The 57,671-nt window shown below is 61.6% G+C and carries 49 protein-coding genes (1 of these 49 running past the window's edge); 24 read left to right on the top strand and 25 right to left on the bottom strand.

Annotated elements, in window-relative coordinates:
- The 4 genes in view from QEG70_RS10890 to QEG70_RS10905 are tightly spaced (at most 42 nt apart) and all read right to left on the bottom strand, a layout consistent with a single transcriptional unit that may run on beyond the window.
- Window positions 1–540 carry the 5' portion of a glycosyltransferase family 2 protein gene (locus QEG70_RS10890; protein ID WP_308720678.1) on the bottom strand. 426 nt of this gene lie to the left of the window's left edge, so the window shows 540 of its 966 coding nt (coding positions 1–540); it begins with the start codon at window positions 538–540; its stop codon lies beyond the left edge, outside the window.
- Window positions 537–1,790 (bottom strand): glycosyltransferase, encoded by a 1,254-nt coding sequence (locus QEG70_RS10895; protein WP_308720679.1) that lies wholly within the window; start codon window positions 1,788–1,790, stop codon window positions 537–539. The genes QEG70_RS10890 and QEG70_RS10895 overlap by 4 nt, the downstream gene beginning before the upstream one ends.
- On the bottom strand, window positions 1,739–2,881 hold the full coding sequence (locus QEG70_RS10900; RefSeq protein WP_308720680.1) for a glycosyltransferase: 1,143 nt from the start codon (window positions 2,879–2,881) through the stop codon (window positions 1,739–1,741). The genes QEG70_RS10895 and QEG70_RS10900 overlap by 52 nt, the downstream gene beginning before the upstream one ends.
- Before the next feature lie 42 nt (window positions 2,882–2,923).
- Window positions 2,924–4,033 (bottom strand): GumK N-terminal domain-containing glycosyltransferase, encoded by a 1,110-nt coding sequence (locus QEG70_RS10905; RefSeq protein WP_308720681.1) that lies wholly within the window; start codon window positions 4,031–4,033, stop codon window positions 2,924–2,926.
- 319 nt (window positions 4,034–4,352) lie between these two features.
- On the opposite strand from QEG70_RS10905, the gene QEG70_RS10910 reads away from it, so the two are divergent.
- The 5 genes from QEG70_RS10910 to rfbD are packed head-to-tail and all read left to right on the top strand — an operon-like array spanning window position 4,353 to window position 9,426.
- A complete protein-coding gene (locus QEG70_RS10910; protein ID WP_308720682.1) occupies window positions 4,353–5,528 on the top strand; it encodes an acyltransferase family protein in 1,176 nt (391 codons plus the stop codon).
- Complete coding sequence (locus QEG70_RS10915) at window positions 5,512–6,870, top strand: polysaccharide polymerase (RefSeq protein WP_308720683.1); 1,359 nt, start codon at window positions 5,512–5,514, stop codon at window positions 6,868–6,870. Before QEG70_RS10910 ends, QEG70_RS10915 begins: the two co-directional genes overlap by 17 nt.
- A complete protein-coding gene (locus QEG70_RS10920; protein WP_374762591.1) occupies window positions 6,867–7,889 on the top strand; it encodes a glycoside hydrolase family 5 protein in 1,023 nt (340 codons plus the stop codon). Before QEG70_RS10915 ends, QEG70_RS10920 begins: the two co-directional genes overlap by 4 nt.
- Window positions 7,890–7,933: 44 nt before the next feature.
- Window positions 7,934–8,491, top strand: a complete 558-nt coding sequence (rfbC, locus tag QEG70_RS10925) for a dTDP-4-dehydrorhamnose 3,5-epimerase (RefSeq protein WP_308720685.1) — start codon at window positions 7,934–7,936, stop codon at window positions 8,489–8,491.
- 47 nt (window positions 8,492–8,538) lie between these two features.
- Window positions 8,539–9,426, top strand: a complete 888-nt coding sequence (gene rfbD / locus QEG70_RS10930; RefSeq protein WP_308720854.1) for a dTDP-4-dehydrorhamnose reductase — start codon at window positions 8,539–8,541, stop codon at window positions 9,424–9,426.
- A 184-nt stretch (window positions 9,427–9,610) separates the two neighbouring features.
- Here rfbD and QEG70_RS10935 read toward each other — a convergent pair whose 3' ends face one another.
- A complete protein-coding gene (locus QEG70_RS10935; RefSeq protein ID WP_308720686.1) occupies window positions 9,611–10,522 on the bottom strand; it encodes a hypothetical protein in 912 nt (303 codons plus the stop codon).
- Between the two features lie 331 nt (window positions 10,523–10,853).
- On the opposite strand from QEG70_RS10935, the gene QEG70_RS10940 reads away from it, so the two are divergent.
- The gene (locus tag QEG70_RS10940; RefSeq protein WP_308720687.1) at window positions 10,854–12,011 is read left to right on the top strand and encodes a DegT/DnrJ/EryC1/StrS family aminotransferase; all 1,158 of its coding nucleotides are present in this window, start codon (window positions 10,854–10,856) and stop codon (window positions 12,009–12,011) included.
- A 44-nt stretch (window positions 12,012–12,055) separates the two neighbouring features.
- Window positions 12,056–13,438 carry an FAD/NAD(P)-binding protein gene (locus QEG70_RS10945; RefSeq protein ID WP_308720688.1) on the top strand — a complete coding sequence of 461 codons (1,383 nt, stop codon included), beginning with the start codon at window positions 12,056–12,058 and terminating at the stop codon, window positions 13,436–13,438.
- A gap of 69 nt (window positions 13,439–13,507) precedes the next feature.
- Here the strand turns inward: QEG70_RS10945 and QEG70_RS10950 are convergent, their stop codons facing one another.
- From QEG70_RS10950 to QEG70_RS10975, 6 genes are all read right to left on the bottom strand, one after another.
- Window positions 13,508–14,875, bottom strand: coding sequence for a sugar porter family MFS transporter (locus QEG70_RS10950; RefSeq protein WP_308720689.1), 1,368 nt, complete (start codon window positions 14,873–14,875; stop codon window positions 13,508–13,510).
- Between the two features lie 57 nt (window positions 14,876–14,932).
- Window positions 14,933–16,069 (bottom strand): L-dopachrome tautomerase-related protein, encoded by a 1,137-nt coding sequence (locus tag QEG70_RS10955; protein WP_308720690.1) that lies wholly within the window; start codon window positions 16,067–16,069, stop codon window positions 14,933–14,935.
- Window positions 16,070–16,166: 97 nt separating this feature from the next.
- Window positions 16,167–17,636, bottom strand: a complete 1,470-nt coding sequence (gene xylB / locus QEG70_RS10960) for a xylulokinase (protein ID WP_308720691.1) — start codon at window positions 17,634–17,636, stop codon at window positions 16,167–16,169.
- 271 nt (window positions 17,637–17,907) lie between these two features.
- Entirely contained in the window at window positions 17,908–19,050 is a 1,143-nt protein-coding gene (locus tag QEG70_RS10965) for an acetoin dehydrogenase dihydrolipoyllysine-residue acetyltransferase subunit (protein ID WP_308720692.1), read from the bottom strand.
- A 1-nt stretch (window position 19,051) separates the two neighbouring features.
- Window positions 19,052–20,080 (bottom strand): alpha-ketoacid dehydrogenase subunit beta, encoded by a 1,029-nt coding sequence (locus tag QEG70_RS10970; RefSeq protein WP_308720693.1) that lies wholly within the window; start codon window positions 20,078–20,080, stop codon window positions 19,052–19,054.
- A gap of 30 nt (window positions 20,081–20,110) precedes the next feature.
- Window positions 20,111–21,076 (bottom strand): thiamine pyrophosphate-dependent dehydrogenase E1 component subunit alpha, encoded by a 966-nt coding sequence (locus tag QEG70_RS10975; protein WP_308720694.1) that lies wholly within the window; start codon window positions 21,074–21,076, stop codon window positions 20,111–20,113.
- Between the two features lie 214 nt (window positions 21,077–21,290).
- Here QEG70_RS10975 and QEG70_RS10980 point away from each other — a divergent pair, with 214 nt between their 5' ends.
- Entirely contained in the window at window positions 21,291–22,250 is a 960-nt protein-coding gene (locus QEG70_RS10980; RefSeq protein WP_308720695.1) for a helix-turn-helix domain-containing protein, read from the top strand.
- Window positions 22,251–22,258: 8 nt separating this feature from the next.
- Here QEG70_RS10980 and QEG70_RS10985 read toward each other — a convergent pair whose 3' ends face one another.
- From QEG70_RS10985 to exbB, 6 genes are all read right to left on the bottom strand, one after another.
- Complete coding sequence (locus tag QEG70_RS10985) at window positions 22,259–22,906, bottom strand: hypothetical protein (RefSeq protein WP_308720696.1); 648 nt, start codon at window positions 22,904–22,906, stop codon at window positions 22,259–22,261.
- Between the two features lie 71 nt (window positions 22,907–22,977).
- The gene (msrQ, locus tag QEG70_RS10990) at window positions 22,978–23,610 is read right to left on the bottom strand and encodes a protein-methionine-sulfoxide reductase heme-binding subunit MsrQ (RefSeq protein WP_308720697.1); all 633 of its coding nucleotides are present in this window, start codon (window positions 23,608–23,610) and stop codon (window positions 22,978–22,980) included.
- A gap of 1 nt (window position 23,611) precedes the next feature.
- Window positions 23,612–24,556 carry a protein-methionine-sulfoxide reductase catalytic subunit MsrP gene (gene msrP, locus QEG70_RS10995; protein ID WP_308720698.1) on the bottom strand — a complete coding sequence of 315 codons (945 nt, stop codon included), beginning with the start codon at window positions 24,554–24,556 and terminating at the stop codon, window positions 23,612–23,614.
- Between the two features lie 452 nt (window positions 24,557–25,008).
- Complete coding sequence (locus QEG70_RS11000; RefSeq protein ID WP_308720699.1) at window positions 25,009–25,857, bottom strand: energy transducer TonB family protein; 849 nt, start codon at window positions 25,855–25,857, stop codon at window positions 25,009–25,011.
- Window positions 25,857–26,291 (bottom strand): TonB system transport protein ExbD, encoded by a 435-nt coding sequence (gene exbD / locus QEG70_RS11005; protein ID WP_308720855.1) that lies wholly within the window; start codon window positions 26,289–26,291, stop codon window positions 25,857–25,859. The genes QEG70_RS11000 and exbD overlap by 1 nt, the downstream gene beginning before the upstream one ends.
- 17 nt (window positions 26,292–26,308) lie before the next feature.
- Complete coding sequence (gene exbB / locus QEG70_RS11010; RefSeq protein WP_308720700.1) at window positions 26,309–27,049, bottom strand: tonB-system energizer ExbB; 741 nt, start codon at window positions 27,047–27,049, stop codon at window positions 26,309–26,311.
- Window positions 27,050–27,523: 474 nt separating this feature from the next.
- Here exbB and QEG70_RS11015 point away from each other — a divergent pair, with 474 nt between their 5' ends.
- Genes QEG70_RS11015 through QEG70_RS11030 form a run of 4 tightly spaced genes read left to right on the top strand, consistent with a single transcriptional unit; the run spans window position 27,524 to window position 31,860 of the window.
- On the top strand, window positions 27,524–29,827 hold the full coding sequence (locus QEG70_RS11015; protein ID WP_308720701.1) for a TonB-dependent receptor: 2,304 nt from the start codon (window positions 27,524–27,526) through the stop codon (window positions 29,825–29,827).
- Between the two features lie 60 nt (window positions 29,828–29,887).
- Entirely contained in the window at window positions 29,888–30,574 is a 687-nt protein-coding gene (locus tag QEG70_RS11020) for a tetratricopeptide repeat protein (RefSeq protein WP_308720702.1), read from the top strand.
- A 55-nt stretch (window positions 30,575–30,629) separates the two neighbouring features.
- Complete coding sequence (locus tag QEG70_RS11025; RefSeq protein ID WP_308720703.1) at window positions 30,630–31,145, top strand: hypothetical protein; 516 nt, start codon at window positions 30,630–30,632, stop codon at window positions 31,143–31,145.
- A gap of 31 nt (window positions 31,146–31,176) precedes the next feature.
- On the top strand, window positions 31,177–31,860 hold the full coding sequence (locus tag QEG70_RS11030; RefSeq protein ID WP_308720856.1) for a Fe2+-dependent dioxygenase: 684 nt from the start codon (window positions 31,177–31,179) through the stop codon (window positions 31,858–31,860).
- A gap of 50 nt (window positions 31,861–31,910) precedes the next feature.
- On the opposite strand, the gene QEG70_RS11035 is transcribed toward QEG70_RS11030, so the two are convergent.
- Window positions 31,911–32,378 (bottom strand): hypothetical protein, encoded by a 468-nt coding sequence (locus tag QEG70_RS11035; RefSeq protein ID WP_308720704.1) that lies wholly within the window; start codon window positions 32,376–32,378, stop codon window positions 31,911–31,913.
- Between the two features lie 230 nt (window positions 32,379–32,608).
- Here QEG70_RS11035 and QEG70_RS11040 point away from each other — a divergent pair, with 230 nt between their 5' ends.
- Window positions 32,609–34,267, top strand: coding sequence for a SulP family inorganic anion transporter (locus tag QEG70_RS11040; protein ID WP_308720705.1), 1,659 nt, complete (start codon window positions 32,609–32,611; stop codon window positions 34,265–34,267).
- 49 nt (window positions 34,268–34,316) lie between these two features.
- Here the strand turns inward: QEG70_RS11040 and QEG70_RS11045 are convergent, their stop codons facing one another.
- Window positions 34,317–35,003 carry a GntR family transcriptional regulator gene (locus tag QEG70_RS11045; protein WP_308720706.1) on the bottom strand — a complete coding sequence of 229 codons (687 nt, stop codon included), beginning with the start codon at window positions 35,001–35,003 and terminating at the stop codon, window positions 34,317–34,319.
- Window positions 35,004–35,161: 158 nt separating this feature from the next.
- On the opposite strand from QEG70_RS11045, the gene QEG70_RS11050 reads away from it, so the two are divergent.
- The 3 genes from QEG70_RS11050 (at window position 35,162) to QEG70_RS11060 (ending at window position 40,136) form a co-directional block, all read left to right on the top strand.
- A complete protein-coding gene (locus tag QEG70_RS11050; protein WP_308720707.1) occupies window positions 35,162–35,935 on the top strand; it encodes an aspartate/glutamate racemase family protein in 774 nt (257 codons plus the stop codon).
- A gap of 144 nt (window positions 35,936–36,079) precedes the next feature.
- Window positions 36,080–38,563 carry a TonB-dependent receptor gene (locus QEG70_RS11055; protein ID WP_308720708.1) on the top strand — a complete coding sequence of 828 codons (2,484 nt, stop codon included), beginning with the start codon at window positions 36,080–36,082 and terminating at the stop codon, window positions 38,561–38,563.
- 88 nt (window positions 38,564–38,651) lie between these two features.
- On the top strand, window positions 38,652–40,136 hold the full coding sequence (locus QEG70_RS11060; protein WP_308720709.1) for an NCS1 family nucleobase:cation symporter-1: 1,485 nt from the start codon (window positions 38,652–38,654) through the stop codon (window positions 40,134–40,136).
- 168 nt (window positions 40,137–40,304) lie between these two features.
- Here the strand turns inward: QEG70_RS11060 and QEG70_RS11065 are convergent, their stop codons facing one another.
- From QEG70_RS11065 to QEG70_RS11090, 6 genes are all read right to left on the bottom strand, one after another.
- Window positions 40,305–41,558, bottom strand: coding sequence for a M20 family metallo-hydrolase (locus tag QEG70_RS11065; RefSeq protein WP_308720857.1), 1,254 nt, complete (start codon window positions 41,556–41,558; stop codon window positions 40,305–40,307).
- A 109-nt stretch (window positions 41,559–41,667) separates the two neighbouring features.
- Complete coding sequence (locus QEG70_RS11070) at window positions 41,668–42,534, bottom strand: LysR substrate-binding domain-containing protein (RefSeq protein WP_308720710.1); 867 nt, start codon at window positions 42,532–42,534, stop codon at window positions 41,668–41,670.
- Window positions 42,531–43,103, bottom strand: coding sequence for a hypothetical protein (locus QEG70_RS11075; protein ID WP_308720711.1), 573 nt, complete (start codon window positions 43,101–43,103; stop codon window positions 42,531–42,533). Before QEG70_RS11075 ends, QEG70_RS11070 begins: the two co-directional genes overlap by 4 nt.
- 226 nt (window positions 43,104–43,329) lie before the next feature.
- Window positions 43,330–44,706, bottom strand: coding sequence for a 2-oxoadipate dioxygenase/decarboxylase HglS (gene hglS, locus QEG70_RS11080; protein WP_308720712.1), 1,377 nt, complete (start codon window positions 44,704–44,706; stop codon window positions 43,330–43,332).
- A 78-nt stretch (window positions 44,707–44,784) separates the two neighbouring features.
- On the bottom strand, window positions 44,785–46,296 hold the full coding sequence (amaB, locus tag QEG70_RS11085; RefSeq protein WP_308720713.1) for an L-piperidine-6-carboxylate dehydrogenase: 1,512 nt from the start codon (window positions 46,294–46,296) through the stop codon (window positions 44,785–44,787).
- A gap of 42 nt (window positions 46,297–46,338) precedes the next feature.
- A complete protein-coding gene (locus QEG70_RS11090; protein WP_308720714.1) occupies window positions 46,339–47,628 on the bottom strand; it encodes an NAD(P)/FAD-dependent oxidoreductase in 1,290 nt (429 codons plus the stop codon).
- Window positions 47,629–47,992: 364 nt separating this feature from the next.
- Between QEG70_RS11090 and QEG70_RS11095 the strand changes: the two genes are divergently transcribed.
- From QEG70_RS11095 to QEG70_RS11130, 8 genes are all read left to right on the top strand, one after another.
- Window positions 47,993–49,021 (top strand): TonB-dependent receptor domain-containing protein, encoded by a 1,029-nt coding sequence (locus QEG70_RS11095; protein WP_308720715.1) that lies wholly within the window; start codon window positions 47,993–47,995, stop codon window positions 49,019–49,021.
- Between the two features lie 242 nt (window positions 49,022–49,263).
- The gene (gene putA, locus QEG70_RS11100; RefSeq protein WP_308720716.1) at window positions 49,264–52,887 is read left to right on the top strand and encodes a bifunctional proline dehydrogenase/L-glutamate gamma-semialdehyde dehydrogenase PutA; all 3,624 of its coding nucleotides are present in this window, start codon (window positions 49,264–49,266) and stop codon (window positions 52,885–52,887) included.
- Between the two features lie 249 nt (window positions 52,888–53,136).
- Window positions 53,137–53,832, top strand: a complete 696-nt coding sequence (locus tag QEG70_RS11105; RefSeq protein ID WP_308720717.1) for a GntR family transcriptional regulator — start codon at window positions 53,137–53,139, stop codon at window positions 53,830–53,832.
- 117 nt (window positions 53,833–53,949) lie between these two features.
- Entirely contained in the window at window positions 53,950–54,072 is a 123-nt protein-coding gene (locus QEG70_RS11110) for a hypothetical protein (RefSeq protein WP_308720718.1), read from the top strand.
- 514 nt (window positions 54,073–54,586) lie between these two features.
- Entirely contained in the window at window positions 54,587–55,126 is a 540-nt protein-coding gene (locus QEG70_RS11115; RefSeq protein WP_308720719.1) for a TetR/AcrR family transcriptional regulator, read from the top strand.
- An 83-nt stretch (window positions 55,127–55,209) separates the two neighbouring features.
- A complete protein-coding gene (locus tag QEG70_RS11120; RefSeq protein WP_308720720.1) occupies window positions 55,210–55,380 on the top strand; it encodes a hypothetical protein in 171 nt (56 codons plus the stop codon).
- A gap of 17 nt (window positions 55,381–55,397) precedes the next feature.
- The gene (locus QEG70_RS11125) at window positions 55,398–56,246 is read left to right on the top strand and encodes an alpha/beta fold hydrolase (RefSeq protein ID WP_308720721.1); all 849 of its coding nucleotides are present in this window, start codon (window positions 55,398–55,400) and stop codon (window positions 56,244–56,246) included.
- Window positions 56,247–56,348: 102 nt separating this feature from the next.
- A complete protein-coding gene (locus tag QEG70_RS11130) occupies window positions 56,349–57,623 on the top strand; it encodes an MFS transporter (protein ID WP_308720722.1) in 1,275 nt (424 codons plus the stop codon).
- Window positions 57,624–57,671: the final 48 nt, after the last annotated feature.

Raw genomic sequence — 57,671 nt, forward strand, 5'->3', positions numbered from 1 at the left:
ATGGGCAGCAAGGAACGCACGCCGGAACATCGGCTTGAGCAGGCCCCAGTCAAAACCGGTGCCGCCTGCACGGTTATGATACACGTAATCACGCAGGCTTATGGTCTGGAGCGGCACCTGCCCTGCCCCCATCGCGCGGCCTGTCACCTGGCCCGCCATGGCATCATAATAGCCCAGATCATCGGCCACGGCATCGCAGTCATCCTGCGCTGCGCGCGCCATGAGCACTTCCAGCCGGTTGGGCGCAAAGGCGTCATCGCCATCCAGAAAGGCGACCCAGTCCCCCCTTGCCACCGCCAGGCCGGTATTGCGCGCAACCGATGGACCGCCATTGGCAGGGGTGGAGACGACCCGAATGATGTCATGCGCGCGCGCCACCCGGCGCAGCAGGTCGGCCGTGCTGTCGGTGGAGCAGTCATCCACCACCACGATTTCAAGCGGCTTGCGCGTCTGCTCAAGCGCCGAATTGACGGCCCGCATGATGAAATCCTGCGCGTTATACGCCGTGATGACCAGGGTGACGGACATGGGAGCGGTCATGATGTGCGTCCTGTCATGCTATCGTAAATCTTCTCGAGCATGCCTGCCCAGTAGGACAGGTCATGGTGCTTCGCCACGAAAACGGGGCCTGCCTCCGACATGCGCGTGGCCAGCGCGTCATCACGCAGCAGCCGGATCAGGTAGGCGCTCAGTGCCGCCACGTCGCCCTCGGCAAAGGCGAAGCCGGTCCTGCCATGCTCGATGCCCTCGGTGGCGCCACCACGCGCGGATGTGACCACCGGCACGCCACAGGCCTGGGCCTCGAGCAGGACAAGGCCCATGCCCTCGGCATCGCCATTGGCCGCCGTGACGCTGGGCAGGCAGAACACCCGCGCCTGCGCCAGAAGCGGCTGCATCTGTGCAGCGGAATAACGGCCATTGAACGTAATGCCCCCGATATCGGCGGCAAGGCCCGCCAGCATGTCGCGCTCCGGCCCGTCGCCTGCAATGAGCAGACGGGCATCGGGCACCTGCGCGCGCACGCTGCGAAAGGCCTCGATCAGGTAGCGGCAGCCTTTTTTCTCGACCAGCCGGCCCGCGAACAGGATGACCGGCGCGCGCTCGGCCATGGGCGGCCCGCCGGGGTGAAAGCGGGTCAGGTCGATGCCGATGGGGCAGACATGAATGCGCTGTTCAGGCAGGCCCGCGCGGATCGCTGCCTCGCGGATGCTATGCGACACCGCAACGTAATTGACCTGCGCAATGCCAGCCAGGTGTCTGAGCCTGCGCGGGTAGGCCCGCCAGCGCTGGCCACCGCCCCCGCGCGCGAACCACTCCATGCGGGTGGTAATGTCCGATCCATGCAGGGTAACCAGCAACGGCACGCCCAGCGCATGCGCAAGGGGCCATGCCTCCACGCCGTCAAAGCCGAAATGGGCATGCACCAGCCGGGGCGCGAAGCCACGGGCAAGGTTCAGCATGCCCGGCACAGGGCGCTCGAGCATGCGGGCGGCCATGCCGGTCAGGCGCTGCACGAATGTGGGCGGCCCGTCATGCAGCGCGCGCACGTCCATGCCATCAAGCGGCAACTGGCCTATCGTGCGCTCGCCCAGCAGCACGGGCCGCCAGCGCCGCAGGCCACGCGCCTGGTCGCGCACGAATGTCTCGGACAGGGGCAGGATCTGGGTGCGGTAGATGGCAACCGTAGGCGCGGTTGCATCCGCCATGACCGACCCCGCACCTGTTCCGGCCATGCCGTTCATGCCGCCACGGCCTCGCCGGGGGCAGGACAGGCCTGGCCGCGATGACACGCGCGGTCCGTGCGGGAAGATTCATGGCCAAAACGGCGCACCAGCGGGGCAAGCAGCACGCCAAGCACCGCATCCTTCTGCATGGCGCGTGGGCCGAAGGTCCAGAATGAACGCTCGCTATAGCCCCCCGCGCGCACCAGCCGCACGAAGGCGGCAATACGGCGCGGCAGGCTGGCGGAACACACCTCGGCGCGCGCGGCGTAAAGTGGCTCAAGCGCCCCCCACGCCCTGGCCGCGGTGCGGGCGCGCATGCGCAGGGTTTCAGGCCATGCGGGGGTCAGGGCCAGATCGGCAAACAGGTTGCTGTCCTGCACCGTCATACGGGCAAGGTAGCGGTAGGTATCGGCCCGGTCTTCCAGACGGTAGCGCCAGCGGTCAAGAAAAGTGGGCTGCGTGCGCTTGCCCGAGCCGACCGTATTGCCGCCGTGCAGGCGGTATTCGGTCAGTTCTTCATCAATATAGGCAATCGAGCCCACGCCTGAGGCTACAAGGAAGTAGAACAGGTCATGCCCCATTTCCTTGCCGGGATTGTAATGGTCGCGCATGCGCGGCCACAGCGCGCCCGCGGGCTTGAGCACGGCGCGGAAGGTCTGCATGTACCCGTAGGAGAAGCTCCACGGCTGCAGGGTCAGTGGCCGGGCCACGGGCGGCATGGGCGGTGTGGCATAGAAGGTGGAGATGGACTTGCGGTTTTCATCAACGAGGCGCGCGTTGTGATAGACCATCATCACATCGGGGTCTTTGAGAAAGACATCGCGAACGCGGGCGAGATTGTCGGGCTTCCAGTAATCATCCTGATCGCAGAACGAGATCAGGTCGCCCGTGCTCAGGGTAACCGCATGCATGAAGTTGCCCTTGTAGCCCAGCCGCGTGGCATTGCGGTGCACCTGCACGGAAAAAGGCGCATTGCGGGCAAAATCGGCAACGATGTCGAGCGTTGCATCGGTTGAGCCATCATCGGTCACGATCAGTTCGGCAGGCAGGCAGGTCTGCGCTGCCAGGCTGTCGAGCTGTTCGCGAATATGGGCTGCGCCATTATAGGTCGCCATGACAACGGAAATACGGGGACCGGGGTCACCTGCCTCACTCATGTTCTCGCTCTTTCCTGTGCTTGTGCAGGGATCAGCCTGCGCTCAGACATGTGTGTCGGGATATGCTTGGGGGGTCAGGATGCGCTGCACGATCTCGGGCCAGCCATGGGCCTCGAGTTCGATCACATCCGATGAATGCAGGGCATCATTGATGGCCTGGCCGATCGAATGCGCATCGCCCGGTCGGTAGCCATACCGGCCGGGCGTGTCATTGAGCGCAAAATCGGGGCAGACGGCAGGAATGCCAAACAGCGCGAACTGCCGCAGCTTGAGCGATGTATCGAGCAGGTAGCGCGGCGTATTGGCATCACGGTAAGGCGCCACGCCAAAAGCTGCGTGCTGGAGATAGGACAGCGTGCGCTCGAAGGCCATCTCGGGGTGGATGATGATGTTGGGTGCATCCAGCCCTTCGGTTGCGCGCCCCGCGCCGATGATATGAAAATCGATATCGGGCCGCAGCCGGGCCGCGATCTGGAAGAATGTTTTATCAAACAGCATCGAGCCGATTGAAACACAACTGATGCGGCCGGGCGTGTAGGGATCGGGATAGGTTCTGTCGGCAATGCTGCGATCAATGCCATGCGGCGCAAACACCGCCGAACGCGCATGGGGCAGGCGCTCAAGCAGGTAGCGCGACGGCATGCGCACGGTGTCGATCATATCGAAATTACGCACGAAATCATTCTTGATGGTATCCGCACAGCCCACGACCTCGAGGTCATCGGACATCAGGTAGATAATGCGCGCGGTGGGATTAAGTTTCCTGACATCGCGGATAAATATTGGCGCCATGCCCGATTCAATAAAAACCGTATCGGCGCGGCGTATCCACCGGCGCGCAATGGCGGGCAACATCTGCCGGTAAAGCCAGAACAGACCGCGCTCAAGGGGGGCAAGCGCCTTTTTGCGCATGTTGAAGGGGTGCCATTTCATGCGCCACAGATAGCATTCCACGCCATCGACCGTTTCCACCCTGTTGGCGCGGGCAGCGAGGTTGGCGCGTGTATCGCCGCGCCGCAGCGACAGGTCGCTCAACCCGATGGACAGGAAGGCCGTTGGCCCGCGACGCGCCATTTCCGCTGCGATGAAATGAATACTTGCCTTGCGCAGACTACGAAAATCATGAACGGAAATGAACAGCGACCGTGTCATGGAAGGGTGTACTCCTGCCTTGCAACCATTCTTCATGCTCCTGCACGCGCAACGACAGGCAGGCCCGCCAGTTCATTGTGGTGGCGTGAACATATGCGAGAGCACCAGCGGCCCTTTTCACGCAGGCGCCAAATCCACCCGCACATTGCGGCAGGATCATGACATGATCGTGCTCTGAAAAAGGCGTTCAGACAAAGAATTGTGTAGGGATATTTCTTGTGTTTTCTACATTTATATTCTGATACGCTGTGCCCGCCATAGCAGAATCACTGTATTGCCTTGATCACACCATGCCGCGCATGCACCGGGGGAACCGACAATGTCGTCTGTGACAGAAACTTCAGGAACGGAACGACATTACCTGCACCAGTTGACCTCCCTGCGCGGCGTCGCCTGCCTTGTGGTGCTGTTTGGCCATGCCATACAGGTCTTCCGTTACCACAACCCGCAGCGCACGCCGGTGCAGGGTGGCGTGCATGACCTCATTACCTACGCCTTCAATGCGGAGGCGGCGGTGGTGCTGTTTTTCGTGCTCAGCGGGTGCGTGCTCTCGCTGTCGCTGCGCAAATACGCGCATATGACGCCGCGCATCGTGGGCAGCTTCTACATCAAGCGCATTTTCCGCATCTATCCGCTGCTGTGGTTTTCCATCGGGCTTGCCGTGCTGAGCATGGTGGTGGCGCGCGGGCTGGTGTCTGATGGCGTGTTCGTGGGCTGGCTTTCACGCAACCTGCACACGCCGGTGTCGATGCGCAACACCATCGCCTCGCTTGCAGGCGTGTTCACCCGCTATAACGGCCCGATGTGGTCGCTGCGGGTCGAGCTCATGTACTCGGTCGTGTTTCCGCTCCTGTTCGTGCTGATGCGTGGGCGCACGGCGCGGGTGGTGACGCTGCTGGCGCTGGCCGCCATCGCAGCACTGCCGGTGCCGCATGAGGTGGGCACGGTGTTTGCCCTGTCGTTTGGCCTTGGCGCGCTGATCCCGCTGCTGCCGGGCACGCTGGGCAGGCACCACGGATGGTATGCGCTGGCGGCCCTCGTGGTGCTGCTATACGACCGCTATGCGCTGGCGGGCCTGCACCTGCCCGAGCGCATTGCCGACATGATCGAGACCCTGGCCGCCTTTGTCGTGATCCGCGACCTGTATGCATCGGGGCGGCAGTACCGCATCCTGCTCAGCAAACCGGTCATCGTAGTGGGGGAACTGTCCTATGGCATCTATCTCATGCACCTGCCCATCATGCTGATCGTGTTCACGATCGTGGGCGACCGCATGGGCACCGCCACGCTGCTGGCCCATCCGTCGCTGACCCAGTTTACGCTGGGTGTCGTGACCGCCGTGCTGACCACGGCGCTGGCCGGGCTGACCTACCGCGTGCTTGAACTGCCGCTGCACAATATCGGGCGCAGGCTGGGCCGCGCCATGCTTGATGTCGCACCCGCCCGCCCCCTCCCCTCCACGCAGGATGCGGATACCCATGCCTCAAGGATCTGATACCTTTTCTTTCCTGCCTGCCAGCGCGCCTGCCTTCCCGGTAGCGCCCCGCGTCGGTGCGCACGCGCCCGCCCTGTCGCGGGCCGATGGCATATCATGGCTGGTGGTGGCGGGGGCGGTGTTCAACCTGGCGCTGTGCTTCATCAACACCCGGCATGTCATCACCGTGCATAATTCGGAAATCGTGCTGTGCGAGCTGTTCATCATTTTTCTCGCCTTCCTTGAAGTGCGCAACACCATCTCGCCCGCCGTCGTGCGCATAACCGGGGTGATGGTATGTTTCGAGGTTGGCGCGAAGCTCATCAATCCTGGCCTGGACATGAAGATCCTGCATGACCTGGCCATTGCCTATGTCTTCTACCAGCTTGGCACGCGCTCCACCCTACGTTCGGGCGAGCGGACGATCTGGGTAATGATGGCGATCATCCTGGTCATCGGTTTTTTCGAGCTGATGTTCACCAACCTGTTCGGCATGGTGTTCGATGTCTGGACCTATTACGTGAACAAGGGCGTCATCGCCAGCACCACGGTCAATTACAGCAACACCAACCTCTTCATCAGCGGCAATCGCGGGGCTGCGGCCTCGCGCACGTTCTTCCAGTCCATATTCGGCTCGCATCGCGTGTCCTCCATCTTCCTCGAGCCGGATTCACTGGGCAATTTCTCGGCCATCGGGTTTGCGTGGTGCCTGAGCACCCATCTCGGCTCGCGGCTGCGCCATGCGTGCCTGTTCTTCCTCTCCGCCCTGTGCTTCGTGCTGGCGGATTCCCGCTTTGCCTCGGGCTGCACGGTGGCGATGGTGCTGTTGCGGCTCACACCCCTTTACCGCTCGCGCTTCGTGGTGTTCGCCATGCCTGTGGCGGTGATGCTCGGCCTGATGATTCAGGGCGCCAACCACGAGATGCCGGGCATCCTGCCCTCCATCATCGGCGACAACTTCTCGGGCCGCCTGCTGTTTTCGGGTCGACTGCTTGATTACTGGAACCTGCCGCAATGGTTCGCGCTGGCCCCCTCGCAGGTCTATACGGCGGATACGGGCTATGCCTACATCATCAACAACCTTGGCCTGCCGCTGACCCTGTTCCTGCTGGCGCTGTTCACCATGCACCCTGCCCGCACCGAGGCGGCCGTGTCGATGAAGGCGATGATTTCGCTCTATTTCTCGACCTCGCTGTGCATCGGGGCCTCGGTTTTCACCATCAAGACGGCAGCGCTGCTGTGGTTCCTGTACGGCACGACCAACAGCGTAGCCCCCATGGCCGATACGGTGCGCCAGGTGCCCGAGCGCCTGAAAACCTTTCGCTTCAACCGATTCTCCCCTTCAGCGGAGCATGTGACATGACAGCTTTCCCCTCTTTTTTCCGCAGGCAGGCATGGGTCATGGGCTGCGTCGCGGGGGTCGGGCTTGCAATGGCCTCCCCTGCAACGGCCCAGACCTATCGGGGCGTGAACCTTGCGGGGGCGGCCTATTCCTCCAACAAGCTGCCGGGGCGCTACGGGTATGACTATCTCTACCCCAAACCGGCCGAGGTCGATTACTTCACGCAGGCAGGCATGAACACGTTCCGCCTGTCCGTGCTGTGGGAGCGGCTGCAACCTGCGCTGAGCGGCCCGCTTGATGAAAAGGAACTCCAGCGCGTCAGCCAGTTCATTGCCTATGCGCAGGCTCACAATGCCTCAACCGTGCTCGACATCCACAATTACGGGCGCTACCGGGGGCAGGAAGTAGGCTCACCCGAGGTGCCGGACGCTGCCTTCGCCGATCTGTGGGCGCGGCTGGCACAGGCTTTTGGCAACAACACGCATGTGCTGTTTGGCCTGATGAACGAGCCGCAGCAGCGTGATGCCAATGCCTGGAAAGACGCCGTGCAGGCCGCGATTGACGCCATACGCAAGGCAGGCGGCCACAACCTGATTCTGGTGCCTGGCATTGGCTGGGATGGCGCGCACAGCTTTGCCAAGCTCAACGGCCCGGCCCTGAGCCAGCTTCATGACCCCGATAACAAGCTGCTTTATGAAGTGCATGAGTATTTCGATACCGATGCATCCGGCACGAAGCCGGACTGCATCACCGCTGACAAGGCGGTTGAGCGCCTGCGCGGATTTACCGACTGGCTGCACGCCAACCATGCCCGCGGCTTTCTGGGTGAGTTCGGGGTCAGCCGCCAGCCCGAATGCGTGAAGCTGCTCGATCCTGTCCTGTCGCACCTGCGCGACAACGCCGATATATGGGCCGGATGGACCTACTGGGCGGCTGGTCCGCTGTGGGGCAACTATATGTTTACCCTTGAGCCCGACCATGGTGCCGACCGCCCGCAGATGACAGCCATCAGGCCCTTTCTTGCGGGCGGCACGCACTGACCATTTATTGCAACGGCCATAACCGGAATTTCAGGAGCCTTTTCATGGATATAAAGACCTTCAACATCGCGGGCCTGATGCTGATCACCCCGCCACGCTTTGGCGATGAGCGCGGTTATTTTTCCGAAACCTTCAATGCCGCCCGCATGAAGGAAATCGGCATTACCGATGCATTCGTGCAGGATAATCACAGCCTGTCGCGCCAGCGCGGGGTGGTGCGCGGGCTGCACTGCCAGTTGCCGCCGCATGCACAGGGCAAGCTGGTGCGCTGCACGCGTGGCAGCATCTGGGATGTAGGCGTAGACATCCGCACCGGTTCGCCCACCTTTGGCCAGTGGGTGGGGGTGACCCTGTCGGAGGAAAATGGTTCACAGTTCTGGATTCCGCCCGGCTTCCTGCACGGCTTCTGCACGCTGAGCGAAAATGCCGAAGTGCAGTACAAATGCACCGACCTGTGGAACCGCGAATGCGAACGCTCCGTGCGGTGGGATGACCCGCTGCTCAACATCGAATGGCCGGTGGCTCCCGGCGCCGCCATCCTGTCTGCCAAGGATGCAGCGGCAGAATCGTTTTCCAACGTCGATGACTGGTTTCAGGCCTGAACGCCCCTCGCCTGCCCTTTTCCTCCCGTAAGAAGTACATGCTCACGATGCTCAAATCGATCCTGGTCACCGGTGGTAGCGGCCAGCTTGCCAGCGCCCTTGCCGCTCAAGGCAATGTAAAACGGGCGGGCCGCCCCGGTTTTGATTTTGAACGGCCTGACACGATTGATGCCGCCTTCCGCGCGGCTGCCCCCTCCATTGTTGTCAACGCCGCCGCCTGGACCGCCGTTGACGCCGCCGAAACCCACGAGGCTGAAGCCGAACGCGCCAACAATACCGGCCCCGCCCATCTGGCCGCCCTGTGCCATGAACGGGGCATTCCCTTCATCCACATCTCGACCGACTACGTTTTCAGCGGCGACAAGGGCAGCCCCTATGTCGAGACCGACCCGGTTGATCCGCGCTCGGTCTATGGCCGCACCAAGGCGGAAGGCGAGCAGGCCGTGCTCGCGGCCCATCCCGGCAGCATCATCCTGCGCACGGCGTGGGTCTATTCACCCTATAACCGCAATTTCGTGCGCACCATGGTCAATGCTGCCGCCCAGCGCCCGGTTCTGCGCGTGGTGAGCGACCAGATCGGCAACCCCACCAGCGCCGACCAGTTGGCCGATGTCATTTTCAGGATCATCGCCCGCATTGAGGAAAACGGCTGGAAAGACGAATACGCCGGTATTTTCCATGCCGTGGGCGAAGGCTCAACAAGCTGGTACGAACTGGCCCGCGCCGCCATTACGGCCGCCGCCCGCCATGGCAACCCCCTGCCCGAGATCGAGCCGATCACGACGGCAGACTGGCCCACACCAGCCCGCAGGCCGCCCGATGCAAGACTGGACTGCACGCGCATCAGGCAGGTCTTTGGCTGCGCCCCCGGCCCGTGGGCCCCAGAGGTGGACCGGGTTGTAGGCGAGATCATGAAGCAGGAACAACAGGGATAAGTGTTTTGGATGCCGCCTTTTTTTCAAAAAGGCGGCGTTCTTCGAAGCTTTCTGAAAAAAGCTTCGCCAAAAACTTCCTTATGATTGCCGGATACTTACTGAACTCACTTTTTAAACAGTATTTTGGAAAACGTCGCCTTTAAAAAAGGCGAAACCCGGAAACTTCTTGTATTTTCAGTAAATACTACAGGCCACCACGGGCTATATGCAACCTCTGGACCGCGCGCGTGAAGGCTGCGCGGTAAAGTTGCCTGCGTGAAACCACACCGGGAAAGCGCCTGAGTTCGCGCCGCAAATGGCTACCGGGCATGAAATAATGCCGCACGAAATGCGTCTGCCGCAGCAGGCTGGCGACATAGCGCTTCTGGTCCAGAACCGGGTGCAAGAACGTATGCCCGCCTGCAGGCAGAACCAGATCGGCCTCGAGAATGGGCGGGAACCACGTATAGCGCGAGACATCGCCATACCGGCCAAGCGGCACGAAATTAAATCCGGCCTTTTCTATTTCCGATGCCACGAAGGCCTCGCCAAGCGGCCAGAATTTGATCCCTGCCCCCGGCGCCGACATGGCGCGCCGCCGGGCTGCCAGATGCACGAGTGCGCGGCTGGAAAAAAAGGAAATGCAGTTAAGCGAAGCGCGCAACTGCCCATCGGGATAGATGCCGGTATGAAACGCCGTCCAGTACCATGACAGGTCAGCCGTAATGGGGTGGGCCACGAAATCGGCCCCATCGGCAATCATGTCAGCGAGCAGGCGGTTACCGTTGCCGCCAATGCAGGCGTCATATTCAACAAACAGGTAATACGCATAATCGGGAATGCAGGCCTGGACCTGATAATGAGTGTAGTCGGCATTCCACCATAGCAGGCTGCCTTTTTCAAAACGGTTGGCAAACCCTGCTTCCACCATATCGGCATTGCAGGTGCGCAATACGTTGGGGTGGGGAATATTGCCTGCAAAGCCGTTTGTCTCATCAATGGAAATGAAGATGTCCGTATCGGGAAATGTGGCCTGCAGGCGCTGCAACTGGCGCTGCACGAAACTGTCCCACGCATAGGTTTTCAGTACAATAGCACATGTTCGTGCAGCATCCATGTCGGTCACGTTCCCTGATTCATTGGCATTATGACCTAAATTGACCGAAAGATATTTTGGTTTTCCCGTTTTTTGTGAATATATCCTATAGGCAAAAAAAACTGGTCATTTTTTTTCGGTGCATGAATTTTTATTTTCTTTTTCACTTATCGTATACTTCAGCGGCACATACGATCACTTAAACGTGTGGTAAACGATATGCCTCTGTGCGCGTTAAAAACGTACATGTTATGTGATTTTACAGGCGCTCTGAGGGCATATGGCATCCGGGCGCTGCAATCAGGTCAATACTTGCACTACTCCCCGAATTCAGTGAATCGGAATGTAAAAAATGACAGAAATGTCGCTCCCGGAAATATCGTTCATCCGTTCCAACATTCCGAAGATCAGCCAGTTATCCGAGAGCGTCATCGCCCTGGAAAACTCGGGCATCTATACCAATTATGGCCCGATCAACCAGAAGTTCGAAAAACGCCTCGTCGAGCAGATGTTCGGTGGCGTGGGCCAGTGCGTGACGGTATGCAACGCCACCATCGGCCTCATGATGGCGCTCAAATACGCAACACGCCACACCAACCCTGAGCGGCAGCGCTATATCATCATGCCATCCTTCACATTTGCCGCGGCAGCGCATGCCGTGCTGTGGGCAGGCTTCGTGCCGCTTTTGTGTGATATCGACCCTGATGACTGGATGGCATCGCATGATGCGGAACAGGCGCTGCTGCAACAGTACAAAAACCAGATTGCTGCAATATTTCCCTACGCCACCTTCGGCAATGCAGCTGACATGACATACTATACGGAACTCGAAAGGCGCACCGGCATTCCCGTCGTGATCGATGCCGCAGCCTCACTTGGCGCGCGCGACGGGCAGGGCCGTGGCTTTGGCCAGGGTTCGCCGCATGCCATTATCTGTTCGTTACACGCAACAAAAACAATGGGGATTGGCGAAGGCGGTTTCATCTACGCCAACAACCCCGAGATGATCGATGCCCTGCGGGCCATGGGCAATTTCGGTTTTGGCCAGGTCCGCCATGCCACCATGCCGGGCCTCAATTCCAAACTGCCTGAAATCGGTGCGCTGCTGGCCCTGTCGGGGCTGGAGCAGCTTGATGCCGTGGTCGAGAAAAAATGCAGCATAGAACGACTGTATTACGACCTGCTGCCCGAATTCACGTTCCAGCGCCAGCGCGGCACGCGCACGGCCTATCAGTTCCTGCCGGTGCGCCTGCCCGCGCATTATGCGCCTCACCGCCGCGCGATACTGGAGCGCATGAAGCAAAAGCGCATTGGCACCTCCACCTATTTTTCGCCCCATCTGCATGAACAGAGCTATTTCGCCGCCAATAGCGTGGCGGGTGACCTGAGTGCGACTGAAGCCCTGGCCTCATCCATCGTGTCGCTGCCGCTATGGCACGAAATGACCCCTGAAATGGTGCATTACGTGTGCCGCGAATTCAGGGCCGCCTGCCATGCCCAGATAGCCTGAGCCCCCGTCGTTCCCTCCAACCACGGAAAACGGACCCATGCCTCATGTCCACCCACGCGACAACGCCCATCCTCATTGCTGGCGGCGGCCCCGCGGGCATCGCCATCCTGCTCGCGGCCTCACGCATCGGCCAGTTGCCCCACCTCCTTGATGCAGGCGTGACCCTGGTTGAACAGGGCAGCACGATCGGCTCCGGCATGCTCGGGCGCTACGTCATCAATTCCGACAGTGCTGCCGAAACCTTTGTCGATGCGATTACAGCCAACCCCGTGCCGGAACTTGCCCGCCTGACCCATCACCCGCTGGTGGAAATGATCCGCAGCCAGGGCAGGCAGCCCCTGCCGTTGCGCATCGTGGCGGATTTTCTTGATGTGGTGGGCCATGTGCTGACCGAGCTCATCGCAGCCCATCCCGCCTCCCGCCTGCTCACCGGCTGGCGGCTTGAAACCCTGACCCGGCAGGAAGATGGCGGCTGGCTGGCCGATCTTGCCACAACCCGCGGGGCACACAGCCAGCAGATTGTTGCAGGCAAGGTGGTGCTCGCCCTTGGGGCCTGCCAGCCCCAGGCGCGCCTGTATACCGAGAACGTGGCCGGCCGCCCCCTGCTGCCACGTTACAAAGGGCGTATCGTGCAATCCGATGCCCTGCTGGCGCCTGAGGGCATGCACACGCTGCGCGCCATGCTGGCGGGATGCGAAAAACCCAGGATCACCATTATCGGCGGCGCCAGCAGCGCCCTGTCATCAGCCAATGTCATCTTGCGCGACATGGGCGAGCGCATCGCGCCGGGGCACCTCACACTTCTGCACCAGTCCCGGCTAAAGCTGTTCTACCGCACGGCGGAGGAAGCAAAAGCCGACGGCTATGCCGATTTCAACGAGGGTGACATCTGCCCGGTCAGCCAGTTCGTGCATCGCTTTGGTGGCCTGCGTTATGATTCACGCACCCTGGCCATGCGCCTGCTCGGCATTGCAGGCGCCACACCCGAGCCACGCCTGCACGCGCAGCAAATGACACCGGACAATGCAGCGCGCATACAGCACATTCTCGATCACTCCGATGCCATCATCGCCTGTCTTGGCTATAGCCCGCGCCGCGTGTGCGTGCGCGACATCAATGGCCAGCCTGTCGCCCTTGAGGCAGATGAGCCCCACGGTGCCCTGACCGGGCCGAACTGTGGCGTTCTCGATCAGGCAGGCCATGAAATTCCCGGCCTGTTTGGCATTGGCCTGGCCTCGGGCTTCAGGCCATCGGGGGCCATGGGGGGGGAGGCCAGCTTCCGCGGGCAGGTCAACAGCCTGTGGCTGTGGCAAAACGCCATTGGCGAGCGGATACTGACGCACATCCTGCCCTTCTCGGCCGGTGCGCGTTCATCGCCCATTCCTGCACGCCCGTTCGACCTCGCGCGTGGGCATGTGCATCTTTGAAAATTGAGGCTTCAAAAGATGTCGCCTTTCAAAAGAAAGGCGACATTCAGAAACTGCCTTCCTTCAGGTTCAGCGCAGCCGGTCGAAGGCACCTGCCTTGAGCGCGGTCTCGATTTCCTCAAGCGAGCGCCCCCGGGTCTCGGGCACGTAACGCCAGATGAACACAAAGGCCAGCACGTTCAGCCCCGCATACATCCAGAACGTGCCCGCCGCCCCAAGCGCCTGCACCAAGGAAAGCGTGGTGAGCGAGATCAGCAGATCCGCCGTCCAGTGGGTTGCAGCCACAAGGCTCATGCCCTTGCTGCGGCATGAGAGCGGATAGACCTCGGCACCCACCAGCCAGATCGCAACCGACAGGCTGCCCACATTGAATATGGCGTAACAGACCACCGCAGCCGCCGTGATCCATGTATTGATTCCATGCGTTGCGCCCTGCGCAAACATCGCGCCAAGCACCATGAGCGATATGGCCGCACCGGGCACAAGCCGCAGCAGCAGCCTGCGCCGCCCCCATGCATCGACCGCCCAACTGCCGAAGGCGGTGGAAATGACCATGGCCACGCCAATGGCAATCGAGGTCAGCAGCGCCGAACCCTCGCCAAACCCCACGCCTGCAAAGATGGTGGGCGCGTAATACAGCACCGCGTTGATGCCGGTAATCTGGCAGAACAGCGCCACACCCACGGATGCCACGACCGCAGGCCGCACCCAGGGCTGCAGCAGGGCAGACCAAGGGGCCTGCTCATCATGCATGGCCACGATGGCATCGAGTTCCGCGCGCGCGGCCACCGGGTCACGCCGCAGGCGTTGCAGCACATCGAACGCACTTTCCAGCTTGCCTTTCATGGCCAGCCAGCGCGGGCTGCGTGGCAGGAGCGACATGCCGCCAAACAGAATGACCGCCGGAATGATGCCAAGCCCGAACATGAGCCGCCATGACTGCGCACGGAACACATAGCCCACAATAAACGAGACAAGGATACCGGTCACAACAGCCAACTGGAACAGTACCACCATCTGGCCGCGTTTTTCACGCGGGGCAATTTCCGCGATATAGACCGGCACGATCTGCGAGCACATGCCAACGGCCAGCCCCAGGATGAAACGCGCCGCGACCAGCACGCCCACGCCTGGCGCAAACGACGCCACCAGCGTGCCGACAATAAAGACAAGGGCGGCGAACATGATCATGTAGCGCCGCCCCAGCCGGTCCGACAGGGGGGCCGCCATCAGGCAGCCCGCCAGCGCCCCGGCCACAATGGCCGAGGTCACCACCTGCTGCCCCAGCGTGCCCAGGGCAAAGTCCGGGGTGATCTGGAGCAGGGCGGCGGAAATGATGCCCGTGTCATACCCGAACAGAAGGCCGCCGGTCGCGGCCACGCCTGCAATCAGGTTGACAATGCCGGAACCGGTAACCGTTTGACTGTGATGCGCCATTATTATGCGTTCTTTCAACTGCGCCGGGTCAGGGCGGGGCGACGGTGCGCCCGGGGTTTATTGCATCGGTATCTTCACCACCAGCCAGGGGCGCTCTTCCATGTCGTGCCCATCATGGAACACGGGCAGCCGGCCCCACTGGCCCACGGTCAGCCACAGCGCGTTATCCTTGATGGTCAGGCCATCAGGCGCGATCAGGCGCGGGTCATGAGCCACAACCGAAAGCTGCCCGTCAGGCAGGCGGCGCAGCACGGCGTGGCGTTCGATATCGGTCAGGTAGAGGGAATTGTCCGGCCCCGTGGCCATGCCATCCACCACGGCGTCCTCCCCTTCATCGCGCACGGCGTGTTCAAGCTGCGCGGGCTTGGTGGCGGGATTGGCCAGCAGCGCGGTGGGCGCGCTGTACAGCCTGCGGCTGGACAGAGGCTGCCAGTAGAGCGTGCTGGAATCAGCACTCAGCGTCACGCCGTCAATGCCGCCCTGCCCCATGGCCGGATGCGCCATGTCATAACGCAGCATTTTGCCGTCGAGTTCCATGGCAAAGCCCTGCTCGGCACTGACGGAGGGCGCGTTTTCAAGCACGCGACGGGCATGGCCGGTGGCAATATCGACCACGATGATGGCCGGGTGATCCATCTGCGAGGTATCGCTGATGAACGCGGTGCCCTTCTCGCCATGCGTCAGGTCCACGCGCACGTCATTGACGTGGCTGTCCGTGCGCGTGGCGCCGGTGTCCGGGCCGAGCGCGATGGTGGCAATGATCTGGCCGCTCCTGGGGTCCAGCCCGATCAGCGCCGGGGTGGCGGGGGCTGCCTGCCCGGCCACGGTGCCTTCATCCACGATCCACAGGTGGCCTGCTGTATCCACCGTCATGCCAAGGGGGGAAATGAAACGCGCCTGTGTCGCCTCATCGGGGAAAGGAATGGCCTTGCCCTTGACCAGTTGGCCAAGGCGCGGCCCCTTGTGGTCGGCGGCACTGCGGGGGAAGGCAATGACCAGCCGCCCATCGGGCAGGGCGGCAATGCCGGAAGGCTGCATGTCGGCAAACCGGGCCACCACGGTTATGTTGCCGCTTGGCGCCGCACCATGGTCCACGCTGTCTTTGGCATGGGCGTCAAGGGGGGCGAGAAGGGCCAGCAGCGCGGCCCCGCAGGCATAGTGGTGGAAAAGACGGGAGAATAGGCGTGTTTTCATCAAACTTTATCCATTTCCTTATTCTTGCCCGACATGCGTAACATGATCGCCATAGGGCCATAACCATCTTTTTCCACACCCTGCCCCGCCTGTACCATCAGATGACCGGGGCCGTCATCGCCCCACGCAGGGCGGGATAGAGCGCACGGTAGCGAGCCAGTGGAACTGCATAGGCGTCGGCCATGCCCGCATCGGGCACGAGCGTCTCTTCACGCTGCTGCGGCTGGCATACCGCGCTCACCGCCTCAGCCGTTACAGCGATTCGGGCCAGACGCGCCGCGCCAAAGGCCCCGCCCTGCGCCCCATGCGCCAGGCGGTGCAGCGCAAGCCCGGTAACATTGGCAAGGATCGAGACCCACAGGCGACTGTGGGAGCCACCGCCAATCACATCCGCATCGTGCAGCATGGACCCCGCATCGGCCAGCGCATCGACCACGTCACGAAACGAGAAGGCAACGCCTTCAAGCACGGCCTGCGTCATGTCCGCCCGCGTGGTGGCATCTGACAGCCCGGCAAACCCGCCACGGATCTGCCCGTCATTATGCAGCGTGCGCTCGCCCGAAAGGTAGGGCAGGAACATGACCGGCGAAGGCCGCGTGATCTCGGGTGGCAGTTCGGCCAGCAAAGCACTTTCCGTCATGCCGGTCACGCGCGCCCACCACGCCAGCGAGGACGCGGCGGAAAGGGTGACCCCCATCTGGTGCCACGTAGCAGGCACGGCATGGCAGAAGGCATGGATGCCGCCCTGCGGGTGCGGACGGAAGCGATCGGTCGTCACCCACACCACACCCGACGTGCCCAGCGACAGGAAGGATGATCCCCCCTGCACTGCCCCCAGCCCCACGGCACCGGCGGCGTTATCACCCGCGCCGCCTGCCAGCACGGGGCGGCCCTTCATGCCCCAGCGCCGGGCCAGATCGGCATGGAGCACGCCCGCCCGCGCCGTGCCCTCGACCACCTCCGGCATGGCGTCACGGCCCAGGCCGGTAGCCGCCAGCGCCGCATCCGACCAGCAGCGCCCGCCAACATCGAGCCACAGCGAACCGGCGGCATCCGACATGTCATCGATCATCTCGCCGGTCATGCGGTAGCGTAGCCAGGCCTTGGGCAGCAGCACATGGCGGGTGGCGGCAAACACTTCGGGCTCATGTTCCGCCACCCAGATCAGCTTGGGCGCGGTAAAGCCGGGCATGGCGATATTGCCACACACCTGCCGGCTGTAGGGAAAGCGGCGCTCGAATTCGGCGCATTGCGCAACGCTGCGCAGGTCATTCCATAAAATGCACGGCCGCAGCACGCCGCCATCAGCGCCCAGCAGCACCGCGCCATGCTGTTGCCCCGACAGGCCAATGCCCGCCACCTGCGCCATCTCGCGCGGGTTTGCCGCCGCCAGCGCATCCATGGTGAGCAGCAGGGCCTCCCACCAGTCCTGCGGGGCCTGCTCGCTCCAGCCCGGCCGGGGGGATGTTACGCGCAGGGGGTGGGCGTGGCTGGCCACGACCTGCTGCCGGTCATCGACCAGCACGGCCTTGAGAGATGATGTACCCAGATCCAGTCCGACAAACATTATTGTTATTCCCGCACCACAACTGGCATTGCAGTCGTGGCATTGCTGTTTTCTGCTTGTTCAGGACTTTACTCAATACATACCGGCTGCCTTGTGGCAAGCACCGGCTGGACACCTTATAGTGACTGCAATGCGGCAGGAGAGACGATTCCTGCTGAAAATGAATGTTCTGGGTTTGATGTTTTACAAAGTGTCGATGGTTCCCCGATAAAATAAAAGTTTCCGGGTGCCGCCTTTTTTAAAGGCGGCGTGGTTGTTGCCAATACAGGCATTACGCCGTAGCCACCTCATGCCCGATAAAGGCTCCCACAACTTCATTGACGGCCGTTGCACTTTCAAGCTGTGGCATGTGCCCGATGGCAGGCAGGAGGTGGCGGGTCACGCTGCCCGGCAGGCCATCAGCCTGCACGACTGGGAGGATTTCATCCGCCTGCCCCCAGATCAGGGTCACCGGTACATCCGCGCCCGCCAGCACGGGGCGCAGGTCATCGCCCTGCTTTCCACCGGGAAAACACGCTTCCGCCACCTGGCGCAGGGCAGCCTCAGCCCCATCCAGCCGCTTGTAGCGCAGCACGTCATCCGCCATGCGCCGCCCGATCAGTGATTTGTCATGCACGAGGTATTTCAGCACGTCCTGCAGGCCGCGCACGCGGTCGGCCTCGATGAAGCCGTTGATGAAATCCATGTTGATCTGCGGCCCCAGCCCGGCAGGGGCGATAAGGGTCAGTGACGCCACAAGCGCGGGCCGGGTGCGCGCCAGTGTCAGCGCAATGCCGCCACCCAGCGAATGGCCCATCACATGCACGCGCGAAAGATCGAGATGCGCCAGCAGTTGCGCCGTGACATCGGCAAAGAACGCCAGCGTGCCCGGCCCCACATCCTTTGACGAGCCACCGTGCCCCGGCAGGTCGAATGCAATGACGCGCCGCCCGTGCGCGAGGGCCGCGTGATTGAGCATCCAGTTCTTGAGGTCGCCACCAAAGCCATGAATGAGCACAAGCGGCGTGCCGTCGCCCGCCCCCCGGTCATGCACGCGCAGGCTGTGCGCGCCCACCTGCATCATCACCGGTTCATCGGCAGCCTCCGCCCCGTCAGGCTGATCGGATGCGGCGGCAAAATCGGCCTGGAAGCGGGTGATGAAGGCATCGATATCCGTATCCGCCACCGCCGCATCGGCCACAATGCCGATCAGCGCGCCCACGGGCAGCATCTCGCCATTGGCGGCCACATGGCGGCGCAACAGGCCTGCGACCGGACTTTCGAAGGTGTTGGTGATCTTGCTGGTCTCGATATCGACGAGTTCCTCGCCAGCCGTGACCTGCGTGCCGGGCTCGACCAGCCAGCCCGCAATCTTGCCCTCCGTCATGGCGAGGCCGAATTTGGGCATGGTGATGGGGGTGATGTCGGGGGTCATGTCACACTTTCTCCGTTACGCGGTGGTTCATGGTCGCGGTGACGGCGGCCTCGATCTTTTCAACGCTGGGCATGTACAGCGTTTCCAGCACGGTGGCGAAGGGCACCGGCGTGTGGGGCGGCACCACGCGGCGGATGGGCGCGCGCAGGCTGTCGAACGCCTCCTCCGCCACCAGGGCCGCAATATCGGTGGCCATGTTGCAGCGCGGGCTGGATTCATCAACAATGACCAGTCTGCCGGTATCGGCCACGCAGTCCAGTATGGTCTCGCTATCGAGCGGCGATGTGGTGCGCGGGTCGATGACCGTGCAGCCTATGCCCTTTTTGGCCAGCCGGTCGGCGGCCTCGTTGGCCATGCCCACCATGCGGCCAAAGGCCACGATGGTCACGTCATCGCCCTCGCGCGTCAGGTTGGCCTCGCCAAAGGGGATGGCGTAAGGCTCATCGGGCACGTCTTCCTCAACATCATACATCACCTTGTTTTCAAGGAAGATGACGGGATCATCATCGCGTATGGCTGAAATGAGCAGGCCCTTGGCCTCGTAGGGGGATGACGGGATAACCACCTTCAGCCCCGGAATATGCGTAAACAGCGGATACAGCGCCTGGCTGTGCTGGGCTGCGGCGTTGAAGCCCGCGCCGTACATCGCCCGGATGACCAGCGGCGTGCGCGCCTTGCCGCCAAACATGTAACGGAACTTGGCGGCCTGGTTCATGATCTGGTCAAGGCAGCAGCCGACGAAATCGACAAACATCAGTTCCGCCACCGGGCGCAGGCCGGTTACGGCGGCCCCTGCGGCAGCACCGATATAGGAGGCCTCGGTAATGGGGGTGTCGAGCACACGGGTCTCGCCAAACTCCTCATACAGTCCCTTGGTCACGCCAAGCACGCCGCCCCAGGCATCTTGCGTGCCAGCCGAGCCGCCACGGCCGCCCGCCACGTCCTCGCCCATCAGGATGACGGTGGGGTCACGGCGCATTTCCTGGCGCAGGGCCTCATTGATCGCCTGCCGGAAGCTTTTCTTGCTCATGGGTTGTCTCCTTCCTGCCGTGGGGTGGGGTCAGTAACGCACATACACATCAGCCAGCAGGTCGGCTGACTGGGGCAGCGGGTCATCCTTGGCCTGCATCACGGCGGCCTCGATCTCGTCGGTTACGGCCGCATCGACCTCATCGAGCACGCTGTCCTCGAACAGGCCCGCCTGCGTTACGCGCTCGCGGAACAGCTTGAGGCAGTCATGGTCACGCCGGGCCTCGGCCACTTCATTGGGCGCGCGATAGGTCATGGCATCGCCTTCAAAATGGCCATACCAGCGCTGCAGGTGCACATGCAGCATGACCGGCCCCTTGCCCGCGCGGGCATGGGCTATGGCCTCGCCCGCCGCCTCGTGCACGGCGAAGTAGTCCGAGCCATCACATTCGATATACGGCATGCCAAACCCTGCGGCGCGTGCCTTCTGGGTGCCCGCACAGGCGAAGGAGGCGGCCGTGGCCTCGCCATAACCATTGTCTTCCACCACGAACACGGCGGGAAGCTGCCAGACGGAGGCGAGGTTGAGGCTTTCAAGCGTGGTGCCTTCATTCGAGGCGCCATCGCCATAGAACGCCACCGCCACCCCGCCATCACGCAGGGTCTTGTGCGAGAGCGCGGCGCCACAGATCAGTGGCGGACCACCACCCACGATGCCATTTGCGCCCAGCATGCCGCAGGCCAGATCGGCAATATGCATCGACCCGCCCTTGCCCCGGCACACGCCGGTGCTGCGGCCATAGATCTCGGCCATCATGCCCGCCACTTCCACGCCCTTGGCAATGCAGTGGCCGTGGCCGCGATGGGTGCTGGCAATGGTGTCGTTATCGGTCAGGTTGGCGCACACGCCCACGGCGGAGGCTTCCTCGCCGCAATACAGATGCACGAAGCCTGGTATCTCGCCGGTTGCAAATTCGACATGCAGACGCTCTTCAAACATCCGGATGGTCCGCATCGCCCGATACGAGCGCAGCAGCGTTTCACGCGCTATTTGCATGGGTCTTTTCCCTGTTTCTTCCCTGGTCCCGTCGCGCATGCCATGCGGCATGCAACCGGGCTGGGGGCAGCACACACGCAAGCCCGCCCCATGCGCAAGCATGCAGCCCCGGTGCTTCACGCCCATGTGACGGCGGTGGTACGAAGTGTCGCGAAACCGCGCCATGTGGCCGCGTGTTTAGCCGCCACCCCTCCCCACATGGCAAAGAGACAGCATGCTGCATGGTTCCGGTTTTCCGCCCGCCTTCCCTGCACGGCCTGCCCTTTCCGCAATCGGAACAGGGCTTGAAGCCTCATGGCGGCGCTGCCGACATGACTACGCGCTCGACCCCGGCACGCCCGCATTGCCCGATGTGCTGTCCGGCACGGAACTGCGCCATGCCTGCCAGCACGCAGGCCGCATGCTGTATTTTGCGGGGCCGGAAATGGAGCGGCTACACCATGCGCTTGAACCCGTAGGCTATACCGCCCTGCTGGCTGATACGGATGGGGTGGTGCTGGCGCATAACGTGGCGGGCACGCTGCAACGTGGCTGCCGCCGGTGGAACCTGTGGCCCGGCGCCGTATGGCACGAGCGGCATGCAGGCACCAACGGCATTGGCACCTGCCTTGCCGAACAGCGCAGCATCAGCGTGCACCGCAATGAACACTGGCGCAGTTTCCTGCACGGGCTGACCGGCATTGCAACGCCGGTCTATGACGCGACGGGGCGCATGGCGGGCGCGCTCAATGCCAGTTCCTACCGCCCCTCGCCCGATGGCAGCCTTGGCGCGCTCATCGCCTCAGGCCTGCTGCAGGCCGCGCGCCAGATCGAGCAGGCTTTCTTCATGGACCTGTATCGTGGCCATACCATCATGCTGCTCGGGCCACCGCAGGGGGCATCGGCCTCCGTGCCCATGATGGCGCTCAACCGCGAGCGGCATGTGGTGGGTGCGACCCATGCCGCGCGCGTGCAGATGGGCCTGCCGCCTGCGGGCGATGTCAGCCTGTGCCTGATGGAGGAGACCGCGCAGCACTCGCCCCTGCGCGAGGCCCAGGCCATGGCCATCCGCACCACCCTTGCCAGCGCGGGGGGCAAGGTGGCCGTGGCGGCAAGGATGCTGGGTATCAGCCGCTCGACCCTGCACCGCAAGCTGCGCGCCCTTGATGGCACGCGGGCGACCATGCGGCCCTGAGCGGTCCTTCAGGTAATCCGTTCACACACGTTGAAATTCGGACCACCCGCCACCTGCCACAGTTCATACCACGGCTCGGCCTCGCGCAGGGTCAGCACCGCGCGCCGCATTTCCAGTGGCATGTAAAAATCATCCTCCGGCCAGGACTGGTGCCAGCCGCCCACAATGGCATCGACATTGTCCCGGAACAGATCGCCCCGTTCGGTATAGATATCATCATAGGCCCTGCCCAGGGGCGCAAGGGCGGCGCGCGTGTATTCATACCGCTGCAACCCGAGGGTTTTCAGCCATGCCGCCACTTTTTCGCTGCCATAAAGGCAGACTGCCGCAAGGGGCGGGAAAGACGTATCGGGTGTCGCATAAAGCGGCAGCCCGGTGCAGCCGAGTGCCGTGACCGGCTGCTGTGAGCGCAGCACGTTGTAGAACCGCTCATCCTCCACCTCGCTAAAGCCGATGCTGGCATAGCCCATGGGCATGCCCGTCTGCACGAGCAACTGGCTGTCGAGCGTCATGATATGCCGCCGCAGCGCCGGAGGGGTATAATCGGGGCGTTCGCCGCGCCAGTATCCGGCAATGTCGCCACGACCTTCCACACTGAGCGTAAAGCACGAGCGGCGCAGGCTTTCGCCTTCGGCCAGCAGGTCATCAAGTATCATCGGGTTAATGCTCCCATATCAGGCACGGTATCAGGCGACCACCTTGATACCATAGTCCACACCCCTGCGCCCTATGGTCCTGCACGCCCGATGCGGGCACGGACTCCTGACACGGCCCGCCACGCCACCATGGCCATCAGGGCCGCCGCATAGCTGACGCTGGTGGCGTTATAGGTCTTGAACGCCAGCAAAAAATGCACCGCAACCAGCACGGCCACACCATAGACCAGCCGGTGCAGCCTGCCCCAGCGCCGCCCCAGCCTGCGGATGGACCAGTTATTTGATGTAAATGCGAGGGGCAGCAGCAGCATAAAGGCCGCAAACCCCAGCATGAGAAAGGGCCTGCGCGTGATGTCATGCCACAGCACGGCCAGGTTGCCCTGCTGGTCGAGCGCCACGTAAACGCTCACATGCATCAGCGCATACCAGAAGGCCAGCAGCCCCAGCATGCGCCGGTAGCGCAGCAGGCTGATGCCGCTTACCACCCGCAACGGCGTGACCAGCAATGCCGCAAGCAGAAAACGCACCGCCCACAACCCCAGCCACAGCTCGAACACATTGACCGGGTCCGGTCCCAGCCTGTCATGCGCGCCATACCAGAAATAGAGCGCCGCAGGCAGCAGCCCCAGCGCCATCAGCACCATGGTCTCGCCGCGCCACGGCAGCAGCGTGCGGGTGCGCCCCGCCCCGGTCAGGCGCGGCATGCTAGTAAAAGCTGCGCAGGTTCATGGTGCCATACAGCCCGGCCACCTGCGCGCCATAGCCGTTGAACATGAGGGTTTTCTTACGCCCGCCGCCAAAAAATCCGCCCGCGCCGATCACCCGCTCCGAAGCCTGGCTCCAGCGCGGATGGTCCACATCGGGGTTGACGTTGGCGAAGAAGCCATACTCGGCAGGGTTCATCTGGTTCCATGTCGTGGGCGGCATCTTTTCCACCAGCCGGATGCGGGTGATGGACTTGATGCCCTTGAAGCCATACTTCCACGGCACGACCAGCCTGAGCGGCGCGCCGTTCTGGTTGGGCAGGGTCTCGCCATACAGGCCCACAGCCAGCAGGGTAAGCGGGTGCATGGCTTCATCAAGGCGCAGCCCTTCCACATACGGCCAGGCCAGGCTGTCGAGCCCGCCGGTCTGACCCGGCATCTCGGCGGGGCGCACGACCGATTCAAACGCCACGTAGCGGGCACTCCCCAAGGGTTCGGCCAGAGCAAGCAGGCTGGCCAGCGGAAAGCCATCCCACGGGATGACCATCGACCACGCCTCGACACAGCGCATGCGATACAGCCGCTCCTCAAGTGGCATGGCGGCGATCAGCGCATCAATGTCCCACACGCGCGGATGGGCCACCAGCCCTTCGACCGACACCGTCCATGGTCGCGGCCTGAACTGCCCGGACCGGGTTGAGGGATCGGTCTTGTCCAGCCCGAATTCATAGAAATTGTTGTAGTGGGTGACGTCTTGCAGCGGGGTTGGCGTTTCCGCCGCCTGAAAGGGGCCGGGCCGGGTATGCAGGGCGGCGGCAAAGGCGCGCGGCCCCGCACCTGCCGCCATGCCCAGCGTGGCCCCGGCCAGCAGCCTGCGCCGCGACAGCCAGACCCCGCGCGGCGTAATCTCGCTTGATGGCGGACGCGGATAAGACCATCGGGCCATGCGGACCTCTCCCCTTGCATGTGTGTGCAACACGCCAAACGCATCGCACCCTGCGCGGTATCCCACCTATCCGCAAGATGGCCTGCAGGACAGGGGTCTGGTCGGCCGCCTTCAGTCCTGATCCGGGCATGAACGGGGCGTTACGGGGCCTTTACGTTTTTCAAGGCAGGCCGGGCACAGGCAGGCGGCCCCGGCCTGCGTAGGCACGGGATGCACCGGCGGGTGCTTCTTGCACCAGCAATCGCCGTGCGGATCGCACCCGAACGGTGCCTGACAGATGGCGCAGTAAGCCAGTTTATCCCCCTTCCCCGCTACGCGGGTTCCGCATGCCGTGCCCTTCAATGCCGCAGCATGCCATAAACAGGGCGAGAGGGGCATATACGGCGGCAGAGCGAAACGACCCGATGCAACAGGCAATATCCGCCCATGGAGGATGGCACACCGCCTGCCTGCTATCGTTGGTCCTGATCGAGATGGAATTCCACCGGCACGCTCAGCACGATGGGGTCGCCCCTGACCTCAGCCGGGGGCAGCGGCAGGGGTTGCGCCCGCCCGAGCAGGGCGAGCGTTTCCGCATCAAGCAGCGCATGGCCTGCGCTGCGTTCAATGCGGGCCGAAAGGACATGGCCCTGCCGGTCCATTGCAAAATGCAGCAACGCAACCCCTTCCTGCCGCCCGGCCTGCGCCTGCGCGGGGTAGCGCTTGTAATGTTCCAGCCGTGCCAGCAGTGCAGCCTGCCAGGTGGGCAGCGCCTGCGTGGCATGGTCCGGATCAGCCCCCGGCGTGGGTGCGGCCTGCGCGGTAGCGGGTGGCGCTACAATGTGCTGCGGCTCTGTTGTGGCCGTGGCAGGGGGCCTGCGGTTATGTGGCGCATCCTTGACGGGAGGCGGGGGGCGTTTCCTTTTGGGCGGGATCTGGTGGTCTTCCTCCCGTGGCACGACAACGGGCGGGCTGGGCGCGGGCGACGGGGGCGCCGTGATCTCGGGTGGGGGCTGCGGCATGGGATCAGGTTGCGAGAGAACCTGCATGGGGCCGGGCGGCGCATCGGTCGGGGGCGCGGGAATGGCAACGGGTTCGGGGGCCAGGTCAATGGCAATGGCCGCAGGCGGGGCTTCAGGCACGGGCATGGCCGGCGGCCTGTGGCGCGTCACCCACCATGTCGCCCCTGCCAGGCCGCCCAGAACCACCAGCAGCGACGCGCCCCATACCAGCCTGTCGCGCTTGTCGGCATGCCGCAGGCTGGCGGCATGCCATGGCGCAAAGGAAGCTGCTGCATCATGAGATTGAAAAACGCGGGGCATCAGGGCGCCATGCTCCCCACATCCGCCTTTTGCAGATTGACCAGCGCAACCTTGAGGTAACCCGCCGCGCGCAGCCGGTCCATCACGCCCATCAGCGTGCCGTAATCCACGGTTTTATCCGCCCGCAGGAAAATGCGCGCGTCACGATTGCCCTGCGTTGCGGCGGCAAGGGCATCGGGCAGGCTGTCTTCTGTCACGTCAGCCTCGCCAAGCGCCAGCCCGTGATCGGCCTTTACTGTGAGGAAGACCGGGGCATCGGGACGCGGCGCAGGCTTTTCGGTCGAGGAAGGCAGGTCAACAGGCACATTGACGGTGGTGAGCGGTGCCGTAACCATGAAGATCACGAGCAGCACCAGCATCACGTCAATAAAAGGCGTGACATTGATGTCATGCGCTTCATGCGCACTGTCATCACCGTGGCGGATACGATGCATTGCCATCACCCGCGCCCCTATTCCGCCGCCGCGCGGGCAGCATGCAGCGTGTAGCCACGCAGCACGGCATCGCCCTGCGCAGCCCGCCCCAGATCGCGCGAGACCAGGCGCATGACCAACGCGGTGAGATCGGCCACCTGCGCCCGGCACCCTGCCGACTGGCGCATGATGTGGTTATAGATCACCACCGCCGGTATGGCGGCGACAAGGCCGAGCGCGGTTGCCAGCAGGGCCTCGGCAATGCCCGGCGCCACGACGGCAAGGCTCGTGGCCCGGCTGGCCGCAATGCCGGTAAAGGCGGTCATGATACCCCACACCGTACCAAACAGCCCGATAAAGGGGGCAGTCGCGCCAATGGTGGCCAGCAGGCCGGTGCCGCGCATGAACCGCCGCCCCTCAGCCGCCTCCAGCCGTTCAAGATGCAGTACGATCCGTTCCTTCACCCCCTCCGCATCGCCCGCGATATCATGCGACTGCCTGCGCTCGGCCTGCACCGCCGCGAGCAGGGTGCGGGCGATGCGGCAGGCGGGCGCGCCATCAGCGCCATCCGCCACCGATGCGCATTCATCGAGCGCGGCGGCGGCATTGTGCATCTGCCTGCGCGCCAGCAGGAGTTCGACGGTCTTGGCAATCAGGATGGTCCATGTAACGAGGCTGCATGCGACGAGCACGAGCATGACGCCGCGCACCACGGGCCCCGCATTCACGAACATCTCCCACGCTGAGAACGACATGGGCGCGGAAAGGACTGGTGGCATGAATAAATCCCGGATTTTTACGCTGTGAATACAATAACGGCATGTATGCCTGCCGGTCAGGAAGCACGATTATTCCTGACACGACGGAACAGCACGCCTGCGCCCGCAGGGGCATGCCGCACCAGCAGATGGCAAATTCCGGCATTTTATGCAAGTGATAATCAATATCAAATTAGTGATGCCATAGCGCAAGCCCCCGTCGCGCCACAGCCCTGATCGCCACATTTCTTTGATAAAACAGGTCTCTTTACGCTGCCTGGCACCCGCATCGTTACATGATTACATATTATTTCATGAATTTTTCGTTCTTATTCTTGATTTGATCATGTTGCCCGCAGGCAACACTTAGCTTTGTTCTTTGTTATAATAATGATAATCATTTGCGTTATGCGTTGCGAGCGATTATCAACAACTCGTTTCCGCCATCATAATCAGACAACACACCCACCATGAGGGTGCAGCAGGAGTGGTGAATTGAGCCAGCCAGAACTCTCCCCCACCAGGGCACAGGGGCACGGTCTTCGCGTGGCCGTGGCACTGGGCATGTCGGTCGGCCTTGGCGCGGGCGCGGATGAAGCCCATGCCGATGCCCCGCCCGAACCGACCGATACAGCCGACAGCACCATCAAGCTTTCCGCCGTGCGCGTGGGCGGTACGGCACAAGATGCAGATGCGGGCATTGCAGCGGGCAACACCAATAGCGAGACCCTGCATATCGCGCGCATGCCCGCCAGCGTGCGCGATACGCCACAGACCATTACCGTTGTGCCGCAGGAACTGATAAAGCAGCAGCGCGCCTTCACGCTCGACCAGGCGCTGGCCAACGTGCCGGGCATCACCCTTTCCACCGGCGAGGGTGCGGGCGGACTGAATGGCGACCAGTTCCGCATTCGCGGGCTGCAGGCGCGCCAGGACATCTATACTGATGGCCTGCGTGATTTTGGCACCTATACGCGCGATACCTTCAACACCGAGAGCGTCGAGGTCATCAAAGGCCCATCGGGCGAATATTTTGGCGCAGGCAATGTGGGCGGTGTCATCAACCAGAGCCAGAAGCACGCCCATGCGGGCAACAGCTACAGCTATGACCAGACCTTTGGCAGCGGGCCGCTGTTTCGGGGCGTGGGCGACATCAACTATCAGATCAACGAGGACATGGCCATTCGCATCAATGGCATGTTCAACAAACAGGATGTGGTTGACCGCGACAACGTGACCTCGAACCGTTACGGCGCCGCGGTCGATTTTGGCGTGGGCCTGCGCAGCAAAACGTCATGGCACCTGACATGGCAGTGGCTGAACAGTAACAGCAAGCCTGATTACGGCGTGAGCATGATCGATGTCGGCGGCATCTATCGCCCCATTACCGATTATGGCGTGGCCCGCAACACCAGCTACACGCGCAGTTTCGACTTTGACCGCTCCAATATCCATACCCTCACCTCCGCGCTCAAATCAGACATCACGCGCTGGTTCACGCTCACCAATGACACGCGGCTGAGCCTGTACGAGCGCGACTATACCGCCACCACGCCTGCCGCGTGCTCGGGGGCGTGTGCCGCGGCCATCCTGTCAGGTGGCAATTACGCCCTGCCCTATGGCGCGGGCGGCGGGGCGGCCTACCGGCAGCAGGGCTGGGGGGTGCAGAATGTCATCATGGGCCGCGCGCGCTTCAATACCGGTTTTGTGCATCATGACCTCAAGGCGGGTGTGGACATCAACTACGCCAGTGACTCGCGCTGGCCGGGCAGCTTCACCAACCGCACCAACAACCAGACCATCCGCAACCCGCAATATGCCTATCCGGGCACGTCGCTCAGCTTTCCCGCCACGGGCTACGGCAATGCCAATGCGCGTGACCTCGGGCTGTTCGTGGCCGACCGCATACAGTTGACCCGGCAGCTTTCGCTGTTCGGCACCGCGCGGTGGGATTCGTTCAGCAGCACGTATTACCAGCAGTCAACCGCAAGCAATGGTCGCGCCGAGCAGAAATCCGACCGCTGGAGCCCTTCGGGCAGCATCATGTATTCACCGCTGAAGGATACATCATTCTACTTCACCTTCTCGCGCTCGTACAAGCCCGTGGGCACGGATGTCTCCTCGCTGGTCACGGTCAAGCCGCAGGCGGGCGACGTGGCGCAGAAAGGCGTCAACCTCTCGCCCCAGCGCAGCGACCTGTTCGAGTTTGGCAACAAGTCCGACTTCTTTCACAAGCGGCTGGGCACCACGGTTGCCTTCTTCCAGATCAGCGAGAACAATTCGCGCTATTATGACGTGAATGGCGACATGGAAACCGGCTTTGCCGATTCCGGCAGTGGCCGCCGCATCCGTGGCGTGGAACTGAGTGCAAACGGCAAGATCACGCGCGACTGGCAGGTCTTCGCCTCCTATTCCTACATGGACGGGCGCGTGACCCACAGCAACACCGGCGATAACGGCAAGGTCGCGCCACAGGTGCCGCACAACAATATGTCGGTGTGGAGTTCGTATGACCTCTCGCGCCTGCTGCTGCGCCCACAGTGGGGTGACCTCAAGATTGGCGGTGGCGCACAGTATTCATCAGGCTACTGGGCCGGGCCGGACACGACCAATACAGCCCGCATGCCCTACACCTTCAACCTCAACGGCATGGTTTCATGGGATTACAGGCACTACCATGTCTCGTTCAACGCCAACAACATCACCAACCGGCTCAACTATGCCTCCTCGTTCTCCGGCTCGCGGGCCGTGCCTTCGCCGGGGCGTTACTTCCTTGGCAGCATCGGCGTATCATTTTGATACTTATACATTCAGAAATTCCTGACATATACTGTCGAGAACCAGAGAATACCGTGTGAAATGAACAAAAGCGGAGAGGCCGCCCCCAACAGCGGCCCCATGCCCCACCCCGGCGTGGTGGAGACGCAGCTCATGCTGGGGCAGATCCATCTTGATCACGGGCGCATGGAGGACGCCTTTCTCATGTTCGAGGCCGCCGCACGCAGCAGCGACCCACGTGCAGTGAACATGCTTGGCCGCGCTTACGAGCGCGGCTGGGGCACCACGCGCGACCCGGCCACCGCGGCCCTCCTTTACACCCATGCGGCGGATCACGGGTATGGCTGGGCATTGTTCAACCTGGCCGACCTGTATCTGGCAGGCCGGGGCGTGCAGGCCGATCCGTGCCGTGCCCATGTCCTGTATGTCGCCGCAGCCCGGGCGGGCGTTGCCAAGGCGCTGAACATGCTTGGCGTCATGGCAGAGCAGCGCATGGTGCCAACGGTACTGCCCGCAAGCGCGCCCGTGTTCTTTCATGCCGCAGCCATGGCAGGCGACTGCTGGGGCTGCGTCAATCTGGCACGGCTGCATCTGGCAGCGGACCAGACGGCGCATGCCATACCGTGGCTGCGCAAGGCGCTGGAACACGGCTTTGAAGATGTATTTGCGGCCATTGCCACGCTGCTGGCCACAAGGCCGGAACCCCTGCTGCGCGCTGTAGCGCGTGAGGCAACAGGGCGGATGATGCCCCGCGCCGATGACACGTAATGGGGGCGTTGCCGTAAGTGCCGGATATTTTTCCCACAACACGATCGCATGACACATGAAACTGATGATAAAGAAATACGCCACGCCCCTTATTACCGGCCTGTTCCTGGTCTCGGCCATTTCCGGCACGGCCCTGTTCTTTCACTGGATGCCGGGCATGTTCCACTCCATGCATGTCTGGCTGAGCATGGTGCTGCTGCTGCCTTTCGTGCTGCATATGTGGCGCAACTGGGCACAGTTCCTGCTTTATTTCCGCACGCCCTCCATGCTGGTGGCCTGCGGGCTGTCGCTGGCAGCAGCCATTGGCTTCGTGCTCACCACCGGGCATGCGGGCGGCAACCCGGCACGCCAGCTTTTTCCGCTGCTGACCCATGCGCCGCTGAACACGCTGGCTCCCGTGCTGCACATTGCACCCGACGCGCTGGCCGAACGCCTGAGCCGTGAGGGCTGCACGGTCCATTCCACTGACGAGACTCTGGAACAGGTCGCAACGGATTGCGGCCAGAAATCAAACGACCTCCTGCTGCGCCTGCTGCCGCATCATGGCGATCATGGCGATCATCGGCATTGAGCACAATGATCCGGTCAACAGGAAATTCCTCATGCTGATCCATATTCCCGGCGTGCTCAGCCGCCATGATGTCGCCCATTGCCGCGCGGTGCTGGGCCGCTCGCAATGGGTTGACGGGCGGGTGACGGCGGGCGAGCAGTCCGCCAAGGCCAAGTTCAACCTCCAGATCCCACATGACAGCCCCGAAGGGCGTGACCTCGCCGACCTGGTGCTGCAGCGCCTGGGGTGCAATGCCATCTTCAACAGCGCGGCCCTGCCGCTGCGCGTGTTCCCGCCCCTGTTCAACCGCTATGACGCGGGCATGTGCTTTCACACCCATATCGACAACGCCATCCGCCCCCTGCCCGGCACGGGCCACCGGCTGCGCACCGATGTATCCTCCACCCTGTTCCTCAGCGAACTTGAGGAATATGACGGCGGCGAACTGATGATACAGGACACCTATGGCACGCAGAAGGTGCGCTTCCCCGCAGGCGACATGGTGCTCTACCCCGCCACCAGCCTGCACAGCGTCACCCCCGTTACGCGCGGGAGCCGCTGGGCGTCGTTTTTCTGGTCCCAGTCCATGGTGCGCAATGACGTGCAGCGCACCTTGCTCTACCAGTTTGACCAGTCGATCATCGAAACCCGCCGCACCCTGCCCGACAGCCACCCCGCCGTGCTGGGCCTGACCGCCACCTACCACAACCTGCTGCGCCAGTGGGCTGAACTGTAGCCGCCCGCCCCACCGGCACGCATGGCCCGCATGCCGGTGGGGCGGATATTTCATTCATTCACCTGCCAGAATGTCAGGCACGCGCCATCTTCGGGCCATATGCCTTTTTCCGAGATTTCAAATTCAAACCGCCTGCCCGGATAACATTCCGACAGGGCGAAGCGCCAGTAGCGCTCGATCTGCCGTGCAAAAGCGAGCTTCAGGTCCATATATTTACGCCATCCTTCCTCTGCCGTTTCAGTAACACAATCGCTCACTTCCTCGCCGACCAGAAAAAAATCTTCTATGCAGAACAGATTATAATAACGCTCTCTTTCCTTTACAGTGGCATCTGTAAACTTCTGCCTGCCCTCGCTGTAGTCGATTGATTCTACGTTTTCCCACATGATGCAGCCGTCAACTTCAAGGAATTTCGGGCTCAGGATTCCCATCACACCAAGCGTTTTGTCCACACTCACGTGATTGCTGACATACAGAAAAAAATCATCGAATGGAAAAGGCTTGGCGAACAGCTCCATTATTTTGCCGTCCATCCGATTATTTAATTGTTTCATTTTCAACACCTAATAAATTTAAAATAAAAACCATTTTGCCATACAGCAGGCGATCGACCTGCTTTGGTGACAGGCACCGGCGGCACGGCTGGATACACCGATATATTCATTATAAACATGCGCCGGATGCCGCATAGAGGAACGCTACCCAATGAACACCACCAACGTTTTCCACCCCACAAGGCGCTGAGGTGATGGAACCGGACCGGAGCATGCGGGGGCGGCTGCGCGATATTGTGGCCGGGCTTTCCCTGGCATCAATGAACATCCCGCAGGTGCTGGGCTATACCCGCATTGCCCAGATGCCTGCGGTAACCGGCCTTTACACGGTGCTGCTCCCGCTGGTTGCCTTTGCGGGGTTCGGGGCCTCGCGCCATCTGGTTGTGGCGGCCGATTCCGCCACGGCGGCAATTTTCTCCAGTGCACTCGGGCGCATGGCCGTGCCGGGCAGCGCGCATTACATGGCGCTGGTCAGCACGGTGGCCCTGCTCAGCGCGGGGTTTTTGCTCGTTGCGCGGCTGTTCCGCCTTGGCTTTCTGGCCGATTTCCTCTCCCGCACCGTGCTGGTGGGGTTCATGGCCGGTGTGGGCGTGCAGGTAGCACTCGCCATGACACGCGACATGCTGGGCATAAACGTCACCGCCCATAACACCGTGCTGCAACTGTTCCAGACAGTGCAGCGCCTGCCACGGCTCAACGGGCCGACACTGTTCCTGTCAGCAGGCATTGTGGCGATCATCATGGCAGGCGAGCGGCTGGCCCCGCGCCTGCCGCTGCCCCTACTCACGGTGGTGGGGTCGATCATGGCCAGCATGATGTTCGATCTGGCCGGGCATGGCATCGCCATCATCGGCCCGATTGAAAGCGGCCTGCCACGCCTGCGCCTGCCCGATATTTCGTGGAATGAAATGCTGGCCCTGCTGCCGGTCACCACATCATGCGTATTTGTCATCATTGCACAGAGTGCCGCGACCTCGCGCGCCTTTGCCCAGCGCTTTCATGACCCTATCAATGACAATGCCGATATTCTCGGCCTTGCCGCAGCCAATGCCGCCGCCGGGCTGAGTGGCACCTTCAGTGTCAATGGCAGCCCGACCCAGACCGCCATGGCCGTGCAGGCGGGGGCCCGCACGCAGCTTGCGCAACTGATCTTTGCTGGCGTGACCATGATCGTGCTGCTGTTCCTGACCGGCCCGCTCCAATACCTGCCGCGCTGCGTCCTGGCCTCGATTGTCTTTACGGTCGCCCTCGGCATGATCGACAGGCGCGCGATGCTGGCCATCTACCGTGAAAGTCCGGGCGAGTGCGGGCTGGCCCTTGCCACGGCGGCCGCCGTGATCAGCATCGGCGTGGAACAGGGCATCTTCCTGGCCATTGCGCTCTCGCTGTTCCGCCATGTGCGGCACAGTTACGAGCCCCATACCATGCTGCTGTGCTACGACATGCACTCCGGGCTGCTCGAACCGCAACCCGTCTCGACAGGAGCGCAGACCGCGCCCGGCATCGTGCTCTACCGGTTCTGCGCGGACCTGTTCTATGCCAACTCGATGCGCTTTGTCAGCGACATCCGCTCCCTCGTTGCCCCTGCCCGCGCGCAGCCTGACTGTATCGTGGTGGATGCCAGCGCCATTACCGATATCGACTTTTCCGCCGCGAGTGACCTGCGCGACCTGTTTACCGATCTCAGACAGCAGGGGGTCAGGATCATATTCGGGCGGGTCACGCCCTATCTGCGCGCTGACATGGACCGCCATCGCATCACGCCCGTTATCGGGGCAGAGAACCTTTATGCGCAGTTGCATACGGCCATGGCGGCGGCACAGCATATCGTGAACAAGCACGCGCCCGCCTGAACACCGCGTCATCTCATGGTGTTTTATCTACCCTTTACCCTCGCGGCCCTCAGTCCTTCAGGGGCTGGAGGATCTGGCTCAGTATGGTCGTGGTGGCTGGCTCGCGATGGAAGTCGAGGCAGCTTTCAATCCCTTCCAGATGCCGCGCCATCAGGGCGGAGGCTTCGGCATAGTCATGCGCCCCAAGTAGCTCGAGCAGGTCGTGATGATCGGAGGACAGGCAGCATGTCGTGTTCTGTCGCTCATACATGGTGATGATGAGCGACATGCGCAGGATCAGTTCGCCGGTAATGCTTTTCAGCACTTTGTTACCCAGTTCCTCGATCAGTGTCAGGTGAAACTGGCCGGAAAGATAGATCATGGCAATCGCGTCATGCGCCGCATGCGCCTGGGCTTCCTGCGTCATGATCCGGCGCAGTCGCTCCGCCCCCTGCGCGGAAAGCTTGCGGTAGGGACGCGCGAGCAGGCTGACCTCGATCAGGCGGCGGCTGGCCAGCACGTCACGCGCCTCCTGCGGGGAGGGGCGGCTGACAAAAGCCCCGCGCCCCGGTTCCAGCGTGACGATGTGCGAGCGCGACAGCAGCAGCAGCACCCGGCGGATCTTGGCGCGGTTGGAGCGAAATATCTGGGCAAGCTCTTCCTCGGGCAGCTTGCTGCCTGGTGCCAGCTTGCGTTCCAGGACCGCCTTGCACAAGGCATCAGCAATGCGCGCTTCTTCCTTGGCAGATGATCCCATGGCCGGTGCCTCCCCTCCCCTTTTGCTGAAACGCATTTCTGTTGGGGCAGTCTGGCGTTTCCGTCAAGAGGCTTGATATTGTAAACAATAATGGTTGACGAAATACGTTTCCAAATCATACTGACTGACAGAGGCCACTGCCATGGCCCCCTTGAATCATGATTGGATGCCTGCCCGTGTCGCGCCTGCTGCTTATCAATCCCAATACCGATACAGACATGACGCAACGCATGGTGGCGTATGCCGAAGCCCAGTTTGCCGGTGCTGTCGCGGTTGAGGCGGTCACGGCCCGGTTTGGGGCGCGCTACCTGACCAACCGCGTTTCCGTAACCATTGCAGGCCATGCGGTGCTCGATGCGCTGGCCTGCGCGCGCGGCCCGTTTGATGCGGTGCTCGTGGCCTGTTTTGGCGACCCGGGGCGCGAGGCGCTGGCCAGCCTCTGCCCGGTGCCGGTCGCGGGCATGGCGCAGGCTTCCCTCATACGGGCGGCACGGCTGCCGGGGCGCTTCTCCATCGTGACCGGCGGCCCGGAATGGAAGCCCATGCTCGTCAATCTGGTGCAGGCCATGGGGCTGAGCGCGCGGCTGGCATCCATCCGCATCCTGCCCGCAGCAGGCAATGTGCTGGCGCAGGGCGGGGCTGCCGCCTGCCGCGAAATCGCGCGCGCGTGCAATGACGCGGTGCGGGAGGATGGCGCTGCCCGCGTGGTGCTTGGCGGTGCGGGGCTGGCAGGCTTTGCCGCGCGGATTGCGCCAGATGTAAATGCTCCGGTCCTGTGCTCCCTGCATGAAAGCCTGCACGAAGTCCTTAACCTTCTGTCGCGCCCCGTGCTGCCGCAGCACCCATGGCAGAGCATGGAAACGGTGGGCCTGTCCGCCGAATTGCGCCGTTACCTGGCCTCTGGCGCGACCGTACGCGCCCGCCAGGATTGAAATCCATTTTTGTAAACAATATGCGTTGACACATATTTTAAACCGATATTATCCTCTATCCGTAATGAGAGACATTTCTCTCAAGTATCATTCCATGTCGCGATCCTGGCCTGCCGGGCGGGATAGAGAATAAGGACACCGGCAATGTACCTTGACGGAAAAAGCCCGACCGGATCGTATCCCTCCAGGCAGGCCGTGCCGCTGCTCCGTTTTTCCGTTCAGGCACCCGGTCACCGGTTTTTTCTGGTGCTGACAACCGCGCTGGTGTTCGGTGCGCCGCGCGCGGCGGCCCTGGCCCGCACGGTCCCGGCCCACGACACGCATGCGCACGACGCCAATCACGCCACCGCGCAGCCACAGGGCGTAAAGGCCACGGGTGGTGCCGAGCAGATCCGGGTGGGCGCCAGCGTTGTCCATTCACCCGATGGCGTGACCGGGCGCGCGCCCGGCGGTGGCCTGATCCAGAAACAGACCGCGCCCAAGGCCCGCAGCACCGTCACCCCCGATTACATCATGAAGCAGTCACCCGCGCAGAACGCCTATAACGCCGTCAAGCTGCTGCCGGGCATCGTGGTGGCCAATACCGACCCTGCCGGCCACGAAAAATCCGCCCTGAGCATGCGTGGCCTGACGCAGGACCAGATTGCCAATGTATGGGAAGGCATGCCGCTGAGCAGTATCGGTGGCTACAACCTTGACGTGGCATGGGTGACCGATAGCGAGAATATCGGCAGCGTTTCCGTGCAGCCCGGCTCATCCAACCTCGATACGCCCGCCATCAACGGCTCGGGCGGCATGTTCGAGTTCAAGACCCGCGATCCCTCAAAGAAATTCGGCGGGCTGGGCGATGTGGGCGTGGGCAACCGCGACTATACCCGCCAGTTCCTGCGCGTGGATACGGGTGAATGGGGCAAGACGGGCATCCGCTCCTACATCTCGTTCTCCAACCAGCATGACACGTTCTATCACGGCCCCGGCCAGGAGGACTTCAAGCATATCGACTTCAAGATCCTCAAGGAATGGGGGGATGGCAACCGTGTGTCGCTGGTCGGTGGCTTTACACGCGGCATTATCGGCAACGAGCCCTACTGGGACATGACCATGGCCAGCTGGAAGCAGAAGGGGCTGAAGAACGAACTCGCCGGTTCCTACAACCTCAATGATGCCGCTGGCGGCACCGATTACTGGAAGCTGAACTGGCTGCATTCCAAGACCTTCAACATCGCCGCCCCCTCGCACTTCAACTTCGGGCGGCTCGGGCTTGATGTTACGCCTTACATTGCCGCCAACCAGAAGGTTTACGGCTCCGGCTTTGAACTCAACGACCAGGTGTACAATGGCTATGGCGGCAGCCCGCAATCCATTGTCATTCCCGGCCAGCAGGCGGGCCAGTCCTCTGGCGTGGCCGAGCAGTACAGCAGCCTCAATGAAATGCGTGGCGGCGTGAACGCCAAGCTGAGCTACAAGGTCGGCAATCACCATGTCTATCTGGGCTACTGGTTCGATTACGACAATTCGACCAACCTTGTCGGCTATACCGGGGTAAGCAGCGGGGGCGACCCGGCAACATCATGGGGGCGGGCGCGCAACTCGCTGCGACTGGGCAACGGGCAGGTTTTCTATTCCCAGAACTACAGCGACATTTCCACCGTCAACGGCATCTATGCAGGCGATACGGTCACGCTGCTCAACGGACGGCTGGTGCTTGATGGCGGCATGCGCGTGACCATGATCCACCGTGACGGCACCGACAACATTCCCGGCCTGCAGCGCAAGGTCAGCGCCAACGAGTTCATGCCGCTGCCCACGCTTGGCGGGCATTTCCAGCTCAACAAATACGTGCAGATCTTCGGCGGGGTCTCGACCGGCGCCAAGGCGCCGCCTGACAGCGCCATGATCACCACCATCAACCCCAATACAGGGCAGATCGCCAATCAGGGCCAGACCCACATCCATGATGAATATAATATTACCGAAGAAGTGGGCATGCGCTACACCGGCAAATACATCATCGGCTCCTTTACCTACTTCCATTACAACCTGTCGCATCATCAGGTTTCCACCTCCATGTTCCTCGGCAACGAGGCCATCGGGCAGGTGATTGACGCAGGCAACCAGACGACCAACGGGTTTGACGCGGAAATCGGCACGCGCCCCATCCACCATTTCCGCCCCTATGCGTCCATGCAGTATCTGCACTCAACCATCAACAACAATATCCAGGGGCTGCCCACCAAGGGCAAGATGGCCGTCGATACGCCCACATGGGCGGCCTCGCTCGGGGTGGACTGGGATAACGGCATCTTCTTCTGGAATTATGGGCTGAACTACTTCTCCAAACAGTATTCAACCTTCATGAACCAGGAAGCACTGCCCTCGCTTTACACCATGAATGCAACAGTGGGCGCGCGCCTGCCGCGCAACAGCCTGGTCGGGCGCGGGCTGAGCTTTCTCAAAAGCCCGGAAGTCATGCTGTGGGTCAACAACATGATCGATACCCATGCCTATTCCGCCATCAACAGTGTCAGCCTGACCAATACCACCATCGGCAAGATCCAGGGCACGGCGCCCACCTACAATACGCTGGGGCGTTTCTCCGCCGTGGTCACCTTCCGGGCCGGTTTCTGAACGGGCGCCGCGCAATGGCATACATGGGCCTGCATGACCTTCACACGACTGCCACACCCGGGCATAGTGACCTGCGGGGGAGCGGTGTATGAACATGCGGGCACGACCGGAAGCGGTTCCATCTTCTCCAGCCATGCAGCCTGCCGCGCACGATGACAGGTTGCGCAACAGCGACCTGCTGCCCGCGGCAAAGCAGGACTGGAACTGGTACGACTACCTGTCTTTCTGGATGTCGGATGTGCATAGCGTTGGCGGCTATGTCACGGCGGGCAACCTCTTTACCCTCGGCCTGCCTTCGGGGCTGGTTTTTGCCGCCCTGCTGGCGGGCGTGCTGATTGTAAACGCCCTGTGCAACCTTGTGGCGGTGCCCAGCCAGCGCACGGGCACGCCGTTTCCGGTTATATGCCGCATGTCCTTTGGCGTGCTTGGCGCCAATATTCCCGCGCTGATCCGTGGCGTGATTGCCGTATGCTGGTACGGCATACAGACATGGCTCGCCTCGAACGCGCTGGTGGTGCTGACCCTGCGCCTTGCTCCCGGCCTGACGCCCTGGGCCGAGGTCAGGCTGCACGGCATGCTGGGGCTTTCCGTTGTGGGATGGGGCGCATTTGCCCTGTTATGGCTGGTGCAGGCCGCCATTTTCTGGCGGGGTATCGAGACAGTCCGCCGGTTTATCGAACTGGCGGGCCCTGCCGTATATGCCATCATGATCGCGCTGGACCTGTATCTGCTACACCATGTGGGGTGGCGTCATTTTTCCTTGCGGATTACCGGAACCGGCACTCCCCTGCATGGAGGTGCACTGGTATGGGCCAGCGTGAATGCCGTGGCGCTTGTCGTATCCTATTTTTCCGGCCCCATGCTCAATTTTGGTGATTTCGCCCGCTACGGGCGCAGTCCAGCCGATATCAGGCGCGGCAATTTCTGGGGGCTGCCGTTCAATTTCATCGGGTTTTCGGCCCTGACAATCTGCACCATTGCCCTGACCGCACCTGCTTTTGGCCATGTCATGATCGATCCGGTGGAAACGGTCGCGCATATCGACAGCCTGACAGCGGTCATATTCGGCATGCTGACATTCATCATTGCAACGGCGGGCATCAATATCGTGGCCAATTTTGTCTCGGCCTCGTTTGATTTTTCCAACCTTTCGCCCCGGCATATCAGCCTGCGCGGCGGCGGCATGATTGCAGCGGCTGGCTCCATCGTCATCATGCCATGGAAACTGTATGGCAACCCACAGGTCATGCATCTGACACTCGATGTGCTGGCAACGTTTATCGGCCCGTTATTTGGCATTCTTGTCTGTGACTACTATATCGTGCGCCGCAGCAAGGTTGATGTCGCGGCACTTTATACCACCAGCGTGCAGGGCCGTTACTGGTACCGCAACGGGGTCAACCCGGCGGCTGTCCTGGCCCTGCTCATTGCGGTGGCGGCGGGGAGCGCGAGCGTGTTCGTGCCGGCGTTCTCGGCCCTGTCTGAATTTGCGTGGTTTATCGGGTGCCTGACGGGCGGGGCGTGTTACCTTGCCCTGATGAAATCAGGCCGTGCCGGCAACACGCCGCCCTGACAGGGGCGCAGCCTGCACATATCCCGCCCCTGACCGAGAGACTGTTTGAAAAGTTAGCTCAGGAAACATCCAGCAATCATAAGAAAGTTTTGGTGAAGCTTTTTTCAAAAAGGCAGCACTCAAAAACTTTTATTGTTTTTTATCAATGCGTTGTTTTCAAGCATTCTTTCAGGCAGGGTCGAAGTGTTCATCTGCCGCCATGATCGCACGCATCAGCACGTTTGCACCCGCCACGATATCATCGGGCGCGGCATATTCCGCCTCGTTGTGGCTCAGCCCGTCACGGCAGGGAATGAAGATCATTGCCGTCGGGCAGATCCGGGCCATGTAGGCTGCATCATGCCCCGCGCCGGAAATGATGTCGCGATGGCTCAGCCCCGCCTTCCGGGCTGCATCGCGCACCATGTTCACACAGGCGGGGTCAAACGGCACGGAAGGCGAGCCCCAGCTCTCCTCGATCGAGAGTTCAATACCCGCTTTGCCCGCAATGGCGGCCGCCTGCGCGCGAAAATCGGATTCCATTGCATCAATCACGGCATCATCGGGGTGGCGCAGGTCCAGCGTCATGCGCACTTCGCCCGGCACCACGTTGCGGCTGCCCGGACTTGCATCAATGATGCCGATGGTTGTCTTGGCATCCGGCCCGTGCGCTGCCGCCACCTCCGCCGCCAGCACCATCAGGCGGGCCGCCGCGAGCAGGGCGTCGCGGCGCAGTTCCATCGGGGTGGTACCAGCATGGGCTTCCTGGCCAATCAGGGTCACGTCAAACCAGCGCATGCCCTGCACGCCTGTCACGACGCCAATGGTTTTGCCCTCGTTTTCCAGCACCGGTCCCTGTTCGATATGCAACTCGAAATAGGCGGCAAGCGGGTGCGCGCCACAGGGTTCATCGCCTTTATAGCCAATCGCGAGCAGGGCATCACCCAGACGGACCCCATCACGGTCGGTAAGGCCATAAGCCTTCTCAAGCGTAAAGACGCCGCTAAAAACACCCGATGCCGTCATGGCAGGGGCAAAACGTGCCCCCTCTTCATTGGTCCAGTTGGCCAGTTCGATTGAGTGACGCGGCACGTATCCCGCCGCCCGGAAGGCCCGCAGCACGGCCAGGCCGCCCAGCACGCCATAAATGCCATCATACCGGCCGCCGGTGGGCTGGGTGTCGAGGTGGCTGCCCATCATCAGTGGCGGCAGGGTCGGATCACTCCCCTCCAGGCGCAGGAACTGGCTGCCCATGGTATCGACCGTAAGGGAACAGCCAAGGGCCTCACCCTGGGCTGCCAGCCAGTCACGAACAAGGCGGTCCTCCGCCGAAAGGGCCAGCCGGCGGATCCCGCCGCGTGGTGTTGCGCCAAAACGGGACGTGAAGACAATATCCTCGTTCAGGCGGGAGCCATCAATCGTGATATTGGCGTTCTTGTGCATCTGGCTCATCTTCTTTCATGCTCCTGTGCCGCTGGCGGCTGCGAAAGTCAGCATCCTGTTGCGCCGGGCGTCGAGCCGGGCCAGCCCTCTTCTTCCTGCCACCTGAGCGCTAATTCATATTTTCAAGGTAACTGGAGAAATCACGGATAAGAACATGTTTTTCGCTATTTTTTCTGTAAATAATATGATAATTTTCCGTTATGTTATTCTTGCATTTTATTTCAGAAAGGCTTCCATTCTCAAGTTCATCCAGCACAAGAACCCTGGGCAGCAGGGCAATGCCGATCCCGCTCATGGCGGCGCCAATAATGGTCATGTACTGGTCAAACAGGGTGCCGTTGACTGCTTCGGGGTAAAAGCCCTGGTTTTCAAACCAGCGTTCCCACATATCCGGTCGGGACGTGAAGTGGAGCAGCGGCGCCTCCCCCATATCCTCCACCTGTTTTACGCGGAACCGGGCCAGCAGGGTTGATGCGCATACAGGTATGATAGGCACGGACAGGATTTCACGCACCACCATTTCGTGGTCATCATCCGTTGGCAGGCGGATGCAGACGTCTATATTATCCTGCCGCATGTCAGAAATGAGGTTGATGTCCACATCGGGGTGCAGGACATGAAAATCCTTCAGGGCTGGCAGCAGCCAGCGTGCGCCAAGTGTTGCATCAATCCCGACATTGATGGACCGCCCGCTCGGGCAGGCCCGGAACCCCAGCGTTGCCTGCGATATGAGGGCAAGGGCGCTGCGGATCTCGACAGCGTATAATTCGCCCGCACGTGTCAGCCTTACGGTCTGGCGGTCACGCACGAAAAGGGAGGAGCCAAGCCGTTCCTCAAGCATGCGGATGTGGCGGCTGATGGCGCTCTGGGTCAGGTTCAGTTCACGCGCGGCGGCGGTAAAGCTCAGATGCCGCGCCGATGCCTCGAACGAGCACAGGAACGTAATGGAAGGCAAAAAACGGCGTATGAAGGTCATGACCCGATCCTTTGTTCACCACGTAGCTGCACATCTGCACGGCGGCATGAAAGCTGTTTGCGGATGGCGTAGATGGCCAGGAAAAACAGGACCGTGAGGAAACAGAACACCACGGTCGCGCGCTGGTCCGCCCGGCTGAACATGGCAATGAACGTGACGACACTGAACGCGATGACCAGCGCCGTGCGCAGGACATGACCCAATGCCTGCCTGCCTGCCGTAGCCCTGAACAGGGTGTAATGCGCCGTCGAGATCATGACATACACGACCAGCACGACCGCCCCGCTACAGTTGAGCAGGAAGGAAAACACGCCGCCGGGTGACAGGATGGAAGAAAACGCCACCAGCACCACGCACTGCATGATCATGACCGTATGCGGCACCCCGATGCGCGCCAGCGTGGTCAGGAAGGGGAAATGCCCCGGCATGACATCCTTCCACGGCGTGACGAGCAGGATCAGCAGGAGCGAACACAGGTAAAAGGAACAGATGTGCAGGCCGCCGCCTATGGCGCCGCCCAAGGCGATCATCGAGATATGCCGCTGCTTGAGTTTGGATGATACTGCCACCGGCCCCTGCAATTCAGCATTTCCCTTTAGAAGATCATGACCAATGGCACCAGGCGGGAAAGCTGTCGTCTCCCGGGCACCATCATGTTGTTAAACTGAAACATTGCATACCCAGCCCCCTGCAAACAACGTTTCATAATGAAGTCATAACATTTTGGAATGACAACGGGCGCAGACAGGGTGAGAGGAGTGGCGCGCAGGAAACAGATCGGGGCAGGCGGCCGGGTCAGTGCGCCTGCATTGCCGCAAAATGCACGGCAAGCTCTTCGAGGGATTTTTCCTGTATGGTTTCATACAGTTCGAATGGATCAATTACCTTACGGCCCAGCGCTGCCTCCAGTTCGGCGCGCGATCCCTGGCTGTCGTAACCCTGGCTGCTCCCGCTGCCAAGATTGGAGCGAAAGATGCCCGCGGCGCTGATGGGCAGAAAGTCCTCATACGTAATCGGAATGGCCTGCACCCATCGGGCAGCCAGCCAGTCGGGCAGTGTCGTGCCGGTGGCCACGGGTCGGGCCGCTTTCCCTTTCTGTGTCAGGGCATAGCGGAAATAGGCAAGCCGCTGTTGCCGGAGGGCCTGCAGATCATCGGGAAAATCCCGGAAAGCATCCCGCAGGCGCGCGTCATGGTCGTGGCCTGCGGGGTGCTCGCCCGCGCGTGCCTTGTGCAGGCAGGCATCATACAGGGCACGGCCTTCAGGCGTCAGGGCCATGCCACGCTGTTCGATCTCGCCAAAGCGCGCCGTATGGGTGCCGCGCTGCATCGCGGCGCCATCAGGAAAGGAAATGACCTCCTCCAGCGCCTTGAAACTGGTCTGCCGGAGCAGGATGGCCTCCATGCGGCGGGGCGGGCCTTCTATGTAGTCTTTCGCATCAATGCCCCGGCGCAACATTTCGGCCTGTGCTGCATCAATATCGAGCACGCGCGGGGTCAGGTGGTTGATATGCGGCCCCTGAAAGGCCGCGACATCCGCCACAAGCCGGTGGGCTGCATGCATTTTGCGGTAGGTCTCGATATCGACAATGGCCTGACTGTGCCAGCGGAAGATGGCCAGCACCTCGGCTATGAATTCCTGCGCGTCACTTTCAGCCACGCCGCCGTTACGCTCGGCATTTTCCAGCAGGGCCAGTCCACGTTCCGATATGATCCGGCGCCGCTGCAGAACCTTTTGCGCCTGTGCGCGCAGGGCGGGATCTTCAATCAGTTCAAGCCTGAGCAGGGATGTAAAGATACGAAACGGGCACGCGCGCAGTGCCGCCTCATCCACCGGGCGGAATGCGGTCGAATGCACCGGCACGCCAGCGGCTGCAAGATCGTAATACCCAACAGGATACATGCCCAGCACCGCGAAGATACGGGCAAGCAGGGCCAGCTCGGCCGCCGTGCCCACGCGCACCGCGCCATGCCGCTCAAGGTCAAGCCGCGCGCGTTCACCCGTATCGGCAAGGGACTGGTCCAGCGCCGGATCATTGTGCAGGACCGTGGCATTGACATGCGCCACGATATCGAGAAGCGTGCCGTAAAGAGGCACCTCTCGGCGGTACATGTCCGACATGCCAGCGGCAAACAGGCCGCGCAGTGAATCTGTCGTTACAAACTGGTTCATTCCCTGCTTCCGTCGCAATATGGGTCCGGACGCATATGCCCCGCCCTTCAGCGTGAAGGACGGGGCGTGTGTCGTGTGTCAGACGTCGAATTTGACGCCCTGCGCCAGCGGCAGGGTCCTGCCGTAATTGACGGTGTTCGTCTGCCGGCGCATGTAGCCTTTCCATGCATCCGAGCCGGATTCACGCCCGCCGCCGGTTTCCTTCTCGCCACCAAAGGCTCCGCCGATTTCCGCACCGGACGGCCCGATATTGACATTGGCAATGCCACAGTCGGAGCCTGCGGCCGACAGGTAGCGTTCCACCTCGCGCACGTCATTGCTGAAAATGGAGGAAGACAGCCCCTGCACCACGCCGTTCTGCAGCGCGATCGCCTCTTCCAGCGTGTCGTATTTCAGCACGTACAGGATCGGCACGAAGGTTTCCTCCAGCACCGGGCCAACCTGCTGCGGCATTTCAACCAGGGCGGGACGGGCATAAAAGGAATCCGCGCCATTTACATCGACCCGGCCACCGCCATGCACCGTGCCGCCAGCCTTGCGGGCGGCCTCAAGGCTACGTTCCATGGCGCTGAAGGCATTGCCATCAATCAGCGGGCCGACCAGTGCATCGGAGGTCAGCGGGCAGCCAACGCTGATATTCGTATAAACCTGCTTCAGCCTGGGCACCAGCGTGTCATAGACATCCTTGTGCACGATCAGGCGGCGTAGCGTGGTGCAGCGCTGGCCCGCCGTGCCCATGGCGCCAAAGGCCACCGCACGCAGCGTCATGTCCAGATCGGCCGAGGGCGTGACGATGGAGGCATTGTTGCCGCCAAGCTCCAGGATGGAGCGACCAAAGCGCTTTGCCACGGCCTCGCCCACGGCACGGCCCATGCGGGTGGAGCCGGTGGCCGAGATAACCGGCACGCGGGCATCATCAACCATCTGGCGGCCCGTCGCGGCATCACCAATCAGCAGGGTGGCCAGCCCTTCGGGCACGCCGCCATACGCCTTGACCGCACGCAGGAAAAGCGCATGGGTGGCAAGGGCGGTCAGGGGCGTCTTTTCAGAGGGCTTCCAGATGATGGAATCACCACAGACCAGCGCCAGGGCCGCATTCCATGCCCAGACCGCCACCGGGAAATTGAAGGCGGAAATGATGCCAACAGGCCCCATGGGGTGCCACTGTTCCATCAGGCGGTGGTCAGGGCGCTCGGACTGGATGGTCAGGCCGTAAAGCTGGCGCGACAGGCCGACCGCGAAATCGCAGATATCGATCATCTCCTGCACTTCGCCCAGCCCCTCGGACAGGACCTTGCCCACCTCGATCGAGACCAGCCGGCCAAGCGGCTCCTTGTATTCACGCAGGATATTGCCAAGGATGCGCACCAGTTCACCGCGCTGCGGGGCGGGCACGGTGCGCCATTGGGCGAAGGCGCTGCTGGAGGCTGCGATGATGGCATCCGTCTGTTCGGGGCTGACCGTGACCACGCTGGCAATGGTCTCGCCCGTAACGGGGCTGCGCACCTTCAGGCTACCGGCAGTCCAGGCGCTTTCAGGCACGCCGACCTGCCCGAGGAGTGTCCGTATCTCGGCGGTGATTGTGGTCATGTTGCTTCTTTTCCTTCCCGGAATGAAAACAGGATGCTCTTCTTACAGGCGATCAAAAACGGCGTGAACCGCCGTTGAGCCGAAACGATAGATGGTTTCGCGCGCGATGCGCAGGGGGGGGTGTTTGATATGCGTAAGGGGCAGCGGCATGTCGGCATCCGCCAGTTCACCACAGATGCGCCGCGCCAGTATCTGCCCGAACATGGTGCCGGGTGAAATGCCACGCCCGTTGAAGCCGCTGATGGAGAGCACCTGCTCATCAAGCCGGTGGTAGCGTGGCACGGAATCCATGGTCATGCCGATGCGGCCATACCATTCCGATTCAAACGCGATGTCGCGCAGCATGGGGTAGATGCGGGTCAGCGCCCGGTGCGCCCACTGCCGGTGGATGTTGCGCTCGATCATGCCAAGCGACCCGACACTGCCCACAACCAGCCTGCCCGCCTGGTCCAGCCGGAAGGATGTCAGGACCTCGCGCGTGTCCCAGACGCCCTGCTTTTTGGGCAGGATCAGCTCAAGGCATGCGGGCGGCAGCGGGCGGGTTGCGATATTGAAATAAGGCAGATGGATCTGCTCTTCACGAATTTCGGGCCATAGCTGGTCGGTATAGGTATTGGTTGCAACAATGACCCATTGCGCCTTCACGCTGCCCCGGGGCGTGCGCACGAGCCAGCCCCCATCCTCGCGGTACACGCTGGATACGGGACTTGCGGTGTGGATTTCAGCGCCTTCCGCCATGGCGGCGGCGGCCAGTCCGCGCGCATAGGAAAGGGGCTGGATCGTGCCCGCGCGGGCATCAAGCAGAGCGGCCCTGTAAGCGTGGCTTCCCGTCAGCCTGCGGGTCTCGCCTTCACCAAGCAGGGTTACGGGCGCGCCAAGCTGCTGCCATTCCTTCTCGCGCTGCTGCAGGTTGCGCACGCCGGCATGGTCCGGCGCGCAGTGCAACGTGCCGGTGGGCTCCGCCTCGCACATGATGCCGTATTTCCTGACCAGCGAGAAAACGACTTCCGGCCCCTGCCCGAGCAGGGAAAGCACACGTTCGCCATAGGTCTGGCCCAGCGTACGCATCACATCGGATGGCATGAGCCACAGCCCGGCATTGACCAGCCCGACATTGCGCCCCGAACCACCATAACCGATTTCCTGGCCTTCCAGCACAACGACTTTCCTGCCCGCGCCTGCAAGGTGCAGCGCTGCGGAAAGCCCGGTATATCCGGCGCCGATAATGGCGACATCGGCAGTGGTGTCCTGTGTCAGGCATCCTGTAACCGGCGCATCACAGGCGCTTTGTGCCCAGAGGCCATGGCTACGGGGGTCGTTTGTTACACCCATTCTGTTGCATCCTGATTGCCTGTGATCATTCCATCACGAATCATCAATACACAAGGAGCAAGCCTTGTCTGGGCAATCATTTCCTGTTTCCCATAAAAGGCAAAACGTTATTGCATCATAGACTCATGATGAAATGGAATGACCCAGCCCCCTGCCCGCGCGCATGCTGGTAGTGTCTCGTTATGATTCCGTTATGTCATGCAGCAGAAATCCGCCCCCTGCTGCGTGAACAGGCCATTGCCAATATCGCACTGCCCCGTCTTTTGTTGAGGGCAGGTCATTACGGCCTCGCTGTCGGTCCGGGTGGTCAATGATGGCCTGCACTGGATGTGCTGGTCAGTGTCAGCAGGATCAGGCGGCCTTCGTGCAGGACACCTATCGCCCGATCCGTAACCTTGCCCTGCATTTCGGGTTCAAATCGGTGCTCAATACGACACGGGTAGGCGATGGTTACCTCAACCAGAGTTACTACGGCAATATTGGCAACATCACCAGCGGCGAGAGCCAGACAATCGCCAAGCCGTTCCTGCCCCATATCGGCGAGGACTGGACGTTCCTCAAAAATCATGAACTGTTCATCGATATTTCAGAGAACGTCCATACTTATGCTGAATCGGACTTCAAGCTTTCAAACTCGCCTTTTGCCGTGACACAGGATGCCTACAATAATTCGCGCAACAGCATCCGGCCCGAGACGGCATGGACCTATGCCATTGGCTATCGCTACCACGACAGACTGCTGAACGCATCGGTTTACGCCTACCGGACCAACTTCAATAACCGCCTGCAGCAGGTTTCATCCGGCCCGGCCGTCAACCCGGTTTCCACCGTGGCCAATGTGGATGGGGTGACCATGAACGGCGTCGATGCGGCCCTGATCATCACGCCGCTGCGCAACCTCGCGATCACAAACAGCATCAGCTACAACCATGCTGTCTATGACAATAACATGACGGATTCAGACGGCACGCACCTGACCCGCGGGCAGCAGGTCGTCAACTATCCGCGCTTCATGTACAAGGCACGGCTGTCATATGACTGGCGGGCGCTCAGCTTTTATATTGATGGCAACTATGTTGGCCAGCGCAATTACTCTTACGATGGGGATTACCGCGTACCGGGTTACTGGCTGTCAAACCTTGGCCTGCAGTGGCATGCGAAGAAAACAACGGATACCAGCCCGCGCCTTGGTGGGTTCCTGCGTGGGCTGCCCCTGTCGTTCAACCTGACCAATACCCGTTATATCGCCACCATGGGCGAGAACGGCAACCCGATGACAGCCTCTTCAGCCTATACCGACCAGTCCATGCTGATCGCCCCCCCCCCCGCATGGCGTTTGGCGCCATCAAGGCGGATTTCTGACAGCCCTCTTCCACGTGGCATCATGTTTTAATTTAACCCCCCTCCGGAATTTCGCCATTTTTATTTATAAATATCCCTTCTGTATTTTCAAAACGGATCGCAGCTTTCGTGCCGCCTGTTCCGGCCCCCATCCGCCGTGCCCAAAGATACCGGCTGTTCATATATGATGTTGCGAATCATATATTATCGTGGAATGGATATATTATTCTGAAGCCAACCCCTTCTGCGCCGCCCGCCAGAGAGGCACCCTTTCACAGACCGGAACAGAAATTCATGTCAGTTCATGACACGTTTGCCCCTGCGTTTTCGTCCCGTTCCCCCTTGCGTCAGGCCATTGTAAAGGCGATCCGCCAGCCCGAAGCCTTATGTGTCGAGGCACTGACCCCCGCCGCAACCCTGAGCGCTGCGGAAAGCACGCAGACGGAAGCTCTGGCAACCCGCCTGACCGAAGGCCTGCGGGCGGAGCGCCATCCCGGCCTTGTGGAAACACTGGTGCAGGAATTTGCCCTTTCCTCAGCCGAGGGCGTGGCGTTGATGTGTCTGGCCGAAGCCTTGCTGCGCATTCCCGACATGGCCACGCGCGATGCGCTGATTGCCGACAAGATCGGTGATGGCGACTGGCTGGCGCATGTGTCGCGTGACCGGCCGCTTTTTGCCAATGCCGCGGCCTGGGGGCTGGCGCTGACGGGTGAAGTCGTGGCCCGGCATGATGAAAAAACCCTGAAATCCGCCCTGCTGGGCCTTGTTGCCCGCGGCACCCGGCCTGCCATCCGCAAGGCGGTTGATGCCGCCATGCGGCTCATGGGCGCGCAGTTCGTGCTTGGCGAGACCATCGGGCAGGCCCGTGAGAACAGCGCCGGGCTGGAAGAGGCTGGCTTTTCCTATTCCTATGACATGTTGGGCGAAGCCGCCTTTACCGCACAGGACGCCAACCGCTACCGGCAGGATTACCTTGACGCCATCAACGCCATTGGCCGCAGCGCACGCGGCACCAATGTGTATGAACGGCCGGGCATTTCCATAAAGCTTTCAGCCCTGCACCCCCGTTATGCCCGCGCCCAGCGCGAGCGGGTCATGACCGAGCTGCTGCCCGTGGTGCAGGAACTGACCCTGCTGGCGCGGCGTTACGATATCGGGATTAATATCGATGCCGAAGAAAGCGAACGGCTCGACCTGCTCGAAGCGCTATGCCATACGCCCGGCCTCGAAGGCTGGAACGGGATCGGCTTTGTTGTACAGGCTTACGGCAAACGGTGCCCGTATGTGCTGGACTTCATCATCGACCTCGCCCGCCGCAGCAACCACCGCCTGATGGTACGGCTTGTAAAAGGCGCTTATTGGGATAGCGAGATCAAGAAAGCACAGGTCGACGGGCTCCCCGATTTTCCCGTCTATACGCGCAAATGCCATACCGATATCAGCTACATTGCCTGCGCGCGCAGGCTGCTGACAGCGCGTGATGTCATCTTCCCGCAATTTGCCACGCATAATGCCCGCACGCTGGCAACCATCCACACGCTGGCGGGTGAACCCTTTGAAGTAGGGTCCTATGAATTCCAGTGCCTGCATGGCATGGGCGAGCCGCTTTACCGGCAGGTGGTTGGCCCGACCGGACTGAACCGGCCGACCCGTATCTATGCCCCGGTTGGCACGCATGAGACCCTGCTGGCCTATCTGGTGCGCCGCCTGCTGGAAAACGGGGCGAATTCCTCCTTCGTGAACCAGATCGGCGATGAATCGATCCCGGTCTCGACACTGGTGCAGGACCCGCTGGCCATCGCGCGCGGCTTTACGCCCTATGGTGCCCCCCACCCAGACATACGCAGGCCCTGCGACCTGTTTGGCACGGAACGCCGCAATTCCGCCGGTCTGGATCTGGCCGATGACCGGGTCCTGTCAGAGCTGGTAGCCGGATTGCAGGCCGCCCCGAACAACTGGAAAGCCGCCCCCCTTGTTGTTGGCGTGCAGGCTGACGGCACGGCCCTGCCCGTCACCAACCCGGCCAACCACAGCGATCAGGTGGGAACGGTCATCCCGGCTACACCGGAGATGGTAAAACAGGCCATAACGGCGGCCCAGCCTGCCTGCACCGGCTGGGCAGGCACACCACCCGCAACCCGTGCCGCAATACTGGAAAAAGCATCCGGCCTGCTGGAATCCCGGCAGGCCGAACTGCTGGCCCTGCTCTCGCGCGAGGCCGGTAAATCCCTGCCAAACGGCATTGCCGAAGTGCGCGAGGCCGTGGACTTCCTGCGCTATTATGCCGCCACCATCCGCCGGGACTTTGATAACGCCACCCATGTGCCCCTTGGCACGGTGGCGTGCATCAGCCCATGGAATTTTCCGCTGGCCATCTTTATGGGCCAGATCGCCGCAGCCCTTGCCGCAGGCAATGTGGTTGTTGCCAAACCGGCGGAAGAAACCCCGCTGGTTGCGGCCCTTGCCGTAGGAATCCTGCATGAAGCTGGCGTGCCAGCAGGCGCCGTACAACTGCTGACCGGTGAAGGCGATATCGGCGCGGCGCTGGTGGGCGATGACCGGGTCATGGGCGTGATGTTCACGGGCTCCACTGCCGTGGCGCAGGCCATCAACCGCCAGCTTGCAACACGGCGCACGCATGTTGGCCAGCCTGTACCGCTGATTGCGGAAACTGGCGGCCAGAACGCCATGATTGTTGATTCCTCCGCCCTGGCGGAACAGGTGGTGGCGGATGTCGTGGCATCGGCCTTTGACAGCGCGGGGCAGCGCTGCTCCGCCCTGCGGCTGCTATGCGTGCAGGAGGACTGCGCCGATCATGTCCTGACCATGCTGCGTGGCGCCATGCGGGAACTGAAGATGGGCAACCCCGCCCTGCTTTCCACCGATGTCGGTCCGGTCATTACGGCACAGGCGGCAGATGGCATTACCCGGCATATCGCGGATTTCCGCAACAAAAAGGCACCTGTCTTTGCCCTGCCCATGCCGCAGGGCTGTGCAGATGGCAGCTTTGTTCCCCCCACCCTGATCGAGATCCTGAACGTGCAGGAAATGGGCAGCGAAGTGTTTGGCCCGGTCCTGCATGTCCTGCGATATGCGCGCCGTGATCTCGATCAGCTTCTGGCTGATATCAATGCAACCGGATATGGCCTGACCTTCGGGTTGCATACCCGTATTGAAGCCACTGTGCGGCATGTGCTGTCGCGGGTGGAGGCAGGCAACCTGTATGTCAACCGCAATACGATCGGGGCGGTGGTGGGCGTGCAGCCCTTTGGCGGGCGGGGCCTGTCTGGCACGGGGCCCAAGGCGGGCGGCCCGCTTATCCTGCGCAGGCTGCTGGCACTGGCCCCTGCGCTACCACCGCTTGTGCGCGGGCAGGCACAGCCAGCCATGACCTTATGGACGGACTGGCTGCGCGGCCAAGGGGAAGTGGCAGCGGCTGCCACGGCGACAGCCCTGCGCGACAGGCCGCTGAGCGGTGGCGCGCTGGCCCTGCCTGGCCCGGTGGGGGAGGAAAACCTCTATAAACTGACCGCCCGTGGCAATGTGCTCTGTATCGCCACCGGCAAGGCCGCGCTGTATGACCAGATCTCGCTGGTGCTGGCCGGGGGCAATACCGCCCTCGTGCTGGGCAATGCCGTGCCGCCTGCATGGTACGCCACATTGCCTGATGTCGTGCAGGCCAACGTCAGACCGGTGGACAACGCCACGAGCGAACCCTGTGCCGTTATCCTGAGCGAGAAGGATGACGCGGTCCTTGCCGCGGCCCGGCTGGCACTATCCGTTGGCGACCAGCCGATCCTCTCCGCATGGCTGACAGGGGGCGGCCTGCCCGGTGCCGAATGCGTGCTCGAGGAGCAGTCCGTCAGCATCAACACCACGGCGGCGGGTGGCAATGCCAGCCTGATGACGCTGAACTGACATTATTGCCGGCCCGTCTGTGTCATGATGGGCGGGCACAGCCGACGAAAGGCAGACCATGCCCTTGCCGCCGCCAGCCCAATGCAACGGCTTCCTTGCAGTCCCGGCATGATACCCTGACATGAACCGCATGGCATAGGTTTCATATGCCCACTGTCTATGCCTGCCCGTAGACTCCCGATAAAGTCATGCCGCCTGTGCGCGAACAGGCAGGATTTGATGCCTCACCCTGAAAAGGACCGAAACGCCATGTTGCCATCTTCCATTTTCGATGCAGGCAACGGGCAGAAACGCGGCATCGCCTCGGTCATGATCAGCACGGCGCTCCGCACTGCCATCGTGTCAGGCGTGTTACCGGCAGACCAACCCCTGCCCCAGTCTGAACTCGCGGCGGGGTTCGGTACCAGCATCATCCCCGTGCGGGAGGCGCTCAAGCAGCTTGAAGCCGAAGGGCTGGTCATGTTCATGCCCAACCGGGGCGCCATGGTTACGGGCATGACGGAAGACGATATTATCGAATATTCAGAAATTCGGGCCTCGCTGGAAGAAATGGCAGCCCGGCACGCGGTCAGCCGGATGTCGCGCGTTGACCTTGCGCGGATAGAGGATGCCTATGATGCCTTCGTGCAGGGGGCCGCGCAGGCAACGGGTCGGCACCGTTCGGGGGAACTGAACCGGGCCTTTCACAACGCGATCTATGCCGCCGCCCAACGCCCGCGCCTGCTGGAAATGATTGATGACCTGCACATACGACTCAACCGCTATATCCGCAGCCATCTGGAAATTGCAGGCCGCAAGGAGGCCACGGATATCGAACACGCAGCCATCATGCAGGCCTGCCGCCGCCATGATGCGGAAGAAGTGGCACGTTTGACAAAGCAGCATATTCTTGAAGCCGCGGATATTTCCGTAAAGGTCATTCGCGCGCGCATGGCTACGCCCTGACACAACCGGACAGGATCATCAGAAACTGTTTGAAAACAGATCATTATAAAAAATGATAAAAGTTTTTGGGTGCCGCCTTTTTTCAAAAAGGCGGCGTTCTTCTCAGCTTTTTGAAAAATGGACACGCTGGTCCACGCCTTCATCCATTCGGAATGCGCAGAAGCATCCGTCCGTGTAGCACTCGACGATGCCGCTCCCCTCTATCGGGAAAGCCGCAGAAGTGCGACAGGCGGGGAATGACATCCTCCAGCGCTTTATGCGTGAGGTCCTGCCGAATGCCCCGAACGATGAGCGCAAGCCTGGCAGGTGACCTCATCAGGACGACTTTCGGTGCCGTCGGCAAGGCGTTCTCGGAGTGAATAGCCCCTACCCTCCTTCGCTGACCAAACTGCCAAGGCACTCGTCCTGGAAGGGGCGCCAATGCCGTCCGGCGCTACCTGAATCGGATATGCGGCCAGCAGCTACGCGTGAGGTTTAACGGGCGATTACCGTGGGGAAGCATCCCGAAAATGATCGAGTTTGGAAAATGGTCAAGATTGATGGATCCGCCCAGTCGGGCTTTGGCAAAGCCGAACCCAGAACGAACCATCCGGTCTGGCCTGGCAAGCGCGGGTGAGAGCAGTTCTGTTCTTCTTCAGGCGCCTCACCTATATGTATCACCCGGCACATATTGGGGACCAGGATGACGAAGACGCCTGCAGCACGACGCGGCAGACCGCGTACCTTTGATCGGGACGCAGCGCTCCGACGCGCCATGAACGTGTTCTGGCAGCATGGTTTTGACGGTGCGTCGATGACTCAGCTTGTCGATGCCATGCAGATCAACTCGCCCAGCATTTACGCCGCCTTCGGCAGCAAGGAAGACCTCTTCCGCGAGGCGGTCGAACTTTACGTCGCATCCGATGGCGGTTCGACCATGCGGGCGCTGACCAATGACGGTGACGTGCGCGATGCGCTACGATCGATGCTGGCCGAGACGATCCTGACCTTTACCCGCCATGACGAACCGCGCGGTTGTCTGATCGTGCTTGGCGCGCGCCATCTCGGGCCTGTCGGTGATCCTGTCCGTGCCTTCCTGCGCGACCAGCGCGAACGCATCCGCATCCTGCTCGCAGAACGTCTGTTGAAGGCGAAACAGAAGGGCGAACTGGCACCCGAAGCTGATGAGAAGGCGCTCGCGACCTGCGTCATGACGTTCCTCAATGGGATATCGATCGAAACCGTAGATGGCACGTCACAACCGACGCTTCTCGCTGCGGCCGAACTGTTCGTGGATCGCCTGCTCCCCCGCTGATATTATGTGCTACCCGTCACAGAATCCTTGCAGACAAGCACTGGGCAATATATGTGCTGCGTATCACATAAAGGATGATGTGCATGCGACCTGCCGGATTTTTGATCGGTGAACCTGTCTCCGGCTCTGGTTCGGTAACGGACGTTCCCCTTCTGCCGGATGGCCTTGCTAACGCCTTCAAGAGCTATCTGGTCTCGAAACAGCCGGAATCCCTGCTCGTAGCACGTCAGGCCTTTTTTGCACCCTACGCCTGACAGACAGGAAACACGACATGACCCAACCGTCCCTTACACACGGCATGGCCCAGATTGGCGACGTGCGCCTCCATTATGTCCGCGCCGGTCAGGGTGAGCCGGTGCTGCTCATCCATGGCTGGCCCCAGACGTGGTACGAATGGCATCGCGTCATTCCCCACCTTGTCGAGGCTGGCCATGAAGTGATCGCAGTCGACATGCGCGGTGCCGGAGATTCCTCGCGGCCCGCCAGCGGCTACGACAGCAACACCGTCGCCGACGAGTTGCACGCACTCGTCCGCCACCTTGGCTTTGCAACCATCCGCCTAGTGGCGCACGATAACGGCGCACGGGTGGCCTATGCCTATGCCGCCCGTCATCAGGCCGAGGTAAAAAGTCTGGTGTTCCTCGAAAGCAAGATCCTCGGCATAGAAAGCGACGATGATGCATCGAAGGAATATTGGCACTTCGGCTTCCATCAGGAGGCAGACCTGCCGGAATTACTGCTTGCCGGGCGCGAGCGCGCGTATCTCAGCTTCTTCTTCAAGCGCTATTCGTTCGACCCGCGTTCGATCACGGAAACCGATATCGACGAATATGTCCGCTGCTATAGCGGGCTTGGTGGAATGCGCGCCGGTTTCAGTTACTACCGCGCCTTTCCCGAAACCGCAGTGCAAAGCCGCGAACTGGCGAGAACGAAGTTGAAGATTCCGGTCCTTGCCTATGGCGGATCACATTGCATGGGCGAGATTCCGCTTCGCTCGATGAAACTGGTGGCCGAGGATGTGCAGGGTGGCGTCATTCCGGACTGCGGCCACTGGGTACCCGACGAGAAACCGGAATGGATCGCGCGGGAGATCAACAGGTTTCACGGGGTCCAAGGCTGAAAAGACCAGGCCGCATTGTGAGACAACATTTCCAAACTCGCAACTTGACGATGTTACCGATCAGTACCCACGGTCGGGACACGTAACTTTTCGGTCAGTCATATGAAGCTTTCCAAAGCCCGAAACAAGGGAACGCAACGCCCGCACGTCTTCGTTCTGGTGGTCGGGCTCACCTTTCTCTCGCTGCTGGTTTCCGCCGGTGTCCGGGCCACGCCCGGCGTGCTGATGATGCCGTTGCAGGACGCCTTGGGCTGGAGCCGCAGCAGCATTTCCGTCTCCGCCGCCGTGGGGATATTTCTGTACGGGCTCGTCGGGCCTTTCTCCGCCGCCCTCATACAGAAGTTCGGCATCCGCCGCATGCTGATTGGTGCGCTGCTGCTGATCGGTCTATCGACGCTCATGTCACTTGGCATGACGCAGCCCTGGCAGTTCTTTCTGACCTGGGGCGTCCTGACCGGTTGCGGCACGGGTGCGGTGGCAATGGTGCTGGGCGCCACGGTGGTGAACCGCTGGTTCGTGGCCCGGCGCGGCACGATCATGGGGTTGCTGGCGGCCAGCACCGCAACGGGTTCATTACTTTTCCTGCCGGGTCTGGCAGCACTTGCCCATCATTTCGGGTGGCAGGCGCCTGTCATGGCCGTTGCCGCAACCACCCTGATACTGGTGCCCCTTGTTGCTCTTTTTCTGCCCGAACACCCTGCTGATTGTGGACTGGTGCCACATGGGGCGGAACCAGATCATGAGCCGCTGCGCTATACAGACCAGAACCCTTTACGCACGGCCATAACGGCCCTGCTGGTGGCTGCGCGCAAACGAGACTTCTGGTTTCTGTTCGCGACCTTCTTTGTATGTGGCTTCACTACGAACGGGCTGATCGGCACGCATTTCATCGCAATCTGCGCTGACCATGGCATCGGGGAAGTTCCGGCGGCAGGATACCTTGCCATGATGGGAATGTTCGATCTTGTCGGCACCACCCTATCCGGCTGGCTGACAGACCGGCTGGATGCGCGCTGGCTGCTATTTTCCTATTATGGACTGCGGGGGCTGTCGCTGATTGCGCTACCCTTCATCGATTTCTCGCCTGAAAGCCTGATGATCTTCGGGATATTCTACGGCCTCGACTGGATCGCAACGGTTCCGCCAACCCTGCGCCTATCCAACATGGCATTTGGGGAACGCTCTGCCCCGATCGTATTTGGCTGGATCGTGTTCGGGCACCAGATTGGTGCAGCCTGTGCGGCGTCTCTCGCAGGCATGCTGCGACAGGCGCAGGGAAGCTATCAGGACATGCTTGTCCTGGCGGGCGCTGCTGGAATTGTGGCAGCATTTCTTGCCGTAAGCATAGGTAAGGGCCGTGCCCTACGAAAACAGTGAACTGACCGGATCATTAAAGAATATTGCATGATTTTTGGAGGAACCGGA

Source organism: Komagataeibacter xylinus (assembly GCF_031081985.1).
Lineage (GTDB): Bacteria > Pseudomonadota > Alphaproteobacteria > Acetobacterales > Acetobacteraceae > Komagataeibacter > Komagataeibacter xylinus_E.

Coding starts and splice junctions, on each gene's coding strand:
- QEG70_RS10900 (WP_308720680.1), bottom strand. CDS start 2,881: ATGAGTGAGGCAGGTGACCCCGGTCCCCGTATTTCCGTTGTCATGGCG.
- QEG70_RS10905 (WP_308720681.1), bottom strand. CDS start 4,033: ATGACACGGTCGCTGTTCATTTCCGTTCATGATTTTCGTAGTCTGCGC.
- QEG70_RS10910 (WP_308720682.1), top strand. CDS start 4,353: ATGTCGTCTGTGACAGAAACTTCAGGAACGGAACGACATTACCTGCAC.
- QEG70_RS10915 (WP_308720683.1), top strand. CDS start 5,512: ATGCCTCAAGGATCTGATACCTTTTCTTTCCTGCCTGCCAGCGCGCCT.
- QEG70_RS10920 (WP_374762591.1), top strand. CDS start 6,867: ATGACAGCTTTCCCCTCTTTTTTCCGCAGGCAGGCATGGGTCATGGGC.
- rfbC (WP_308720685.1), top strand. CDS start 7,934: ATGGATATAAAGACCTTCAACATCGCGGGCCTGATGCTGATCACCCCG.
- rfbD (WP_308720854.1), top strand. CDS start 8,539: ATGCTCAAATCGATCCTGGTCACCGGTGGTAGCGGCCAGCTTGCCAGC.
- QEG70_RS10935 (WP_308720686.1), bottom strand. CDS start 10,522: ATGGATGCTGCACGAACATGTGCTATTGTACTGAAAACCTATGCGTGG.
- QEG70_RS10940 (WP_308720687.1), top strand. CDS start 10,854: ATGACAGAAATGTCGCTCCCGGAAATATCGTTCATCCGTTCCAACATT.
- QEG70_RS10945 (WP_308720688.1), top strand. CDS start 12,056: ATGTCCACCCACGCGACAACGCCCATCCTCATTGCTGGCGGCGGCCCC.
- QEG70_RS10950 (WP_308720689.1), bottom strand. CDS start 14,875: ATGGCGCATCACAGTCAAACGGTTACCGGTTCCGGCATTGTCAACCTG.
- QEG70_RS10955 (WP_308720690.1), bottom strand. CDS start 16,069: ATGAAAACACGCCTATTCTCCCGTCTTTTCCACCACTATGCCTGCGGG.
- xylB (WP_308720691.1), bottom strand. CDS start 17,636: ATGTTTGTCGGACTGGATCTGGGTACATCATCTCTCAAGGCCGTGCTG.
- QEG70_RS10965 (WP_308720692.1), bottom strand. CDS start 19,050: ATGACCCCCGACATCACCCCCATCACCATGCCCAAATTCGGCCTCGCC.
- QEG70_RS10970 (WP_308720693.1), bottom strand. CDS start 20,080: ATGAGCAAGAAAAGCTTCCGGCAGGCGATCAATGAGGCCCTGCGCCAG.
- QEG70_RS10975 (WP_308720694.1), bottom strand. CDS start 21,076: ATGCAAATAGCGCGTGAAACGCTGCTGCGCTCGTATCGGGCGATGCGG.
- QEG70_RS10980 (WP_308720695.1), top strand. CDS start 21,291: ATGCTGCATGGTTCCGGTTTTCCGCCCGCCTTCCCTGCACGGCCTGCC.
- QEG70_RS10985 (WP_308720696.1), bottom strand. CDS start 22,906: ATGATACTTGATGACCTGCTGGCCGAAGGCGAAAGCCTGCGCCGCTCG.
- msrQ (WP_308720697.1), bottom strand. CDS start 23,610: ATGCCGCGCCTGACCGGGGCGGGGCGCACCCGCACGCTGCTGCCGTGG.
- msrP (WP_308720698.1), bottom strand. CDS start 24,556: ATGGCCCGATGGTCTTATCCGCGTCCGCCATCAAGCGAGATTACGCCG.
- QEG70_RS11000 (WP_308720699.1), bottom strand. CDS start 25,857: ATGCCCCGCGTTTTTCAATCTCATGATGCAGCAGCTTCCTTTGCGCCA.
- exbD (WP_308720855.1), bottom strand. CDS start 26,291: ATGCATCGTATCCGCCACGGTGATGACAGTGCGCATGAAGCGCATGAC.
- exbB (WP_308720700.1), bottom strand. CDS start 27,049: ATGCCACCAGTCCTTTCCGCGCCCATGTCGTTCTCAGCGTGGGAGATG.
- QEG70_RS11020 (WP_308720702.1), top strand. CDS start 29,888: ATGAACAAAAGCGGAGAGGCCGCCCCCAACAGCGGCCCCATGCCCCAC.
- QEG70_RS11025 (WP_308720703.1), top strand. CDS start 30,630: ATGAAACTGATGATAAAGAAATACGCCACGCCCCTTATTACCGGCCTG.
- QEG70_RS11030 (WP_308720856.1), top strand. CDS start 31,177: ATGCTGATCCATATTCCCGGCGTGCTCAGCCGCCATGATGTCGCCCAT.
- QEG70_RS11035 (WP_308720704.1), bottom strand. CDS start 32,378: ATGGAGCTGTTCGCCAAGCCTTTTCCATTCGATGATTTTTTTCTGTAT.
- QEG70_RS11040 (WP_308720705.1), top strand. CDS start 32,609: ATGGAACCGGACCGGAGCATGCGGGGGCGGCTGCGCGATATTGTGGCC.
- QEG70_RS11045 (WP_308720706.1), bottom strand. CDS start 35,003: ATGGGATCATCTGCCAAGGAAGAAGCGCGCATTGCTGATGCCTTGTGC.
- QEG70_RS11050 (WP_308720707.1), top strand. CDS start 35,162: ATGATTGGATGCCTGCCCGTGTCGCGCCTGCTGCTTATCAATCCCAAT.
- QEG70_RS11055 (WP_308720708.1), top strand. CDS start 36,080: ATGTACCTTGACGGAAAAAGCCCGACCGGATCGTATCCCTCCAGGCAG.
- QEG70_RS11060 (WP_308720709.1), top strand. CDS start 38,652: ATGAACATGCGGGCACGACCGGAAGCGGTTCCATCTTCTCCAGCCATG.
- QEG70_RS11065 (WP_308720857.1), bottom strand. CDS start 41,558: ATGCACAAGAACGCCAATATCACGATTGATGGCTCCCGCCTGAACGAG.
- QEG70_RS11070 (WP_308720710.1), bottom strand. CDS start 42,534: ATGACCTTCATACGCCGTTTTTTGCCTTCCATTACGTTCCTGTGCTCG.
- hglS (WP_308720712.1), bottom strand. CDS start 44,706: ATGAACCAGTTTGTAACGACAGATTCACTGCGCGGCCTGTTTGCCGCT.
- amaB (WP_308720713.1), bottom strand. CDS start 46,296: ATGACCACAATCACCGCCGAGATACGGACACTCCTCGGGCAGGTCGGC.
- QEG70_RS11090 (WP_308720714.1), bottom strand. CDS start 47,628: ATGGGTGTAACAAACGACCCCCGTAGCCATGGCCTCTGGGCACAAAGC.
- putA (WP_308720716.1), top strand. CDS start 49,264: ATGTCAGTTCATGACACGTTTGCCCCTGCGTTTTCGTCCCGTTCCCCC.
- QEG70_RS11105 (WP_308720717.1), top strand. CDS start 53,137: ATGTTGCCATCTTCCATTTTCGATGCAGGCAACGGGCAGAAACGCGGC.
- QEG70_RS11110 (WP_308720718.1), top strand. CDS start 53,950: ATGGACACGCTGGTCCACGCCTTCATCCATTCGGAATGCGCAGAAGCA.
- QEG70_RS11115 (WP_308720719.1), top strand. CDS start 54,587: ATGAACGTGTTCTGGCAGCATGGTTTTGACGGTGCGTCGATGACTCAG.
- QEG70_RS11120 (WP_308720720.1), top strand. CDS start 55,210: ATGCGACCTGCCGGATTTTTGATCGGTGAACCTGTCTCCGGCTCTGGT.
- QEG70_RS11125 (WP_308720721.1), top strand. CDS start 55,398: ATGACCCAACCGTCCCTTACACACGGCATGGCCCAGATTGGCGACGTG.
- QEG70_RS11130 (WP_308720722.1), top strand. CDS start 56,349: ATGAAGCTTTCCAAAGCCCGAAACAAGGGAACGCAACGCCCGCACGTC.